The sequence below is a fragment of the Dapis purpurea BLCC-M126 genome (genome assembly GCF_050015975.1).
GTDB lineage: Bacteria > Cyanobacteriota > Cyanobacteriia > Cyanobacteriales > Microcoleaceae > Trichodesmium.
Map to the genome: position 1 here is coordinate 1 of NZ_JBNHER010000089.1, position 49322 is coordinate 49322.

At 35.2% G+C, this 49322-nt stretch carries 34 protein-coding genes and 3 pseudogenes; 27 read left to right on the forward strand and 10 right to left on the reverse strand.

Translation table 11 applies throughout. The features are described 5' to 3' along the window. Positions 1-482: 482 nt before the first annotated feature. Positions 483-821, forward strand: a complete 339-nt coding sequence (locus ACP6PL_RS08315; RefSeq protein WP_426544448.1) for a hypothetical protein — start codon at positions 483-485, stop codon at positions 819-821. Positions 822-1072: 251 nt separating this feature from the next. Here the strand turns inward: ACP6PL_RS08315 and ACP6PL_RS08320 are convergent, their stop codons facing one another. Together ACP6PL_RS08320 and rimI are read right to left on the reverse strand one after the other, a co-directional pair. Beyond that, positions 1073-3541 carry an ATP-dependent Clp protease ATP-binding subunit gene (locus ACP6PL_RS08320; RefSeq protein ID WP_426544450.1) on the reverse strand — a complete coding sequence of 823 codons (2469 nt, stop codon included), beginning with the start codon at positions 3539-3541 and terminating at the stop codon, positions 1073-1075. 1344 nt (positions 3542-4885) lie between these two features. Next, positions 4886-5524, reverse strand: a complete 639-nt coding sequence (rimI, locus tag ACP6PL_RS08325) for a ribosomal protein S18-alanine N-acetyltransferase (protein ID WP_426544452.1) — start codon at positions 5522-5524, stop codon at positions 4886-4888. Positions 5525-5631: 107 nt separating this feature from the next. Here rimI and lysA point away from each other — a divergent pair, with 107 nt between their 5' ends. From lysA to uppS, 3 genes are all read left to right on the forward strand, one after another. Further along, positions 5632-7059, forward strand: coding sequence for a diaminopimelate decarboxylase (lysA, locus tag ACP6PL_RS08330; RefSeq protein ID WP_426544454.1), 1428 nt, complete (start codon positions 5632-5634; stop codon positions 7057-7059). A 243-nt stretch (positions 7060-7302) separates the two neighbouring features. After that, entirely contained in the window at positions 7303-8220 is a 918-nt protein-coding gene (gene cdaA / locus ACP6PL_RS08335; RefSeq protein WP_426544456.1) for a diadenylate cyclase CdaA, read from the forward strand. After that, positions 8217-8963 carry a polyprenyl diphosphate synthase gene (uppS, locus tag ACP6PL_RS08340; protein ID WP_426544457.1) on the forward strand — a complete coding sequence of 249 codons (747 nt, stop codon included), beginning with the start codon at positions 8217-8219 and terminating at the stop codon, positions 8961-8963. The genes cdaA and uppS overlap by 4 nt, the downstream gene beginning before the upstream one ends. A gap of 15 nt (positions 8964-8978) precedes the next feature. Here uppS and ACP6PL_RS08345 read toward each other — a convergent pair whose 3' ends face one another. The 3 genes from ACP6PL_RS08345 to ACP6PL_RS08355 all read right to left on the reverse strand — a co-directional run bounded on the left by ACP6PL_RS08345 (position 8979) and on the right by ACP6PL_RS08355 (position 10475). Then, positions 8979-9251, reverse strand: coding sequence for a DUF3143 domain-containing protein (locus ACP6PL_RS08345; RefSeq protein ID WP_426544459.1), 273 nt, complete (start codon positions 9249-9251; stop codon positions 8979-8981). Positions 9252-9520: 269 nt separating this feature from the next. After that, positions 9521-9988 (reverse strand): J domain-containing protein, encoded by a 468-nt coding sequence (locus tag ACP6PL_RS08350; RefSeq protein WP_426544461.1) that lies wholly within the window; start codon positions 9986-9988, stop codon positions 9521-9523. A gap of 259 nt (positions 9989-10247) precedes the next feature. Continuing rightward, a complete protein-coding gene (locus ACP6PL_RS08355; RefSeq protein ID WP_426544463.1) occupies positions 10248-10475 on the reverse strand; it encodes a hypothetical protein in 228 nt (75 codons plus the stop codon). Positions 10476-10799: 324 nt separating this feature from the next. Between ACP6PL_RS08355 and lepA the strand changes: the two genes are divergently transcribed. The 9 genes and pseudogenes from lepA (at position 10800) to ACP6PL_RS08400 (ending at position 24561) form a co-directional block, all read left to right on the forward strand. Then, positions 10800-12605 carry a translation elongation factor 4 gene (gene lepA, locus ACP6PL_RS08360; protein ID WP_426544465.1) on the forward strand — a complete coding sequence of 602 codons (1806 nt, stop codon included), beginning with the start codon at positions 10800-10802 and terminating at the stop codon, positions 12603-12605. A gap of 149 nt (positions 12606-12754) precedes the next feature. Further along, positions 12755-13273 (forward strand): annotated as a pseudogene (locus ACP6PL_RS08365) (GDP-mannose 4,6-dehydratase); the annotation flags it as partial. Continuing rightward, positions 13274-14527 (forward strand): annotated as a pseudogene (locus ACP6PL_RS08370) (GDP-mannose 4,6-dehydratase); the annotation flags it as partial. Positions 14528-14530: 3 nt separating this feature from the next. Then, positions 14531-14962 (forward strand): annotated as a pseudogene (locus ACP6PL_RS08375) (GDP-mannose 4,6-dehydratase); the annotation flags it as partial. Positions 14963-15213: 251 nt separating this feature from the next. Next, a complete protein-coding gene (locus ACP6PL_RS08380; RefSeq protein WP_426544467.1) occupies positions 15214-16581 on the forward strand; it encodes a UDP-glucose dehydrogenase family protein in 1368 nt (455 codons plus the stop codon). 183 nt (positions 16582-16764) lie between these two features. Then, positions 16765-17145 (forward strand): hypothetical protein, encoded by a 381-nt coding sequence (locus ACP6PL_RS08385; protein ID WP_426544469.1) that lies wholly within the window; start codon positions 16765-16767, stop codon positions 17143-17145. A 9-nt stretch (positions 17146-17154) separates the two neighbouring features. After that, the gene (locus tag ACP6PL_RS08390) at positions 17155-18294 is read left to right on the forward strand and encodes a restriction endonuclease-related protein (protein WP_426544471.1); all 1140 of its coding nucleotides are present in this window, start codon (positions 17155-17157) and stop codon (positions 18292-18294) included. Then, complete coding sequence (locus ACP6PL_RS08395) at positions 18288-21821, forward strand: pPIWI_RE_Z domain-containing protein (protein ID WP_426544473.1); 3534 nt, start codon at positions 18288-18290, stop codon at positions 21819-21821. The genes ACP6PL_RS08390 and ACP6PL_RS08395 overlap by 7 nt, the downstream gene beginning before the upstream one ends. Before the next feature lie 16 nt (positions 21822-21837). Next, positions 21838-24561, forward strand: a complete 2724-nt coding sequence (locus ACP6PL_RS08400) for a pPIWI_RE module domain-containing protein (protein ID WP_426544475.1) — start codon at positions 21838-21840, stop codon at positions 24559-24561. A 16-nt stretch (positions 24562-24577) separates the two neighbouring features. Here the strand turns inward: ACP6PL_RS08400 and ACP6PL_RS08405 are convergent, their stop codons facing one another. After that, positions 24578-25405, reverse strand: coding sequence for a Tab2/Atab2 family RNA-binding protein (locus ACP6PL_RS08405; RefSeq protein ID WP_426544503.1), 828 nt, complete (start codon positions 25403-25405; stop codon positions 24578-24580). A gap of 1 nt (position 25406) precedes the next feature. On the opposite strand from ACP6PL_RS08405, the gene ACP6PL_RS08410 reads away from it, so the two are divergent. The 9 genes from ACP6PL_RS08410 to ACP6PL_RS08450 all read left to right on the forward strand — a co-directional run bounded on the left by ACP6PL_RS08410 (position 25407) and on the right by ACP6PL_RS08450 (position 40117). Beyond that, entirely contained in the window at positions 25407-25529 is a 123-nt protein-coding gene (locus tag ACP6PL_RS08410) for a hypothetical protein (protein WP_426544477.1), read from the forward strand. A 730-nt stretch (positions 25530-26259) separates the two neighbouring features. Beyond that, positions 26260-27522, forward strand: coding sequence for a valine--pyruvate transaminase (locus ACP6PL_RS08415; RefSeq protein WP_426544505.1), 1263 nt, complete (start codon positions 26260-26262; stop codon positions 27520-27522). Positions 27523-28114: 592 nt separating this feature from the next. Continuing rightward, the gene (locus ACP6PL_RS08420) at positions 28115-28600 is read left to right on the forward strand and encodes an NC domain-containing protein (RefSeq protein WP_426544479.1); all 486 of its coding nucleotides are present in this window, start codon (positions 28115-28117) and stop codon (positions 28598-28600) included. Between the two features lie 96 nt (positions 28601-28696). Next, positions 28697-29401, forward strand: coding sequence for a class I SAM-dependent methyltransferase (locus ACP6PL_RS08425; protein WP_426544481.1), 705 nt, complete (start codon positions 28697-28699; stop codon positions 29399-29401). Between the two features lie 446 nt (positions 29402-29847). Beyond that, positions 29848-30420, forward strand: a complete 573-nt coding sequence (locus ACP6PL_RS08430; protein WP_426544483.1) for a hypothetical protein — start codon at positions 29848-29850, stop codon at positions 30418-30420. Positions 30421-30495: 75 nt separating this feature from the next. Next, positions 30496-31767: a glycoside hydrolase gene (locus tag ACP6PL_RS08435; protein ID WP_426544484.1), complete on the forward strand. Its 1272-nt coding sequence runs from the start codon at positions 30496-30498 to the stop codon at positions 31765-31767. A gap of 1012 nt (positions 31768-32779) precedes the next feature. Continuing rightward, positions 32780-38119, forward strand: a complete 5340-nt coding sequence (locus ACP6PL_RS08440; RefSeq protein ID WP_426544486.1) for a trifunctional serine/threonine-protein kinase/ATP-binding protein/sensor histidine kinase — start codon at positions 32780-32782, stop codon at positions 38117-38119. A gap of 307 nt (positions 38120-38426) precedes the next feature. Next, positions 38427-38639 carry a transposase gene (locus tag ACP6PL_RS08445; RefSeq protein WP_426544507.1) on the forward strand — a complete coding sequence of 71 codons (213 nt, stop codon included), beginning with the start codon at positions 38427-38429 and terminating at the stop codon, positions 38637-38639. Between the two features lie 440 nt (positions 38640-39079). Continuing rightward, positions 39080-40117 (forward strand): cyclic di-GMP-binding domain-containing protein, MshE-related, encoded by a 1038-nt coding sequence (locus ACP6PL_RS08450; RefSeq protein WP_426544488.1) that lies wholly within the window; start codon positions 39080-39082, stop codon positions 40115-40117. A gap of 589 nt (positions 40118-40706) precedes the next feature. On the opposite strand, the gene ACP6PL_RS08455 is transcribed toward ACP6PL_RS08450, so the two are convergent. The 3 genes from ACP6PL_RS08455 to ACP6PL_RS08465 form a co-directional block, all read right to left on the reverse strand. After that, positions 40707-41813 (reverse strand): SGNH/GDSL hydrolase family protein, encoded by a 1107-nt coding sequence (locus ACP6PL_RS08455; RefSeq protein WP_426544490.1) that lies wholly within the window; start codon positions 41811-41813, stop codon positions 40707-40709. Between the two features lie 515 nt (positions 41814-42328). Next, positions 42329-43432, reverse strand: a complete 1104-nt coding sequence (locus ACP6PL_RS08460; RefSeq protein ID WP_426544492.1) for an SGNH/GDSL hydrolase family protein — start codon at positions 43430-43432, stop codon at positions 42329-42331. A 371-nt stretch (positions 43433-43803) separates the two neighbouring features. Further along, positions 43804-44016 carry a hypothetical protein gene (locus tag ACP6PL_RS08465; RefSeq protein ID WP_426544493.1) on the reverse strand — a complete coding sequence of 71 codons (213 nt, stop codon included), beginning with the start codon at positions 44014-44016 and terminating at the stop codon, positions 43804-43806. A 553-nt stretch (positions 44017-44569) separates the two neighbouring features. Between ACP6PL_RS08465 and ACP6PL_RS08470 the strand changes: the two genes are divergently transcribed. The 4 genes from ACP6PL_RS08470 to yidD all read left to right on the forward strand — a co-directional run bounded on the left by ACP6PL_RS08470 (position 44570) and on the right by yidD (position 48243). Further along, positions 44570-45202, forward strand: coding sequence for a GUN4 domain-containing protein (locus tag ACP6PL_RS08470; RefSeq protein WP_426544495.1), 633 nt, complete (start codon positions 44570-44572; stop codon positions 45200-45202). 616 nt (positions 45203-45818) lie between these two features. Continuing rightward, positions 45819-46694, forward strand: a complete 876-nt coding sequence (locus ACP6PL_RS08475) for a M15 family metallopeptidase (RefSeq protein ID WP_426544497.1) — start codon at positions 45819-45821, stop codon at positions 46692-46694. 15 nt (positions 46695-46709) lie between these two features. Beyond that, positions 46710-47600, forward strand: a complete 891-nt coding sequence (locus tag ACP6PL_RS08480; RefSeq protein WP_426544509.1) for an aspartoacylase — start codon at positions 46710-46712, stop codon at positions 47598-47600. 409 nt (positions 47601-48009) lie between these two features. Continuing rightward, positions 48010-48243: a membrane protein insertion efficiency factor YidD gene (yidD, locus tag ACP6PL_RS08485; protein ID WP_426544499.1), complete on the forward strand. Its 234-nt coding sequence runs from the start codon at positions 48010-48012 to the stop codon at positions 48241-48243. Between the two features lie 180 nt (positions 48244-48423). Here the strand turns inward: yidD and ACP6PL_RS08490 are convergent, their stop codons facing one another. Further along, positions 48424-48891 carry an EVE domain-containing protein gene (locus tag ACP6PL_RS08490; RefSeq protein ID WP_426544501.1) on the reverse strand — a complete coding sequence of 156 codons (468 nt, stop codon included), beginning with the start codon at positions 48889-48891 and terminating at the stop codon, positions 48424-48426. Positions 48892-49052: 161 nt separating this feature from the next. On the opposite strand from ACP6PL_RS08490, the gene ACP6PL_RS08495 reads away from it, so the two are divergent. After that, positions 49053-49184 carry a DUF7149 domain-containing protein gene (locus ACP6PL_RS08495; RefSeq protein ID WP_426544511.1) on the forward strand — a complete coding sequence of 44 codons (132 nt, stop codon included), beginning with the start codon at positions 49053-49055 and terminating at the stop codon, positions 49182-49184. The last annotated feature ends 138 nt before the right edge of the window (positions 49185-49322 follow it).

The window sequence follows — 49322 nt, forward strand, 5'->3', positions numbered from 1 at the left end:
TTAATTCTGGAGTTAAGAGCATATCTAATTTAACTCCAGAACGTTTAGAATTATTGAAGTTTTTTCCTCCAAGTTGTCAAACATACTATCTACTCACTGGAGACATTTGAGACCAAACAGGTAGAGTGTGAAAATCATCAACGATTGAATAGTAATGTAAAATGAAAGCGCTTGGCAATTATTAAGATGCGATTAGTCAAGTGAGAGAATGACTTTGGCGATTTTTGAAGATGTCTATTGGTGAGTTCGAGCAACTGATATCACTCTCAAAAGCATTCATGGAATACAGCAGGAGTAACAAGCAAGTTGTAAACACTTTTATCCCTACCAAAAGACTTCCCGATCGCAAACCCTATTGCGATTGCCTCCTACTATTTACTTTAAGTCTAAATACTTACTCAAGTTTTCCCATCTTTATGTACTACATTTTGTCGTGCGGAATGTAGGATTAAAAATTACAGGTTATTATTCAGGAGTTGATCGTGGAAAATTCAATTAATCAATATGGTTTAGGGTATAATATCGCAGGTGATAAAGTTATGGGTGATAAAATTGACACTCAAATTAATAATTCTCAAGATTTAGTCCAAGCTTCAAAAGATATCAAAAATTTATTAGACCAGCTGTCAGCAGATTATCCAAATGATAGTCTCAGAGTTTTAGGAGCAAAGGCTGTCGATCAACTTGATAATAATCCAGAGCTAAAATCCCGAATTTTGAGAGGAGTTAAAGCTGGTAGTTTTGCAGCGCTAGAAAAAATGCTCGATCATCCTGTTGCACAATTCTTTATTGAAGGTGCAAAAGAAGTCTTGAAGCCCTAAGTTAGGAGTAATACTAAATCTGGTTTAGACATAACCAATATTTACTAAGGAATGAGAATTAAATAATATCCAAAGTTTTTGTCTAGAAGTATTGCACTCAAATAGTTCTGTGTAGGAAATCTGGAAGTTAACAAATCCTCATTCCTAATTAGGAAGAAGGCAGAAGGTTGACAGAGGAAACGGCAGAAAGCTCAAACTCTCCGCCGTCTTACCATTAAATATTCACTTCTTTTCCCTGAAGAAATTAAATCCTATTCAGCAACTTGAGGCACTAACTCTCGTTTTTCACCCTTAGAAACCGTAATCTGACCATCCTCTCCAACATCAACCACAGCAGTATCGCCCTCACCGATCTTACCAGCCAGAATTTCCTCAGCCAAACTATCCTCAAGCAAACGCATAATTGCCCGACGCAAAGGTCTTGCCCCATAACTAGGATTATAACCTTCCTCAACCAACCGCTCCTGGAAGCGATCGGTAATTTCTAACTTAATACCTTTTTCTGTCAAGCGACCAAAGACTTCTTTCAGTAGAATGACAGCAATTTCCTTCACCTCATCCTTAGTCAACTGACGGAACACAATAATCTCATCTAGACGGTTGAGGAATTCTGGACGGAAATATTGTTTAAGTTCTTCATTAACCAAATTGCGAATTCGGTTATACTGAGCATCAGCCTCATTTTCTGAGAACTCGAAACCTAGACCACCGCCTCCTTTCTCAATTACCTTAGAACCGATATTAGAAGTCATAATAATCAAGGTATTCTTAAAGTCAACCGTCCGACCCTTCGCATCAGTCAGGCGACCATCTTCCAAAATTTGCAACAGCATATTGAATACATCAGGGTGCGCCTTTTCAATTTCATCAAACAACACCACAGTATAAGGACGACGACGAACTGCCTCAGTTAACTGGCCACCCTCGTTATAACCCACATAACCAGGAGGAGAACCAATCAACTTAGAAACAGTATGACGTTCCATATATTCGGACATATCCAACCGGATCATTGCCTCCTCAGAACCAAAGAAGTAGGTAGCTAAAGCTTTAGTTAATTCTGTCTTACCAACTCCAGTCGGTCCAGAGAAAACAAAACTAGCAATAGGTCGGTTAGGATTTTTCAATCCCACTCTTGCCCGACGAATAGCACGAGATACCGCTCTTACAGCTTCCTCCTGACCAATCAAACGTTGGTGTAGAGTATCTTCCATGTGCAGCAACTTCTCAGACTCAGACTCAGTTAGCTTATTCACTGGAACGCCAGTCCAACTTGCCACAATATGAGCAATATCCTCTTCAGTCACCATTGGAGAATCATCCTCGGTAGTAGAGTCGAGCTTTTTATTTTGAGCCAGAGAGCGAATTTCCGATTTAATCTCCATTTCCCGATCGCGTAACTCTCCCGCCTTATCAAAATCTTGAGAACGAACCGCCTCATCCTTTTCTTTCAGAAGTTGACGTAATTCTTTATCCAATTCCTTAGCTGCAGGAGGCAGTTGAGAATTAATCAAGCGGACACGGGAACCAGCTTCATCTATCAAGTCAATAGCTTTATCTGGTAAATAGCGATCGCTAATATAACGGTCTGATAACTTAGCAGCAGCTTCCAAAGCTGTATCTAAAATTTTTAATTTATGGTGTTGCTCGTAACGTTCCCTTAAACCGTATAATATCTCAATAGTTTCATCAACAGAAGGTTCACCCACCATAACTGGTTGAAAACGACGTTCCAGAGCTGCATCCCGTTCAATATGTTTCCGATACTCATCGAGGGTAGTTGCCCCTATGCACTGTAGCTCCCCACGAGCCAAAGCCGGCTTCAAAATATTTGCAGCATCAATTGCCCCTTCAGCAGCACCAGCTCCAATTAGAGTATGAACCTCATCAATAACTAGGATGACATTACCCGCAGAGCGAATTTCATCCATAATTTTCTTGAGACGTTCCTCAAACTCACCCCGGTATTTAGTACCAGCAACCAATAGACCAATGTCCAGAGTAACCACCCGCTTTTCTTCGAGAATATCTGGTATATCATTATTAGCAATGCGTTGTGCCAGACCCTCAGCGATCGCCGTTTTACCCACACCAGGTTCACCAATCAAAACTGGATTATTCTTAGTTCTACGACCCAGAATCTGAATTACCCTTTCAATTTCGGTTTGCCTTCCCACCACCGGGTCCAACTTACCTTCAGATGCCATTTGAGTCAGATTTGAACCAAACTCATCCAGAGTAGGAGTTTTTGTACGTCCACCGCCACCACCAGCAGTTACTTCTGCTGTTTCACCCAACATCCGAATCACTTGAGTACGGACTTTAGACAGGTCTACTCCTAAATTTTCCAGAACTCTTGCAGCTACTCCTTCTCCTTCTCGAATTAAACCTAATAGTAGATGCTCTGTGCCAATATAGTTATGCCCTAATTGCCGTGCTTCCTCTAAAGATAATTCTAAAACCCTTTTAGCTCTAGGAGTAAAAGGGATTTCTACTGCCACAAATCCTGAACCACGGCCAATTATTTTTTCTACTTCAATCCGAGCATCTTTGAGATTAACACCCATAGATTTCAGAACTTTAGCTGCTACTCCTGTTCCTTCTCCAATTAAACCCAGAAGGATTTGTTCTGTCCCCACAAAGTTATGTCCCAAGCGGCGAGCCTCTTCTTGGGCCAACATTATAACTTTGATTGCTTTTTCCGTGAAGCGTTCAAACATAATTTATTCCTATCTCTATAATTGCCCTTAAGCTTATTCTAGCGTGACATTTCTACTAAAGCTGTTTCTCACTTCTAGCTCTTTAGACCAAAGATACTTATCAAAATGTAAATTTATTTTGCGATAGTAATCTTTCGAGTCCTATAATAAAGTTTTCAGTGAATAACAGTTTCTACCAAACTACTCAAAAATAAAATAGTCTTATTAGTTTATTTAGAGTTGTATCTAGACAGTTTAGCTCAATAAACAAAGAACTAAGGTAAGGGAATCCCCTATCTGAAGTCTTTCTGAATTGCTTTTCCCTATCTACCATTAATGGTATTGAAAGTTACTTTTTCTGAGCAACAATGTAATTTTGGTTTCTAAAGTATAGCTCAGATTTTTACAATAGCTGATAATTAAACTATCTATAATTATTTTAAGAAATTATAAAGTTTTCTCATTCAAAATCATTGATTCCAACCAATCAAATATTTTTTGTACTAGAATATCAATTCTAGATCTAGTTGTATAAAAAATATGCAACAGCGGTAATAGTTTGCTAAGTTTCAACTCTTAGCATTGAGCTATCAGTTAATAATGAATTAATAAATTATTCTTTCTAAGGTCAAAGGAGGATACTCTAGGAACTTCGACCATAGCCAAAAAATATGATGAACAGCCAAAGGACTGCTATGAGCAAAGTCAAGAGTTAAACCCTTGTATTGACTGAATACTAAAAAAAGTAGTAGAAACTGTTCAGTATCTAGGAGTAACTTTGAGATGCGATTGGCTAACGCCATGCTCCAGGTTTAATGTTGTAAGCGAAACGCCTAACAATTCAAAGATTGACCTCGATATAGAGAAGGTAGAATAGAAGAATTATTAAATCTGAAAACAAGTTCTGCAGGTCAGGCTTCGATTCATGATTGGGGATTAGAAAAGTTAAAGTTAGAACTCAAAAACCCAGAAAGTTTTAGTAGCTATAATGCTTTGCCAATATCACCTTTTTGGGATATTTCAACCTTTACCAACTTACTCTTCTCTGCTCAAAAAGATTAGTTATACACGGATTTTTTCCCTTCTATTACCGAAGAATATGGAATTACAATGAACTTTTATTATTGATATTTATATTGCTGTTGTTCTATTTCAATACTTAAATTCTTTATCCTTGTCTTTCTGGAACATTCCACCATTCTCCCAAACCCTTTTTTCTAAAATAAAGAATACTGGCAACAAACTATAGTCAAAAATTTAACCTATTAGAAATTAGCTGATTTTAAATAATAAGTATAAATAAAAATATTATTTAGAATCACCATAGATTTTATCCTTTCTGTTATTTTAGGTATTTTGACTAGTCTAACTGTATGAATGTTGATTTTCAACTTTTAAACTTTCCCAACTAACTTCGTAATCATTGATACGAGCAACAACCTGTCTGTGCCATTCAGACAAAGTTTGCTCAAATTCTAGGTCATGCAGATGACCACGCCAGAGAATTAGAGCATCTTCACCACTTTTCTGGTAATATCCTCGACGACGACCTACATCTTGAAAACCAAACTTATAATATAAAGACAATGCAGAAATATTTGAAGCTGCAACTTCTAAAGTAGCTCGCTCTAAGCCTCTTTCCCAAGCAGACCTCATTAAAGTGTATAGTAGTAGTTGACCAAAACCCAAGCGTTGGTATTGAGGATCGATTCCTAAAATAGTAATGTGTGCTTCCTCTAAGATAGCCCACAAACAACATATACCGATTATAGACTGATGATTATAGGTAATCTGTGATTGAAAGTTAGAGGATTTCAAGACAACTTCGTCATTTCTATCTTTAGTATTTTGGCTAATCACTAAAATCAGCAAATCGCTATTAGGACTTTCTAACTCTCGTTGATAACCTTGAGCATTCCAGAGTCCACCAAAGCAAAGTAAGTCCAATTCAACCACACTAGAAATATGCTCATGCCTCATTTTTTGAATCGTAATAATGGCCATATTTACTACAGTCTAAATATTAGATAAAAAATCAATCAAAAATCGACAAAGTAAAATAACTTCTATTTATTAGATAAACTATTAAAGTATAACTCCGTACAACACTCATGGTATCAACCGAATCTGTAATAGCCAGCAATTCTGGGCTTCAGTATTTGCCAAAATCAACACAATCTGTTAAAAAAAGTTCGCCCAATCAAGAACTTTTACCACTCACTGCAAAAGTTAATAATTTAGACCATTTAGAAATCGGAGGTTGGGATGTCCCAGCATTAGTCGAGAAATTTGGCTCACCTCTATATATTGTGGACGAAAACACTCTCAGAACAGCTTGCCGCCAATATAGAGAAGCACTCAAACAGTATTATCCTGGAGAATCTTTGGTACTTTATGCTTCCAAAGCATGGAGTAGTCTGGCAGTATGTGCTGTATGTGGTTCTGAAGGTTTAGGTATAGATGTTGTATCTGGAGGAGAATTATATACAGCTATCCAAGCAGGTATTAAACCTGAAAAAATATATTTTCATGGCAATAACAAATCTAAAGCAGAATTAATTTTTGCCATTGAAACAGATTGTATAATTGTTGTGGATAACTGGCTAGAATTAGAAACATTAGCAGCTTTAAAGAACCAACAAAAAGAGCAGGTACAGAATCCAACAAAAATCATGGTAAGATTTACACCTGGTATTGAATGTCATACCCACGAATACATTCGTACAGGTCATCTAGATAGCAAGTTTGGATTTGACCCCAATCAACTAAATGATGTATTTGGCTTCATAAGTAAAGAAGAATTACTATCACTTATTGGTATTCACGCTCATATAGGTTCCCAGATTTTTGAAGTTCAACCCCATCAAGATTTAGCAGATGTAATGATAGATGCAATGACAACTGCTATGGCACATAATTTATCAATCAAAGAAATTAATATTGGTGGTGGTTTAGGAATCCGTTATACTGAAGCAGATGACCCCCCTAGTATTGAAAGTTGGGTTCATAAGGTTAGTAGCGCAATGGTAGATGCTTGTCAAGCTAGACAGTTACCATTACCCAAACTATTGTGTGAACCAGGACGTTCAATAATTGGGCCTGCTTGTGTGACAGCTTATACTGTAGGGTCTCAAAAACAAATTCCCGACATTAGAACTTATATTTCTGTTGATGGAGGAATGTCAGATAATCCTCGCCCAATAACTTATCAATCAGTTTATCGAGCAGTTGTGGCTAATAGATTATCTGAACCAAGCACAGAAACAGTTACTATTGCTGGTAAACATTGTGAATCTGGTGATGTTTTGATTAAGAATGCTACCTTACCAGTAACTAAACCAGGAGATTGTTTAGTAGTTATGGCTACAGGTGCTTATAACTATAGTATGGCTTCTAACTACAATCGCTTGCCAAGACCGGCAGCAGTCTTGGTAGGTGATCGGGAAGTCAATGTAATTTTACAAAGAGAAACTTACCAAGATTTACTTAATCAAGATACTTTACCAGAAAGAATAGCTATGGGTAATAATAGTATTTGATTGGTAACAGAAAGCTATAAAGAATAGCAACTAATATGTTACCAATGTAAAGGATAGCGATCTGAATGGAAGTATAAATTTGAAAGATGCGGTCGGCTTGACCGTGAATGCCTGTAGAGGTTCTGCTGCCGAGTGTTACCTTAGAAGCAGGAAGTAAACATTGAAATGTCAATTGTGACGTTTTATATCAGTTTTATAAAGCAACAAATTAAAAGTTGACACTAGATTAATAATTAAAGTTCAATGAAATCGGGTCTTGGTAATGACCCAGGCTTGATGAAGTCCTTATTATTACATAGTATTGATATTGGACTGGTTCTAGCCCTAATATATATGGTGCTGGTCATCATAGGGGAACGTCGTACATTATGGATGGTAAGAGGCTTTATAGTTTTAATGTTGGCTTCGGCTTTAAGTCATTGGGCCGGATTAAGACTATTAAGTTTTGCCCTCAACAGCCTAGTGATTGGTTCTGCTGTCTCAATGGCAGTGATATTGCAATCAGAATTTCGTAGGTTTCTCGAACAGTTGGGACAGGGAGAAATTCTACAAATGTTTGGACATGATCGCCGAGTTCTACCTGAATCAGATAACATGATTGATGTAATAGTAGAAGCGATTAAACAACTGTCCCAAAATCGTATAGGTGCCTTGTTAATTATAGAAACAGATGGACCTATTGACGAAAGAGATTTTTCTGTACCTGGTGTAAAGTTAAATGCTGAACTTTCTAAGGAGCTATTACAAACTATATTTCAGCCAAAAACTTTATTACATGATGGAGCAGTTCTAATTAGAGAACGCAAGATTATGTCAGCTGGTGTGATTCTACCACTATCTGAAAGAATAGCTTCCAGACAATTAGGGACTCGTCACAGAGCAGCTATGGGAATTACAGAACAAGTAGAAAAATGCCTTTGTATAGTCGTATCTGAAGAAACTGGTTCTATTTCTCTAGCTGAAAAAGGAACTTTGAATCGGCCTTTAACAGGTAATAAACTAAAGGAGTTATTAGAAGAACGTCTATTTCTATCTGGTAGTGAAAAAAGTACAAATTCAATCCCTATACTTAGTCTTGGACGTCAAATAGGATTAAAAGGATCGAAATTAATTTCATGGGTATTTCATCAAAGTCCATCAGCTACTCGAAAGAAAAGATGAATCAAGGAACTTGTTTACAAGATTTACCTGTTGACTTGAAACCAGAAAGGTTGCCTCACCATGTAGCTGTGATTATGGATGGTAATGGTCGTTGGGCAAAAGATCGTGGTTTACCTCGGATTATGGGTCATAGGCGTGGAGTAGAGGCGCTGAAGGATCTGCTACGATGCTGTAGAGACTGGGGTATAGAAGCCTTAACTGCTTACGCTTTTTCTAGTGAAAATTGGGGCAGACCTCTAGAGGAAGTTAATTTTTTAATGACTTTGTTTGAAAGAGTTCTGCGTCAAGAGCTACAAGAGATGATGGCAGAAGATGTTCAAATTAGATTTGTTGGTAATTTAAGTTCTTTACCTCTATCTTTGCAAGCTGAGATTAAACACTCAATGGAAACGACTAGGCAAAATCAGGGGATTAAGTTTACTGTAGCTACTAATTATGGGGGACGTCAGGAAATTATACAAGCTTGTCAAGCGATCGCCACTCAAGTACAAAAAGGTCTACTCAAACCTGAAGAAATTAATGAAGAAATTTTTGAGCAATATCTCTATACTGCGGGTATTTCTCATCCAGATTTATTAATTCGTACCAGTGGAGAAATGCGAATTAGTAATTTTTTACTCTGGCAAATTGCTTATTCAGAAATTTATGTGACTGAGACATTTTGGCCTGACTTTAATCGTCCTGAATTTCATCGTGCTTTATACGCTTATCAACAACGTGAACGCAGATTTGGCAAAATCTGATTGATTCAAGTTAAACTAAGGTCCAGAAAATATTGCTGCTTCAAGATCCTGCCTAGTCAAGGAATATTTAAAAGAGCGTTGGATGTCAGTGCCATCAAGACCTGCATCTACATAACGTACAGTAAGTTTATCTATATCAAGTAATAATTCTGCTTTCCAAGCTGCTCTTTCAACCCACCAACAATGCAATTTTTCCGAATTTTGTTGGCAGCCATTTTCTTGAAGCCATTGCTCAATTTTTGGTAGAGGATGATTATATAGGGGAGTATCTGGGTTAGGAAGATCCATTTATTTTATTTCTACAAAAAATATCTAAAAAATATCTATATTTTTTTCACACTCTCCTATTATATAGTATAGCGCTTTTGTGATGGGTGAACTAGGCAATCAAAACAAAAAAGTTTTTAGGAAGGTTTCATCAAACCTCCCTACTGTGGTCTACTAATTATCAAAACTTCTGTAATATTTAATTTAATGGGAAATTTTGCTTCCTCTTAGATCAGCTCTGAATTTGATAAAGTTAGAAAATTATAATGAGGATGCTTAAGATATATAACTTAAATTCCTGGTGGTTCGATAGGTTGGAGCGTCAACTCTGGACGTATGAGACCGATAATAATAGCTATTACCAAACAACCAATAAGAGCAATGCCCATAATCAGGAGGGCAAATAATTCACCTGCAGATAATGGTCTATCCTTACTGTCTAAGTAGGTAGATAAATTTCTCCATTTTGAACGGGATACATGAGTACTGAAGTTAACTCTTTGCTCAAAATCATTTATATACAAATGCCTAATTTTTTTATCGTACTCCAATCTTCTCTCGGAGTCCACTAAAGTAGCATAAGCTTCATTAATTTGTTGGAATTTAGCAGTGGCTATCGCTGGTGGCATATCTGTAGTATCTGGATGATAATGTTTACTTAATTCCCGATATGCTCTTCTAATTTCTTGATTAGATGCTTTTGGATGGAGTCCAAGTAAAGAATAATAATTCACACCCAAAGAAGTATATTTTGACATTCTTCAAATTCTTGTAACTTTTCCCACTAAATTAATTTTTAGCAATAGTTATATTTTTATTTACTTACTTCTCTTAATACTATAGCAACTAGAATTATTTAGTATTGAATAATCTGAAAGATTGAGTGAATTAATCCTAAGATTTAGTTTAGATAATTTCCCGTTTTCTAAATCAGTCTCATCCCACTCAACTATTAAAATAATCAATCAATATTAATCGTAATGATTACAGACTAGAAAATTTGGGAAAGCTTAACTCTTAATCATTCCATTCTCCTCTTGGAGGAATAGGAGGGTTTCTCTGAAGGGTTAAAGCCAATTCATCTTCTGGCAGTCCTCCTCTCAACCACTGGCGAAGGGCACTTTCAATCACTTTGCTAGGGTCATTTGTTAAATGTTTAACTTGATCTAATAACCTAGGATCTATATTTATAGATAATTCTACTTTCTCCAGAGATTTTTGCCGATCAACTTTAGGCTCATTCATAACCAGACAATCCTAAATTTATAAAACTCCTATAATATAGTAATATCTACTAACTGATTTAACTATTTTACTAACAAATATAATAAATTTGTGTTTCTATAGTTTACTTTTAAACCTACAGTCGTAAAAATATCACATCAAGATTTATTTGTCAAACCAGAAAATAAATAGATGTTTACGAGTAATATATTTGATTTTTAACAGTGACCGGAACAGAAATGAGGTAAGGCCAAAAATTTAAGAATTAAAATATGTTAACAAATATAGATAGATTGTATTGAGACCATAAGAAAAACACGCCAGCTTAAATTATTAACAATAAGTATGACAAAAGTTCCTGTATCTCATATTCGTAACTTTTCAATCATTGCTCATATAGATCATGGAAAATCAACCCTAGCCGATCGCCTCTTACAAGTAACTGGTACAGTGGCAGACCGTGAAATGAAAGAGCAATTCCTAGACACAATGGACTTAGAAAGGGAGCGTGGCATCACAATCAAGCTCCAGGCTGCTCGAATGAATTATCATGCTCAAGATGGAGAAGAATATGTATTAAATCTAATAGACACACCTGGTCATGTAGATTTTTCTTATGAAGTATCAAGATCTCTAGCTGCTTGTGAAGGTGCTTTATTAGTGGTGGACGCTTCTCAAGGAGTCGAAGCTCAGACCTTAGCTAATGTCTACCTAGCTTTAGAGCATGACCTAGAAATTATTCCAGTATTAAATAAAATTGATCTTCCAGGGGCAGAACCAGATAGAGTCAAACAAGAAATAGAAGATATAATTGGCCTAGATTGTTCGGGGGCAATTTTAGCATCTGCCAAAGAAGGAATAGGGATTCCTGAAATTCTAGAATCCATTGTTCAATTAGTACCATCACCACAAGATACTATTGATGAAAAATTACGCGCCCTAATATTTGATAGTTATTATGACCCATATCGAGGAGTAATTGTATATTTCCGGGTCATGGATGGGACTATTGCTAAAGGCGATCGCGTCCGACTCATGGCATCAGGAAAAGAATATGATATAGATGAGTTGGGAGTTTTGTCCCCTACCCAAAAACCAGTACCAGAACTCCATGCCGGAGAAGTAGGTTATTTTTCAGCAGCTATCAAAGCAGTGGAAGATGCAAGGGTTGGAGATACAATTACCTTAGCCAAAAAACGAGCGGAAGAACCTCTACCTGGTTATGTTGAAGCTAAACCTATGGTATTTTGTGGCCTATTTCCTACTGATGCTGACCAATTTCCAGATTTACGAGACGCATTAGATAAACTTAAGCTTAATGATGCGGCATTGTCTTATGAAGCAGAAACATCAAGTGCTATGGGTTTTGGATTTCGATGTGGGTTTTTAGGACTGCTCCACATGGAAATTGTCCAAGAAAGGTTAGAGCGAGAATATAATTTAGATTTGATTGTTACCTCCCCATCGGTAGTTTACCAGGTAACTACCAATAAAGGAGAAGTTATGATGATTGATAATCCAAATTTATTACCAGATCCTAATCAGCGAGAAAAAATAGAAGAACCTTATGTGAAAGTGGAAATGATTACCCCAGAAGAATATGTAGGGACATTAATGGAGTTGGGGCAATCACGAAGGGGTGTATTTAAGGACATGAAGTATTTGGCTCAGGGTAGAACTACCTTAATATATGAGATACCTTTGGCAGAAGTGGTGACAGACTTTTTCGACCAAATGAAATCTAGGTCTCGTGGTTACGCTAGTATGGAATATCATCTCATAGGCTACCGTGAGAATCCTTTGGTGAAGTTAGATATTATGATTAATGCTGAACCAGTGGATGCTTTAGCTGTAATTGTACATAAGGATAAAGCTTATGGGGTAGGTCGTGCTTTGGCAGAAAAGTTGAAAGAGTTAATTCCCCGTCATCAATTTAAAGTACCAATTCAAGCATCCATCGGCGCTAAAGTTATTGCTAGTGAGCATATTCCTGCTTTACGGAAAGATGTTTTGGCTAAATGTTATGGTGGGGATATTAGCCGTAAGAAAAAATTACTACAAAAACAGGCCAAAGGTAAAAAACGAATGAAGTCATTAGGTACAGTTGATGTACCACAAGAAGCTTTTATGGCAGTGCTGCGATTAGATTAATATCCTAAGTATTTTTTTTAAGATTTAATAAGCTAGCTGTAGAGAATATTTCAGAGCAAGACTTTGTTAGTGTATGATCGAGTTTGATGTGGTTATTCAATTATCTATTGAAAACCACAACAAATTACAATCCTCGTTCTTTGGAAATAATGAGAATATTAGTAACAGGTGGCGCGGGTTTTCTTGGTTCTCATCTCATCGATAGATTAATGGAACAAGGCCACGAAGTCCTCTGTCTCGATAATTTTTACACAGGAACTAAACGCAATATTTATAAGTGGTTGGATCATCCCTATTTTGAATTAATTCGCCACGATATTACTGAACCAATTAGATTAGAAGCAGATCAAATTTATCATTTAGCTTGTCCTGCTAGTCCTGTACACTATCAGAACAACCCTGTCAAGACAATTAAAACAAATGTGATGGGGACATTGAATATGTTGGGGTTAGCTAAAAGGGTAAAAGCAAGATTCTTTTTAGCTTCCACATCTGAGGTATATGGAGATCCAGATGTACATCCTCAAACAGAAGAGTATAGAGGTAATGTTAATTGTATTGGGATTCGATCTTGTTATGACGAAGGGAAGCGAGTAGCAGAAACTTTGGCATTTGATTACCATCGTCAAAATAATGTTGATATTCGAGTAGTCAGAATTTTTAACAGTTTGACTGGAGACCAAAAGGTACTTTATTACATTGGTGAAGAGCTTCATTATGAAACTTTTGCTGAATGTTATGACAGAATTAATGGAGATATCTCTAATGTATCAGTGCCTTGTTTTGATGAAAATTCAAAGACAGTTGTTAAACCAATTTCTGCAATTTGGAAACATCATGTCAAGAAGAAAGGTTTTAAGATTAAAACTGTTTGGGGTAAGGAGATAAAAATTACAGAAGATCATAGTTTATTTACAAGGGATGAAAATAATCAACCTCAAGCAGCTTTTGGAAATGAATTAAAGGTGGGAGATGAAATTGGAGTTCCCAGTTATATTAGCTTTTTGGAAAAACCTTTACAACCATTCCATATTACAGACAAGATATTAAACAAAGAAGAAATATCTGTAGAAAGTGAAGAAACAATCTCCTATCTAGAAAAATATGGAGATAAAATTCGGGAGTATTTATTGGTAAAGGGTTTAAATCCTAGTCAACTTTATTCCACACTGAAAAATTACGAAGCAAAAAATCAAATTCCTTGGCATCTATGGGAATATTTAGAACTACCTCTATCCGAAAAAGAAAAAATTTGCTACCCCTCTACAAAAGCAATTAAAAATTGGATAAGAAACGTAGAAGAATTTTTATGGTTATTAGGGTTTTATGTAGCTCAAGGAAGTTTTGTACAAGATAAACTATTGCTCAAAGGAGAAGCTGAAAAATTAGCAAAAGTAATAGAAAGAATATTTGGATATAAGCCTGGAAGTAATGAGGCAGGAGACATAAGTATTGAGTCAAAAATTCTGGTTGATTTAATTGGAAATGGGTTGACTTTTGGGAATCAAGAAAAAGATATTCCTAATTGGATTTTACAACTTCCTCAAAAACAGTTAATTAGCTTTTTACAGGGATTTGCTGAAGGTAACAATCTAGGAAATAAACAAAATTCAAAGATTGAATTTAATAGTGATAGTCAGTTAATCACAGAAAAGTTAGTATTAATTCTAGCTAAGTTTGGGTTAGTAGCAGATGTCTCAGAAACAGAAGAAAAAATTTACCGGATAAAAGTAGAGGGATTAGAAGATAACAATATCGAGAATTTGTCTAACGTTCAGCAGAAAATATCAGCCAAAACTACTGGTGATATTGTCTGGGCAAAAATAGAAAGTATGGAAGAATTTGAAATAGATGATTATGTCTACGATTTCTCCGTACCAAATTATGAGAACTTTATAGGGGGAAGTTACAGTATTTTTGCTCATAATACCTATGGACCTAGAATGTTAGAAAATGATGGTCGGGTTGTTAGCAACTTTATCGCACAAGCCTTAAAAGGAATACCACTAACAGTCTATGGCGATGGCTCCCAAACCAGAAGTTTCTGTTATGTTTCAGACTTGGTAGAAGGGTTTATCCGGTTAATGAATCAAGATTTTATCGGACCAGTTAATATAGGGAACCCTGGAGAGTATACAATACTAGAATTAGCTCAGAAAATTCAAGAAATGGTTAATCCAGATGCAGAGATAATATATAAGCCTCTGCCACAAGATGACCCAAAACAACGACAACCAGATATTACTCGTGCGAAAAAATATTTGGGTTGGGAGCCGACAGTTCCTCTCGAAGAAGGGTTAAAATTAACCATAGAAGATTTTCGCGAGCGGATCAAAAATGAACCGCCAAAAAGCTAAAAGGGTGCAATGGATAATGGATAATGGATAATGGATAATGGATAATTATTTAAGCACCTACACAAAATTATTTACACAAGTGATGTTTACACAGTAAGGATTTCAGTTCCTCAAATGTGTAATTTATTTCGTTTACCTGCTTATTAATGGATAATGAATTCATTATCCATTACTTAAGAAGAGGCTTTAAACCTCTAGGGATTAATTATTAATTATCCATGTTTGTGTTAAAAATTTTGAGGATATAAAATATGCGTGTTTGCGTTATTGGTACTGGTTACGTTGGTTTAGTTACAGGAGTTTGTCTGTCTCATACAGGACATCATGTAATTTGCATAGACAACAACGAAGAAAAAGTCAAATTATTAAAATCAGGACAGTCTCCAATCTACGAACCGGGGTTATCTGAACTGATGCAAAGTAGCACCCAAGCAGGATTGCTAGAGTTTACATCTGACTTAAAAGCAGGGGTCGATCACGGTGATATTTTATTTATTGCTGTTGGTACTCCCCCACTACCTACGGGAGAAAGTGATACTCGCTATGTAGAAGCAGTGGCAAAGGGTATAGGTGCTCATCTGACTACAGGTTACAAAGTGATTGTTAATAAATCAACTGTACCTATTGGCTCTGGAGACTGGGTACGCAGGATCGTTTTAGATGGTGTTGAAGAACGCAAAAAAGAAGAAGGGGGAAGTGGTACAGATATTGAAGCAGAATTTGATGTAGTTAGTAACCCAGAATTTTTGCGTGAAGGTTCTGCTATCTTTGATACTTTTAACCCGGACAGAATTGTTTTGGGAAGTAATAGTCAAAAGGCATTAGATATGATGCAAGAGCTTTATGCACCTTTAGTCGAACGCAAGTATGGTGACGACCAGTCTCTACCTCCAGTAGCAGTAGTAATTACAGATTTGAACTCAGCAGAGATGATTAAATATGCTGCCAACTCTTTCTTGGCAACAAAGATTAGTTTTGTGAATGAGGTTGCTAATATTTGCGATCGCGTGGGTGCAGATGTGACTCAGGTTGCTAAGGGTATTGGCTTAGACTCTCGCATTGGTAATAAGTTTTTACAAGCTGGTATCGGTTGGGGTGGTTCCTGTTTCCCGAAAGATGTTTCTGCTTTAGTTCATACTGCTGATGACTATGGTTGTGAAGCAAATTTATTGAAAGCAGCAGTTGAGGTGAATCAGCGTCAACGGATGATAGCAGTGGATAAGTTACAGCAGTCTTTGAAAATTCTCAAGGGTAAGACTATTGGGTTATTGGGTTTAACGTTTAAACCTGATACTGATGATATGCGGGATGCACCTTCTCTAGATTTGATTCAAGAGTTAAACAGGTTGGGGGCGAAGGTGAAGGCTTATGACCCAATTATTTCTCAGTCTGGTATGCGTCATGGTTTAACTGGTGTGGTAGTTGAGACTGACCCAGAAAGACTTGCTGATGGTTGTGATGCTTTAGTTTTGGTGACAGACTGGAAACAGTTTGAGACACTAGATTATGCTAAGATGGCGAAGTCAATGGAGCATAATTTGTTTGTTGATGGTCGTAATTTCTGCGATCGTAAAGAGTTAGAAACTGCTGGTTTTCAGTATGTGGGAATTGGGCATTAATATCTAGTTTTTAGCTTCAGTTTTTAAGTGTGAAGAATAACCCTGGCAGGAAACTGTCAGGGTTAGTTATGTCTGGAGAAATTTATAATATAGTCATTTCTAAATTATCAAATTTAGTCAGAGATTATTTTTGACTTTTTCCTTGCACGTAGCGCTATATATTGATTGTTTGAAGAGGAGAATATGGAGCAAGAAACCTTAAATACAATCCTCAATTCTATCCAAAATCTTCAGGAGGAAATGAAGGATACCCGTGAGAAAATTTTAGAGCTTTTTCAACTTCAAGGAAACATTGATGGAAAGGAAAAATCATGGCAAGCCCGACTAGATTTTACTATTAAAGTTTTGTCTCATTTGAGAAAAATTAGTCAGGAAGTTGTAATTTCTCAATTAATAGACAGAAATATGCCACACCTTCGGGAAGCATATAAAGATAATGATTTGACTGACTCAGATATAGTTAAGATTGAGGGTAGGAATATGAGCAGTCTTACAGTTGCTTTAACTAAATTGGCAGAACAAGAAGTAGAAGCTGAACTGAAAAAAATGATGGAGATAAAGTAGGAGAAAATAATGGTTGATTTGCCTGATGGAGAGAAGATTTTAAGAAAGCTATCAGTGGGATTAGTTCAGACGAATGATGCAATGGAAAAAGATGGTTTTCTGAAATATCCTTATTCTAAAAATTTACAGAGAGCGATAAATTATCTGAGTTTTTTCTATTTAATGAATGGTTTACCGATACCAATAGGCATAGGAGAACTAATAGAGAAAGCAAAAACTGTTCCTCTTGGTGAATGGCAGCTTAATTTATCAGATGATGAATATGAGAATGAATTTTTGCTTAATGATGAGGGAGTACCTACAGAATTATGTGAGGAGTTGGCAGCAGAGGAACTAGATTATAATAATCCAGATAGTTTCCAACGCCGAATTTTTGAATCTATTAAAAATTTAGCTGAAAGTAGTAAAAATCCAGATATTACCTATACTCAAATTCGGGAATTTTTGGTGAAATATCCTTTGTCAACTCAAGATGAGAGGAGTGATATATTAATTGATGTAAATGTTAAGTCTAATATTTTCAAAGAACTTGTACTAGATGAAATTTACCAAGATAAAATTCCTAGTGCATATTATGTTAATGGTATGATTCTACGATGTGAGTTATGTGGGAATTTGATTAAAAATCACAGAAATAATCTAACTTGCACTAATAAAGGATGTGAATTTAACAAGCCTTCAAATGGCAAAAAGCAGAAAAAATATCAAGAGTTAAATCCAGTAGAAGAGGTACGTCAAGCTCATTTTGGAGTAAGAAGGTATATGTCAATTCCTGGTATTCCTGAGTTGAAACTAAAAGATGATTTAGAGAAAATCGGTTGCAAGATTACTTTATGGCCTGGTCTTGATTTATGCGATCTATTTGTGGAAACTCCTAGTGATTTTAAAATTAGTATAGATGTGAAAGATTGGAAGTATCCACACGAGCTTGCAAGAAATGTTAATCAGAAACCAATGCCTAAAAAAGAGTTAGAAAATAATGGTTTTAGTAGCGATTTATATTGTTATGTATTTCCAGATGTTAGAAAAAAGGAAAATCCTGATTATATGAATGCTTTTAAGTCAGCTTGTAATCCAAAAGTAGAAGCTTTTTATGCTAAAGAGATAATCGCAAAAATCAAGAAAAAGTATGGAGTAAAAAAATGCTAGAAACTCAGGCGCATTTAAGTCAAATAGAAGGAAACCTGCAAGAAGTAATAGATTCTAATACAAATTTTGATTTGAATGGTTTACAAACCCAGACTTTTGTAGAAATAGAAACACTACTATTTTTAATGATAAATGTTTTTCCAGAAGAACCTATTACAAGTATATGGGTAATTTTAAACCGCTATGAATTTAATGTTCCCCAACTTAATTCTCTGAGCGAAGAACATAAAAAATGGGTGGGAAAAGCTGCTTATGCTTTTCCTCTTTATCGAGCAGCAAAAGTTGTAGGCGATCGCATCAGTCTTTATCAAGGAGTAACTAGAGAGTTAAGGTGGTATGAAGTACATAACGATAATCAAACATTTGACATAATAGGTAGTCCTTGTATTCGTAATAGAGAAAATATTTATCGGCAATTTTTTAACGATAATTTTCCTGTTAAACAAACAAAAGGTCATTCATTTGCTATTCCACGGAAGAAATACTATTTTTATGAAAACGACAGGCAACAGGAGCAAATTAGATCGGTAGATATTACTCAAGAAGCTTATGACCAAATTTTGGCATATATGCAAGTTGAGCAAGATGTTGCAGAATTAAGAACTCAAAGAATAATTAATCGGAATTCTAATATTTTAAATACTCTTAAAAAAAATGGTCGAGTTCCACTTTATGACTTGAGTGGAATAAAAGGTAAACAAGTAGTGATTTTGAGCTTCTATCTTCTTATACAGATCGGGTTATACCGACTCGCCTCACTACTTCTACAAGACTATGAAAGACATTCAGGAACAATAGAATTTCCTAAAAATGAATTAACAGAAACAGCTATATTTATGGATTCTAAATTAGATTCACCTAAATATGAATCTGTAATTAGCAATATGCGATGGGAAAATTTAGACCCTAATAGAGATGATAATATTCTCTACTTAGATGGAACCGAAAATTTACAAGGAATAGTTAATGCAGGCAAATCAATATTGTCAAAAATAATAGCTGTTCATGCTGCTAAACAAGGAAAAAGAACAACCCTTGTTTTAACAGATGTTTTAGCAGTTTTAGAAACAGTAGATGAACTTTCCAAAATACTGAAAGATGATGGAATTAAAGTCGCCCCTATTCTGGGATTATCAAACAGAAAAACTCATACTGCCAGACTACATTTTTCTCTACGTCATAGTCAAGAACCATATCAACATGGAGGATTAAGAAATCTTTCGACTGTATGTTTACTTGATTCCTTGCAAGATGGAATTTTACCGACAATAGATGCTTCTATAGCTCCTTGCTCTGGCAAACTATATAGTCAAAGCGATAATCAGAATCAAGAGGACGAACCTCATACTTCAACTCGATATAATTGCCCTTTTTATTATGTTTGTCCGGCACAGAAAACAAGTCGGGATTTAATTGAAGCAGAAATCTGGGTGACAACATTACAGGCGTTGTTTTATACGAGAGTTCCTAAACAGTTATTACAAAATAATGAAAATATAAAATATGGAGAATTAGTAAATTTAGCCAGTGAAATAGTAATTATTGATGAGTCGGATAAATGTCAACCTTTATCCGATGAAACTTTCAGTCCTGCCATAACAATTTTAGGCAAAGGTCAAGAGCCATTAATTAATTATTTAGATCGCTTAGTTGTAGATAAAAATGAGCAAACTAATTTAGGGCATTTATATGAATCTTTAGTAGAAATTTGGCAATCAGAAAAAGAGATTGTAATGTCTCTTTTGACTTTAGCATGGCCTTTACTACAACATGATTTTATTGAAAATTGGATAGATAGGGGGTACTTTACAACATCTTTATTGCTTAATGAAATTGCGGATATTTTAACTCCGGAAAATATTCGAGAAAATCGGGAAAATTCTCGTCATATTTATCAAGTATTTCTAGCATATCAAAATGACCCCCTTGATACTACTATTTCCACATTGGAAGAGAATTATAATAATTTAGCTATAGACTTAAGAAGAATTTCTAATGAACTGCGGAATAAATCAAGAGCTTTGCAGAAGATTAAAACTTGGATTATAAGTTGTCAAATAATTTCTGGAAGTCAATTAAACAATTTAGATTTAGAAGAATTATCTAAAAAACTTTATTTTGCTTTAGCACTAGAGGAGGCATCAAGGAGACTTTTTTTTGTAGTTGAATATTTACCAACTGTGCAGCATATTTATAATATTGAAGATACTTCTATATCTTTTAAACCTCCTAAAGATTTTGAATATTGTTTGCCAGCATCACCTCTGGGAAATAAATTAGTTTTTTCTTATGTGAAAAGTAGTAATGAAAATGAACCCGGAAGATTAGATTTAATTAGATATTCAGGAATAGGGCGTTGGTTTCTGCTCAATTTCCATAGATTATTTGAGTGGAATGGAGTTGAGAAACCACAGGTTTTATTAATGTCTGCGACATCTTGGGCGGGAAATTCTTCCACCTTTCATTTGCAAATTCCTGTTGATATTATGATTAAACCTTCTGAAGAAAATTTAGAACGTATTGCTAGAGAGAGTAGATATAAATTCTCGCCATTTGTCGAGGGTGAAAATATTTTTAAAATATCTGGTTCTTACAATAATAATAAACCAGAAGCTTTCAAGAAAATGGCGCAACGTTTATGTGCTAAAGATAGCGACGGCAAAAATTTTTTGGAACGAGTTAGAGACGAGATTCAAGATTCGCAACGACGTAGACTGTTACTTTTAGTCGGTTCTTACCGGGATGCTCAACTACTACAAGGTTTGATCAAGCAAAATTATCCTGCTTGGGGAGAGGATGAAATATTTGCTCTGCAAGCAGACTTGAAAGATATTGATGCTTTGGGAGAAGAAGTATCCGGTGGGATACAACGAGGAGATGTTGCTCAGTTTGCCAAAGCAGAGTCAGCATGGATTTTGATTGCTCCGATGATGGCGATCGAGCGGGGTCACAATATTCTCAATCTGGAGCGAGTTGCTGCATTTGGAGCAGCACTATTTCTGGTGCGTCCGTTTCCCGTACCTGATAACCCTGAGTTGTTAGTGCAAATGCTTAACTATTGGACAATAGAAAAAATTAGCGATCGCGACTTTTTTCAGTCTCTTGAATCTAAACTAGAGCGACAACCTACTCTTGGAGAGTATGGTAATTATTTTCTCGCACGAGCAAGAAGGTATTATAATTGGCTATCTAATCTGAAGCTAACTTACGCCCAGTTACCTCCAGATATCAGAAGTGACATTACTTGGTCTTTGCGTGTGTTGATGAATCAAGTAAATGGTCGCTTGATTCGAGGAGGTGTAGGAGCTAATATTTATTTTGTTGATGGTGCGTTTGCTCCAGAATCAGCTTTTTCCAGGATTGATACTTCTAGCAATAGCTTATTGGTTTCTATTTTGGAAGAAATTAATAAGTATCGGGGTGAAGTTGTCGCCGAAAATTTGTACGAACCTTTTAACAAACCTATGTTGGATATGATAGGAAATACAATTTTTGTCAATCATCCAGAAAGATTTCAGAATAACTAAACAAAACAATCAAATTATGTCAGAAGAATTACGAGAACTTATTTACACAATTGTAGACTCTCCAGAGCAATTTTTTGATAATTACTACAGTCTGAGTTTTCCTAAACAGTGGTTAAGTGAGTTAAATATTGCTCTATCTCGACTGAAAAATACAAAGAAGGTTAAACGAACAACTACTATACCTATAGATTCACTAAACGCAACTCTCAAAGCAACTGCTAGTTTGATTCAAACTTCTAAAGGTATTACAAAAGATAGTAATTCTTCTCCCTTATGGTTATTAACAACAGGAAAAGAAATTAATATTAAATCTCTCAGAAGAATACTTCAAACCTGGGCAAAATATCATTTTCAGCAGCGATGGGAATATGATGATGTTCAAGATTTAATTAAGCATCAAGCACTAGAGGATTTGAATTGGATTCCTTGCCCCGAAGCAACTCTTTTTGATTGGGAAACTAACCCAGAAACAGGAACAGCAACTCCAAGAGATTATAACGCTTTTCAAGTATTAGCTGATATTATCGCATCAAAAATTACAGAAACTCCCCTAAAAATAGGAGTGAAAGAAAGGCAGTTTTTCAAAGGACCTAATATTGGGGAAGTAGTAGAATGGCCGCCAGAACCTATTCCTAAGAACGGAAAATTTGTAGGTTGGGCAAGTGTATTTATTCAAGTTACCGTGCAACAGCGATACTTTAATTCCCATCCATTTATTCAGTTACATACAGGAGTTAGAAGATTTACTAATAGCAAAAATTTCTCTCCAGCAAGTGGTAGAAAAGCAAACTTACATTTTCAAACAAAACCAGATTATTGGAGTGAAGGATTTCCGATTAAAAATAGTATCCAATCTGTAGCTATTAATTGGTTTCCTCCCAAGAAAAAAGGAGAAAAACCTTACTTATATTTTGCCGAACCTGTGGCAGAAATTTTAAAACTATTAGGGAAGAATTTTATTAATCCAAATGCCAAAAAAATTATTGAGCAAATACCAGAAATTATTCCAGAGATACCAGAAAATATCACAATTTTATTGCCTTACTCAACTACTTTAAAGAACCCATCAAGTATTCAGATTAAAAATGGGTTGTTCTTCCACGATCGCTATATTATCGACCTAGCTATTACGAATAAATTTACTGGAAAATTAAAACAAACCGAGATATTAAACCCATATCAATCTGAAATAAAATCAGAAATTACTAAAGATAATAAAAATCTAGCAGAGTTAATTCGGCGTAAATATCCTAATAAAACTTGGATGGGATTGAGCAGTTTTTCTGAAGATATCAAAGAAGGAATTAAATCAGCTCTAACAGAATTGCAACTTCTTGACTCAGAAAATAGCCCAATTAATTTTGTAGAAATTGAAGAAAATTTAGCTAAGACTCTAGGAGCAGCTCTGGATGAAAATGGAGAGGATGGTAGAAAGAATTATATAGGTGAAAATTTTCCGGAACAGACACAACAGAATCCAGGAGTAATTATTATTCATACTTTTGGTCCAGATTATGCAGAATACAAAAACGGTAAAGACCCGAAAAAAATCAATAGAAAGTCTTTTTGCCTTTTAAATATAGTTTCACAATTTATTGTCAAGGATGGAGCAAAGGCAAAATACAAAAATACTATTTTAGATGCAATTAGACAATTAGGAATTACTTACCCTAAGAAATATCAGGAGATTACTCTTCCAAATGGTAAAAAATTTGAAGTGCCAGAAAATTTAACATTTGTCGGATTAAGAATGTTGAGAATTACTGGTAAAACCGCTTTTGATAAGAAAGCCAAAAGTTTACCTGTATTTGTCAGAATATTTAATCAAACTGGAGAAGTAGAAGTAAATTTATTAGATATTAATAATAAACCTTCTTTATCAACTGGTTGGATTTCTTATTCAGAAGCAATATTGAAATTAGGTAAAGATGAAATTAAACCCGTTTTACTGAAAGATAAAAAAGCAGAAGTAAAACAGTTTATCCAGAAAACTTTAGAACTTTTCTCTGAGGATACCTTACTTTTAGTAGAACAAGACAATATTCGTAGTGTTTTACGTTGCCTACAACTAAAAAATATGCGCCAAGACAAAATTAGTTTTGATGATGCTCTGAATAATTTTGTAAATATAGATAAATTTCCAGGTTTGAGAATAGTTGTGTGTCGTAGTATCGAAACAGAAACTCCTGATAATTTCATTATTAAGATTAGAAATGATGAAAAAATTAACGGGAGAAATAGGTATCGTACTTTTTATGAATTATGGCAATTTGATAAATTTACCTGGATAAGCAGTAGCGATCGCGGAAACCAACAACCCAATAATAATGCTTCCAGGTTAGATACATGGTTTCAAGAGTGGGGAAATATCAAAGAAAATGACACTGAAAAAATAGATAAAAATAAGGGAAGTGAAGAAGAAAATAAATCAAATAAAGGAAAAAGAAAAAAGTTAGAAGAACCAAATAAAGTAGAGCCAGACTTTACAAAACAAACAGCACATTTTGGCAGAGGAAAAGAGCTTTCAGTTGTAGCAGTTCCATCAGAAGAAAAAGATTTTAGAGGAGTTTGGGCTGCGATCGCCCATGACCTCCGTAAAGGTGCAATTCAATATGAATATACATTAGAATTGCCACTTCCTCTAGATATGGCTAAAAAATTGGATGAATACTTTCGGGTATTGGATGGAGATGAAATAAACAATGATTATAATAGTGAAGAATTGGAAGAAGAAGAGTAAATTTTCCAACTTAGTTCTACCGCAAAAGCCAAAATCCACTATAAGTCATTCCAGAATCATCAGGTTGCACTAATAAAAAATGTAACCCCTGACTCTGCTGTTTTCTCTGCTCATAAATTTGAGCTGCTCGTGATACTTCCTGGTCTGAAAAAGTAGCGACTACCCACCGATCTACCAAACCTGTCTCTAAAATTAACCCATCAGGATCGCCAGGAATATACTTTAAAAGATATGGTTGCGCAGTTTCTAACCATCTAGATAACCTCATGGACTGACGACCACCATCTATGACTACTCCTGGTATTGGCAGTGTTGAAGATAATCCTAAATTTAACGGTAAAAGAAATTCTGGCGCTTCTAAAATAGGAATGGGGCGTTCAATAATATCCTCAATATTACCAGCAGGTAAGGAAGCAAATCTCCAGCGATCGCCCCACAAATTTTCAGCTAATGGTACAGGTGGAGGAGCATCCAATACTAAAGGATCGTAAAATTCTCCAGTATATGTTTCCATATCCTGATATTGTTGCACCCTCTCCAGTAACCATTCTTTTAAAGCTGTTGTGCGTCTAGTCGGTTCGACTTTCAACCCTAACATTTGAGCCGCAGTTTCTATCAACCCTAAAGACTGAGGACGAAATACTTGAATTATATCAGGTAAATCCTGGTCTTGACCCACTTTTTGCAGTTGTGCCGCGACCCAATTAGCGTTAACTTCTGACTGAGAAGACATAGCAATAAATTCTAAGCTACGACTGGGAGTACAAATTAATAGTTCCCATAATTGTTGGCCTTGTTTATCCTTAAGGGGGCGACGGTAATAATCTACTTGCCAAATAACTATAGTGTCCATTATTGAAGTCAAAATTCAAAATTCAAAAGTTAGAAAACTATCAAAACCTTCAGCAAGAGTCACTCCAGTAGTAGACCAACACGCCTTAAATATTGCATTAGAAAAAAATGGTTAAACCTTGCTACAAAAAGAATTATACCAAAAAAGTGGTCTGCAAAGTTTTAGCTGTGTCACTCTAATACTATTGCTCTATACGCAATAGTTAATTCATTTGCTGAAGCACCCCGCCAGATGGAGGTGGATAGTCAAAATTTCTAATTATTGCTCTATACGCAATAGTTAATTCATTTGCTGAAGCACCCGCCAGATGGAGGTGGATAGTCAAAATTTCGGTAGTGCGTTAAGGAAGGGTGGGAAGTAGGAAGAATAATTGTACCTGTATCTTTATTGTGCAAGTCTGCCTTTCGTCCTAACTTTTTGGTCTTAAAAGCTGAAAAATTTGCACTTTTTTCCCGACAAAAATCCTCAAAACTCACATTATTCAGTGCTTTTAGATGATTATTGACCAGCCCGACTTACTTATCCCACACTTTACTGATGCACAATCAAAATTTCTAATTATTGCTCTATTACGCAATAGTTAATTCATTTGCTGAAGCACCCTGCCAGATGGAGGTGGATAGTCAAAATTTCTAATTATTGCTTTATACGCAACAGTTAATTTATTTTATTAAGCACCGACTCAGAAGTAGATGGATAGTGAAAATTTCCAACTATTGTTCTATTACGCAACAGTTAATTCATTTTTCATGTCGCAAAGCATTTCATGTCGGCGACAGCCGAAAACGCACTTTACTGGACTAAAATTAACTAGATGTAAATCCATTTTTTAATTTAATCCTATGATTAATCCTGCCTTGAGTCAATTTGGTACAACAATGTCCCGCCTTACAGGTGTACGAGCTATTATGGCAGATATTATTGCTACCCTAAGAGCGGGTCAAGGTCAGGAGTTTCTCAACTTCAGTTCTGGAAATCCTCTTGTTTTGCCAGAGGTAGAAAAATTGTGGAAAAATTGTACCACAAAATTATTGGCAAGTTCAGAATATGGGGAAGTAGTAGGACGTTATGGTTCCTCTCAGGGTTATCAACCGTTTATTGATGCAGTTGTTAATGACTTTAATTCTCGCTATAGATTGAATTTGAGCGATCGCAACGTTTTAATCACTCCAGGTTCTCAGTCTATATATTTCTATGCTGCTAATGCCTTTGGAGGATATACTGACAGCCAAACTCTGAAAAAAATTGTTTTACCCCTCAGTCCAGACTATACAGGTTATGGTGGAGTTAGTTTAGTCCCAGAAGCAGTGGTCGCCTACAAACCAACTCTGGATATTGATTTTGAGAGTCATCGCTTCAAATATTGTCCCGACTTTAGTCAACTGGTCATTGATGAAAATACTGGTTGTGTCATTTTCTCACGCCCCTGTAATCCTACTGGTAATGTTATTAGTGTTGATGAGGTAAAGAAAATTGCCCATCAAGCTGCTGTTTATAATGTGCCAGTATTTGTGGATGCTGCTTATGCTCCTCCCTATCCAGGATTAAATTTTGTGGAGATGGAACCTGTGTTTGGGGACAATATTGTTCATTGTCTAAGTTTATCAAAAGCTGGACTTCCAGGAGAACGAATTGGCATTGCTATTGGGGATGAACGAATAATTGAGGTTTTGCAAGCCTTTCAGACTAATATGTGTATTCATTCTCCTCGTTATGGGCAAGCGATCGCTACTAATGCAATTAATTCTGGCGCTCTGGCAGAAATTTCTACTCAAGTAATTCGACCTTTTTATCAAAATAAGTTTTCGATTTTAGAATCAACTTTAGAAAAGGCTTTACCAAAAAATTTGCCCTGGTTTCTCCATCGTTTTGAGGGAGCAATTTTTGCTTGGTTGTGGTTAAAAGATTTACCGATGAGTGACTGGGAATTTTATCAAAAGTTGAAGGAAGTGGGGGTTATTGTTGTGCCTGGCAGTTCATTTTTCCCTGGTTTGCGAGAAGAATGGGTTCATAAACAAGAGTGTATTCGTATTAGTTTGACAGCTTCGGATGAGGATATTCAAGAGGGAATGGAACGTTTGGCAAAGATGATAATTTCTATTTTTTAATGCACATTAAGTAGATAGGTGAAAAAATTTACAAGTATGTCATTGCGACTGCAGCGGAGCGGAAGGAAGCAATCTCAAGGGTTTCAGCTGCTTTAACATTTCGTTACATAGTGACGTTTATTCGCGCATACCTACTTAGTTGATATATAGTAATCCTATTTTATTCGTGGCAAAAATCTTACTGCTTTTTAGGGAACACTTAACTGGTAAGAGTTTAAACTTTTTTATTTACTTTTTAATTTGTCACAACCTATTTAGGATTGCTATAGCTATTACTAAAGTTAATAGTGCAATAAGCGTAGGTTTGGTTGAGGAACTTAGCTTGCTTCCCGTAAGGGTAACCCAATAAAAATAATGCTTTGTTGGGTAGAATGAAGTTAAAACTAACCTACATTTTTAGGTGTGTCTAAAGATTAGAATTAACAATAATGTTACAATTGAAGAGATTTTTCTAGTAGTCCGGCTATTGTTGATAAGATTTACTTGATTAGGATTGAGCATAAATTTATCAGTTTGTTAAACAGATTAAGTAATTTGCAATAGCATAGACTTAAAAAGATATAAATAAAATGAAAAAAGAGTATAAAATATTATGAGCGCCTCAATTTATAGTATTGCTATTGAATCAACTGCTGGAATTGCTAGACATTATTTTATTTCCTCTGACGGAACATTTGAAAATTCCATTGGATGGGGTCCTAAAGGAATTGAATATCAGGGAAAAGGGGCACAATTAACAGTTGAACAAGAACAACGAGCTTGTGAATATTTACACAAGTTTGGCAAGTATAATATTCATACTAATAATTGTGAAATGTTTGCTTGGTATGTGATTACTGGAATATATTATTCTGGGCAAATTCAAGAAAAAGTTCACACTGCAATTGGAGCTAAAATTGTTTCTCTTGTACAACCTGTTTTGACAGCTAGAGAAATAGTTAATCATCAGTATGAACAAGCAATAGTTAGTAAATTTAATGAATACTTAGAAAAAGCAAAACTTGAGGGGTTAAAATCAGAGCAAGCAATGCGTGATGACTTTTGGAAAAAAAGAGATGCTAAGGAAAATTATATTTGAGAGTACATTAAGTTCCTAAAGCTGATAGCTGACTGCTGAATGCTTAAATGCTAAGATACATCAATATCCTACAAACAGAAAAAACACTATTTAAAAATGATAACTGTCAAAGAAGCAAGAGAAAAAGCACTATCTTTTCTCAGCGAACAAGGACTTGAACGAGAATTTATTGAAAATGTCTCAGTCAAACTTGATGATGCAGAAAAATTGATTCATATAAGCCGTCAAAAACAGCCTCAAAAAATATTAGAAATTGGTACTTTTGTTGGAGTCTCTACTACTGTATTAGGATTGTGTTTACCAGAAACAGAAATTGTTTGTATAGATGCCGATCTTCCTGTAACACTTCAAAATATTCTCTGCGTTAAACAATTTGAAATTAACAATCAAAAGACTAATTTATATTTTGTTGAAAAAGTTTTGCAGCACTTAGAAATTTTTACAAGATTCACCCTGAAACGAGGTTTTTTTTCTTGTTGTTTCCCCAATCAAGAAGATTTGGATAAAGTTGTGAATTATGGAATTAAACCTGAAGACAGGGAAATTATCGGTTTAGAAGTCTGTGAAAAGTATGGACAATTCGATATAGCATTTCTAGATGGAGACCATAGAAAAGAAGCTGTTAAACAAGACCTAATGTTACTGTCTCGTTATATTAGACCCGGAGGAACGATCATTCTTCATGATATGGGTTTAGATTATTGGGGACAAGAGGTGCGACAAGGTGTGGAGCAATTCTTAAAAGAATATCCTCAAACAGAATTTCGTATTGAAGGTGAAATTGGCTTTATATCAATTTAATTTTGATGTTTAATTTAGCTAATTTGCAGAATAAAACCACACAATAAAAACTATGGTACTACGCAAATAGGGTGCGGAAATTTATAAATGCTTAAACTCAGTTAGTGATTACTTCTGACTTCTAACTTGCGCGTAGCGCTATACCGAGTTTCTCATACTGTTTTATTGAGAGACTCGGTTAATTTTTTGTGTCTTGTTTTTGTCAATATCAATTTTTAATTGCTACAATTCTTATCTTTTTTATTCAATAAAAAGCTTATTTAACCTAAATAATATTTTCACAAAATCATTATTATTTGTAATTTTGATTTTATCACAATTAATAATTATTAATTAAAACAAAAATGTCCTGGTCAAAGCGGAGATTAACAGAATAAGCTATAAATAAATAATAGATGAGGGGTATCACCCCTCAACAAATAAAATAAATTGATTAAGGAGGTCCAATGCTACAAAGTCTTGAGATTGATACAACCCACAACATCAATCCTCCAACTGATAACTTAAGGGTCAAAAATGGATATAAATTTGTAGCCACTCCTGAGTATGACCAGACTGAATCAGAATTATTAAAGCTTTCAACTATGCCCAGTTGTATTCGCCTTGGCCTAGAAGATTTAAAATCCTTTGAAGTAGTAGACCATCAATTTAAAAATTGGGGTGTAACTTTCTCTAATGCGATCGCTATCGAACCATCAAACCCAGCTTTTGCAGTTCCTTCAGGTATTAAAGTATTGATGGGAGCACCAAAAAGTGGCCTAATAGAAATGAACTTTACATCTCCAGTTAAGTTCGTCAGTGGACTGGTAACAAGTTCCCGCAGAACTGTTTTGTCAGCCTATAATCAAAATGAAGAACTCTTAGCTCAAGAGGAAATGCCCGCCTCAAACTTGCTTCACTCAGATTCAATTATTCCTCCTAATGCTAAACTAACCGTCAATGCTGAGAATATTTACAAAGTTAATTTCTATGCTTTTGACGGCCAGCTCATAGTTATAGATTTGAACTTTGGATTTTAACTATAATTTAGAATTATAGAAAATTAACTTAAAATCAATTTTTATTTTATGTGGTATAAGTAATTAAATAAATTAATGGTCTTGTACCAGGGAGTTGCCGAAGTGTTAAATAATCCTCGAGTCTTATTTGTCCCCTGGTTACATTTTCACCAACCTCCGATTTGGAATAATGGTCGATTACAGGGAAATTTAGAAAAAATGCTAAATGGTGAACCCAACTCAGAAGAGCATTGGAATGCTCAATGGTTTGCCCAAGCATACAAAAATCCTGCCCGTTATGCTAAACAACTCACCGCAGAAGGTCATCAACCCCGGATGATGGTAGATTATTCTGGGGTATTACTTGAAGAGATGGCAAAACTATCTACAAATGGCATTTTCTCTAATCTTCATGTTGATGGCGAAGCAGTAGGAGATGTGATTAGTCTGTGGCAAGAGGTTCTCACGGAATATTCAGACACAATAGAATTTACTGGTAGTGCATATAGTCATTGTTATTTTCCTGCTACTCCCGAAAGAGACCATGAAGCTCAAATTATGGAATGGCGAAAGGTGTTTGCAGATTTGTTTGGGCAAAAGGCACTATCGGGGATAAGAGGGTTTTGGCTTCCAGAGATGGGAATGACTGGTGACCCTGCGGAAGCGTTGAGATTTATCCGTCTGTTGAAAAAGTGCGGTTATGAATGGATTATTTTACCGAATGCAGCATTGGAACATCCTGAAGGTTGGAGTACGCCAGAGTTAGAAAACCGGGTGCATTGGTTGGTAGTGGAATCAGGGGGTGAATCGGAACGTATTCTATGTGTGGTTAGGGATACGGATATGGGGATTCGACAACAAAGCGGTCAAAATGCTGAAGGTTGTATTAATGATGTGCGATATCGTGGTGGAGAAGTGGGAATGAAACCACCTGCTTTGGTGGTGCCTACTTCTGATGGGGAGAATGGTAATGTGATGATGTTTGAATATTTTAAGAATTCTTTTGCTCCTCTATTTCGAGAGAGCGATCGCTGGTCAGATGTGGGTTTTCTGACGGTGAGTCAATATATCGATACTTATTTAGCAGATGGAGCAGCAACAGAGGTTAAACTTAAGTCAACAGGGGGTTCGTGGATAGGAGGTCATCAGCAATGGCAAGAGGGAGATTTGCGACAACAGGTATTAGCCGCAGTTGAAAAGTTGAGTCAAGATTATGCCAAGGTTGTAGAATCTGGCAAGGGTTCTGCTGAAAAAAGTAGAGCATTATTGTTGTCTGAAACCAGTTGTTTTGTTTATTGGGGTTCTGACTTTTGGGCGGAACAGGCAAAGTTATGTATTGAGTGGGCAAGAAAAATTTTAGGTTCATAGCTGATGAACTACCCTGAGTTAGGAAAAAACTCCTTTATACCTCCTAAGTCCTAACTTCTGACTCCTGTTATATCATACAGCAGATTTCATATTGGTGAGGTACATCTTTCGCGGGCAAGATGCCCACACGACAAACATCCGTTAGGGTTTGCGGAGCATGACCTAGGAAAGCTTTGCTTTAGTAATCGTTAATATTTGTACCTCATATACTTGGAGTCTGCTTTATATTTAGGGTTGGCGCTCAAAAGAATGAAAGTGTTTACTGATATTGCTTTTGGCATTTTTAAGTCTGGAAAAAGTGCCCTAGCTTTGAGTTGAAAAGCCTCAAAAAGTTAGTATTAACAGCAAGATTTGGACAGAGAAATTGAGGGATAATTCTTCCAACTGCCTTCTCGGTCATTCCTTACTCCTCCTGTCTCCTGTCTCCTGTCTCCTGTCTCCTGTCTCCTGACTCCTACCCTCACCCATAAGACTTTTGAGCGCAAACTATAATTAGTTTTAATAAATAAAGTATTTGTTCGTAGTTGGGCTGAAGCACCCTAAATATTTATTGTAGGGCAAAAAGCCAACTATAAACTTACAGCAGTTTCGGAGTTAGTGAGGTACAAAGTTTTATCACTTTAGCTCACGGGGTGAAGAGAGATTAGTCTTCAAGTGTACCTCACCATCCTAAAAAGTGCTGTAATTATAACTGTTCTAACGAACATGATATAACCATTTCCAGTAAACATTTATTACACCTGGAAAATACTACATTTTGTCGTGTAAAATCGAGAACATAGAGTTTCAGAAAATATACAGAAGATATACAGAAGATGAAGTTTCACAAAGACAATTAAGTTCCGTATTTTTTCTGTTGATCATCTCACAAATTCTATATTAATCTAGAATAATCAACTCCATATCCGGTTTCGTGTTTGAGAAAATTTTTTTAAGCCTTTGTATAAAAAATTTAGTTTTACAATTTTACATCACCCTAGTTTACAATTTTACATCATCCTAGATAAAATCTATGAAACTGCAGAAACAGCGAATCAAATTTTCAGGAATTCTACATTCGTGTAGTTTGAAAAAATTGGAAAATCCCTATGCTTTTGTTGTAGAAGACTCTGAGATAATTTCCCTTAAAGAATGGTGGTATCAGCGATATAAAGATTCTAAAAATACATATTTCCAAGGATTTGATTGCTTAACTGATTTTTTGCCTATTGCTGTCCAAATTGCTCAAATATTACATAAATTACATTATTATCAGATTATTTATCAACATATTAAACCGTCTAATATTTTAATCGATCCTGTGAGTAAACAGGTGAACTTCAGTGATTTTACTTTCGCCTCTATTGTCAATCAAAAAAAACAAGTTATTAACATCTCAAATGTTTTAGAAGGAACTCTAGGTTATATTTCTCCAGAACAAACAGGTAGAATGAATCGATGCCTTGATTATCGAACTGATTTTTATTCTCTGGGGATCACTTTCTATCAGCTTTTAACAATGCAACTTCCATTCTCTGCTGAAGATCCAATGGAATGGATTTATTGTCATCTTGCCAAAAATCCTCCGGCAGTGCATGAAGAAAACCCAAAAATTCCTCAAGTTTTGTCCAACATTGTTGCCAAACTAATGGCCAAAAATCCTGAAGACCGTTATCAAAGTGCTTTGGGATTAAAGCAAGATTTAGAAAAGTGTTTATCTCAATGGGAAAAAATAGGTCAAATAGACTTTTTTGAGTTGGGCAAAAATGACATTTGCGATCGCTTCATGATCCCTGATAAGCTTTATGGACGTGACTTAGAGGTTAAGACTCTTCTGAATGCTTTTGATCGCAGTAGTCGAGGCAATCGAGAAATTCTCTTGATTGCAGGGGAATCCGGAGTTGGGAAAACAGCAGTTATTCAAGAAATTCACAAACCTGTTATTCACCAGAAAGGATACTTTATTCAAGGCAAATTTGACCAGTTTCAGCGTAATATTCCCTACTCAGCAATTCTGCAAGCCTTTCGGAGTTTGATGAAGCAGTTGTTAACTGAAAATTCAACTCGGCTAAACCAATGGAAATCAAAGATTATAAAAGCTTTGGGTGATAATAGCCAAGTAATTATTGATGTGATTCCAGAGCTAGAAGAAATTATCGGTAGTCAACCTGCTGTACCAGAACTTAATGGAACTGCCAATCAAAATCGCTTCAATCTTCTGTTTCAGAAATTCACTCAGGTTTTTGCATCACAAGAGCATCCACTGGTGATTTTTCTAGATGACTTGCAGTGGATAGATTCATCATCTTTGCAGTTGATTCAACTATTAATGGGTGAAACTGAAATTCATCATTTACTCCTCATAGGAGCTTATCGAGATAACGAAGTCAGTTCAGTGCATCCCTTGATTATTACCCTGAAAGAAATTCAAAATCTAGGAATCACAATTAATACCATTCAACTAAAGCCTCTTCAACTCTCAGACTTAAATGATTGTATTCAAGAAACATTACATTGCTCTCAAGAGTTAGCCGAACCTATTACCCAACTAATTTATCAAAAAACCCAGGGAAATCCTTTTTTCAGTCATCAGTTTATGCTGTCACTGTATGAAGATAAATTAATCAGATTTAATACTGATGTAGATGTAGGGTTTTGGGAATATGACTTAAATCAAATTCAAACACTTTCTCTCACAGAGGATGTGGTAGAGTTTATGGTACTACAGTTAAAAAAGCTACCATTAGAAACACAAAACTTCTTGAAGTTAGCTGCTTGCATCGGGAATGAATTTGATTTATCTGATTTAGCTATTGTATCTCAGCAATCTCAAATCCAAACTGCAAATGCTCTTAAGGCTGCTTTTCAACAGGGTTTGATCCTCAAGCAAAATCAGGGCAATAATTTTTACCAAGCTGTTAACTTTGAACGGATTGAAAAATCTGCAGCAAACGAACAAGTGAATTTGAGCTGGAACTCCTATAAATTTCTCCATGATCGAGTTCAGCAAGCTGCTTATTCTCTAATTCCTCAATCTCAACAACCTATCCTGCATCAGCGTATTGGCAAGCTATTACTCAGTCAACTTTCAGAAGTAGAGCAGGAATCCAAAATCTTTGATATTGTTAACCATTTAAACATTAGTATATCCACAATTAAAGTTGAGTCAGAATATGAGCAACTAATTCAACTTAATCTGAAAGCAGCTCGAAAAGCACGGGCAACAACAGCTTATGATATTGCTTTGGAATATGCAACAACAGCCATTCAACTTTTACCCTCTCAAGCATGGCAGTATCGATACCTATCAACTCTAGAATTGTATGAAATTGCTATAGAAATCACCTCTCTATTAGGTGATTTTGAACAGATGGAAGCCTTGATGGATATTATTCTAGAACAGGCAAAAACTCCGTTAGATCTGGTCAAAGCATATGAGGTAAAAATTCAAGCTTGTGCTTCTCAAAACAAAATGTTAGAAGCTATTGTTACAGCTAGACAAGTCCTCAAATTATTCAATGTTGAATTTCCTGAGAGTATCAAACCAGCAGATATTGAGGAAGCAATGATGGCAACAGCTGCAAAGCTCTCAGATAAAACCTTGGAGGAAATTGTCAATTTACCTGTGATGACAGATAAAAATCAATTGGCAATTGGACGAATTATCCTCAGTATGATTCCTGCTACTTTTATTGCTGAACCTGCACTGTTTCCTCTGATTGTTTCATCTCAAGTTAAGGCTTCGCTTGACTTTGGTAATTCTCCAGCATCTTCTTTCTTCTATGCCACTTATGGTCTATTTTTGGCAGGCAATTTACAAGATTTTGAAACCTCGAATTGGTTAGGAAAATTGTGTCTAGATTTGACAACTAAATTAGAAGATAAGGATCTCAACAGTCGCACTTATCTTGTCCTGGGAAGTTTCATTTTTCATACCCAATCTCATCTCAAGGAAACCTTACCCTTACTTCAGGAAGGTTATCAGATTGCTCTAGAGGTTGGCAATTTAGAATTTGTCGGTTATTTTGCTAAAAATATCTCTCGTAACTCCTACTGGATAGGTAATAATTTAATAGATTTAGCCACAGAAATTCACACGTATCAGAATCTATTATCAGGTTACAAGCAAGTCACAACTCTAGGTTATTGTCAAATTTTAGGACAAACAGTATCGCAACTGTTAGGTGAAAGTGAATCTGAGAACCTGGATCGACTGTTAGAGAATGGATTCGATGGTGATACGGAAACCCTTTATCAGCAGTTAACAAACGCCCAGGATATGCTGGGGTTATTTTACCTTTATCTCGATCGCCTTATTCTTTGTTATCTGTTTGGAAAGATTTCCCAAGCACGAGAATATGCTATTCAAATCCGCCAGTATTTAGATGGAGCTACTGGATTAGTCTGTTTGCCAATTTTCTATTTTTACGACTCCTTGATTACTCTAGCGTTCTGTACTCAGACAGCCTCTGAACTTGGCCAATATCAGCAACAAATTCAGCAAAACCAGGATAAATTGTGCAAATGGGCAGAATCAGCACCGATGAACCATCAACACAAGTTTTATCTTGTTGAAGCAGAAAAGTACCGAATTTTGGGAGATAAAATTCAGGCAGCAGAAATGTACGATCACGCAATTACCCTAGCACAAGAAAATCAGTTTATTAATGAAGTTGCATTGGCGAATGAATTAGCTGCCAAATTTTATCTAAATTGGGGAAAAGAAAGAATTGCGGAGGAATATTTAATAGATGCTTATTCTGCCTATGCCTGTTGGGGAGCAATGGCAAAAGTTCAAGCCTTAGAAGAAACCTATCCTTTTTTAAACAAACTGACTTCAGATGCTATTGCTTACAATACTGCTAGTAACCGAATTTCGCCCACATTTTCAAGTTCAGCAAGCAGCAGTATCACCGAAAATTTAGACTTCACAACTGTTCTGAAAGCCTCACAAGCTCTAGCGCAAGAAATTCATTTGGAACAACTGCTGGAAAAATTAATAAATATTATTGTTGAAAATGCTGGTGCTGAGAAATGTATCTTGGCATTTTACCGAGAGGAGAATTTGGTTATTGAGGCGGTTAGAAATAGTAATGGTTCCCAATCTATTTTACAATGCTCCTTATTAAAGGATAGCCAAGATGTACCTCAATCAATTGTTAATTATGTTTCTCGTACAAAAGAAATATTAATGATTGAAGATGCTTGTAAAGATACAACATTTGCCATAGATGCTTATCTGGTTAAACATCAACCTAAAAGCGTTCTTTGTCTGCCAATTAACCACCGCAATAAATTGATTGGTATTATTTATCTAGAAAATAACTTGATGCCAGGAGCATTCACTAATAATCATCTAGATGTACTCAATTTGCTCTCGACTCAAATTGCTATCTCCCTAGAAAATGCTATGCTTTATGGAAATTTGGCTGCAGCAAATCAAAATCTAGAGGATAAAGTTGAACAAAGAACACAGCAGTTAAATCAGAAGAATGAGGAAATTACTGAACAAAACCATGTTTTACAAGAGACATTAGTTCAACTCAAGCAGACTCAAGCTCAATTAATTCAAGCTGAAAAAATGTCAAGTTTAGGGCAAATGGTAGCTGGAATTGCTCATGAAATTAATAATCCAGTTAGTTTCATTCATGGGAATATTGAGTATGCCAGTCAGTATGTTCAAGACTTGTTCAACTTGATTGATACAGTTCAGGAATGTTTTCCAGTTCTGCCTGAAGAAGTTCAAACGATAATTGAAGAAATAGATTTGGATTTTCTTCAAAAGGATTTAGTTAAGCTTTTTGGTTCTATGGAAGTTGGAACCAGGCGAATTCGAGAAATTGTAGGATCGTTACGCAATTTCTCACGTCTTGATGAATCTGACTGGAAAGAAGTAGATATTCATCAGGGAATTGAGAGTACCTTGTTAATTCTCAAAAACAGATTAAAACCTAATGAAAATCATCCTGAAATTACTGTGATTAAAGACTATGGACAACTCCCTCTAGTTAATTGTTATGCTGGACAACTGAATCAAGTCTTTATGAATATTCTCAACAATGCAATAGATGCTTTATTATCAAACGAGGACGACGGAAAATTACCCACAGCCCAGCCAGAGATTCGGATTCATACAGTTTTGCATGAAAACTCAATTTCCATTCAGATTACCGATAATGGCCCTGGCATCAAACAAAAAGTCCTTTCCAAAGTATTTGATCCCTTTTTCACAACTAAACCTGTAGGGCAAGGTAAAGGATTGGGTTTGTCAGTCAGTTATCAAATTGTTGTAGAAAGGCATGGTGGTTGTCTAACCTGTCAATCTGCACCTGGTCAGGGAGCAAAATTTGTGGTTGATATTCCCATATATTGAAGAAGAAAGAGGGACAAAAGATTGAAATAAAGCATTGAAATAAAGCTTTGCTTGTCTATATTTGAGCTTTTATGCTTCTGTTTTGTCTAATGTAGAATCCAGTTTAAAAGTTGTCAGTAGTCCTGTATATATAGTGATATTAAATCCGGTTGAATACTTAATTATACAGAGCTTTCTGTTGTTATAAGGTAGATATATTTAAGAAACAGGGAACAGGGAACGGGGAACAGGGAATAGGGAATAGGTATGGAAGCAAAAAATATTCCCGCTCATCAATAGACTACAATACCTGAACCGCAACAAAATTATTGGTTCAGCTAACTGGAGGGCAGCACAACTTAAAATTGCCAAGCTACACACAAAAGTAGCTAATATTCATCATGACGTACTTCATAAATTGACAACATATCTAGCTAAATCAATTGCAAATCAAGGATTTTATGAATTTAGGCGACAGCTTGAATACAAAACTCATTTGATATCAGTGAGGTATACCTGTGCAAGATACAATACTTCGTAGGCAAGATGCTTACTTGACTCCACAAAGGTTTTATCCAACATTCCGACTTCAAATTCAAGTATAAAAATTTATACATAGCATGTAACTGGTTAAGTATGATTATTAATCATACTTCAAAATGTAGTTTTTATAGATGGCGAGTCAAAAGTCTGGATTGAATTAGTTCTGCTAATTGGATATATAAGTATAATGGCAATTCAAAGATCAGTTTTTAAGTATAAACACTTATTAAACTACAGATATTGATACTACTTTTAGTATTACAAAATTAAAGTTTTCAAAAAAAATCATATAATTTAAAATAAATCAGTATTTATTTATACTTTTAAGGTATTCTTTAATGTTTTTTTATATTTGATTTGTATTATTTATATACACTAAAAATTTGTATATTTTTTGTGTATATTTTACGTACGTATAACTACAGGAAATTTCTTAGTATGAAAAAGCTTTGTATGAAAGATATTTTGAGTTTGATTGAACACAAGCAGGTGGAGTTCCGTCAGCATCCCCTATACCAGTTCCTGAGAAACAAGAACATTGCACCTCGAAGAAGACTTGCTTTTGCACCTTGCTTTGCCTTTTTCGTTATGGGATTTGCAGAACTCAATCAGTATGCTTTTCGGGAAGAACCTACTGACGATCCAATCCAGAAGATTGTGAATCAGCATACCTATGAGGATGATTGCCATTGGCCTTGGTTTTTAGAAGATTTAGAAAAGCTAGGGATGAACTATTCACTTAAGTTTACTAGCTGTCTTAAATATCTCTGGAATCAAGATAATAAGTTCTCACGCAGTACAATTTACAAGCTCTATAAACTCGGATACAAAGCTGAACCTATTCAGAAGTTGGCTATGATTGAAGCAATTGAAGCAATTGCTGATATTTTTCTCGGTGCAACAGCTGAGGTTTGCCAGGAGTTGCAGTCTTTTTCTGATGAGAATTATCCTTACTTTGGACAGCATCACTTTACAGTAGATACCAGCCATACCATCTACTCTTCAGAACTAAAGCAGTTCATTGAGAATATTCAAATTCCTGAACAGATAGAAACTTCAGTTCGTGCAGCAGTTGATGAAGTATTTGATATTTTTGTAGAATTTAGCACTTCTTTGTTGGAATATGCACAGAATTACAGTTCAACTGAATCTTTGAAGGATATGTCACTTTTGGATGAATTCAAAGTTCTCACACAACAAAATCAGTATCAAGTTAAACAACAAATCGTGGCATCTCCAATCATGGAAACTGATGCTTTAGTGCCTTCAAACTTTAAACCATTAGGTACTTATCTGCTCGAAGCGGGTTTGTTGACTTCAGATCAGCTAACAATTGCTCTGAGTGAGCAGCAGCAAAATCCCTCTCGTCTTGGTGAAATTGTTGCTCAACGAGGATGGGTAAACCAGCAAACTGTCGAATATATGATGGAAAAACTGATTATTCCTGAACGAGAAATTCCTACCAAAAGCTTGTAAAACTCAACATTTGTCCCTATGGCAGGAACAAATATGTGGTAGTTTTTTATTATATCATGTCCGCTTAATTAGCGATAGAACTGCGTTCCACTGACGCGACCAAAAAACTTTCTCCTCTTTATACTGCCGATCATTCTTTTTTCCCATCACTTCTCCCTCCTGACTCCTGAGTTCTGACTTATCCCTAATTATTGATAACTCACATTACTTCCGTCAATTTGTAACATTCAAAGTAGAAAAATTGGTAATTTGAGAGTTATTTATGCTGTATAAATCATCTTCATTGACCTATCTCATTCGTCAAATTCTCAGGCAAATATTTAGAATAAAGAGTTGATAAAACCAAACATAGGCTGCAGATCCTTCCCTACTTACTAGTTGACCTTTATAATTCGCTTTGAAGTGCGGAATGCAGGTTATAAGTGTTTATCCGGACATGATATTACAACCCAAATTTGTTGTTCTGACCAGAAGATGTAGTGTTATAACTGCAACTGACAAATAACGCTCTTCTGAAAACTTTGTAGGAACTAACATCCTTAGTTCCTACAATTCTTGCGGATGTATCTATGAATATCTGTTAACTGTTTCAAACTTTGTGTTTGAAAGCTGATATCCCTAGCAAACTTACACCTAATCCCAGCAAACTAAATATGGAACTAGGTTCAGGAACAGTCTCATTATATTCAGATTTCAAAGCGTATAGGGCTTCATTTGCTAGTATCTGATGAGCGACTTCTGTAGGATGAAGTATATCCCAGAATAAGTATTTATCTGGATCGGGAACATCAACATCACAGGATGTTACTGAACCATCTGCTCCTAAAGAGGCATCTGAGCAAAAAGCTAATACTGTATTTGACCAACTGTCTGTTACATTGCTAAAACCAAACTGACTGGGATTCTCAATTATCTCATCTAAAATAGAGTTAACATCTAATAAGATGATAGTAGCTCCAGATAAAGATTGTTCTAACTGAGCGATCGCTAACTCTAGTTTTTGGTTATGAGCATCTGTTAATTCATTCAATCTCTCAGATTTACCTGTGAATGTAGCCAAAGGTGTGAGACCTAATGATGGTAAGTTTGGGATGAGGAAGTTACGAGCGCCTACATTATATAAAGCTTCAATACCATCCGTAATATTATTAACAGTTGTATCTGGATTAGCAGGTGTCTCTGGTGGGAGTGCCAAACCCAACATAGATAGAGGATCTAAAATATAATCATTTGCACCCGCCCAGACAGTGTATAGTCCATCAGAGTTAGCTGAATTCTCTTGTTCTAAAAGAGGAGCAATAAAACTCTGAAGTTGTTGTTCTAAACTTGGCAGGCCATTAAGAAGATTCTGGTTTCCACTGAGTGACCCACCTGTAGCATAGTTAGCTCCGTCTTGAGAAACAGAAAAATTAGTAAAAAAAGCTGTAGGATTTAAGTCTAAGGATAATCCTAGAGATTCTATCCAAATAGGTCCGTTAGAAAACCTACCCTCAAAAGATAGGGAGTTTTCTGGAAATTGTCCTTCTGTGAGACTAAAAGCATTTCCTGTATCCAAAAGGCTATCCCCAAAGATAAACATTTGGGAAAAGTCTAAATTGGAATTATCAAAATTAAAATTTGCAGCGTAAACGGGAACAGTCCCTATAGTTAGACCAGATGCAGCTAGAGCAATGCTAACTGAAACAATGTTATTCATTATGTATGTGCAACCCTGATGAGTTTAATCAACTTAGCTATAAGTATAAGTAGAATTCCTGAGGAATGTCAAACTAGGCTTAATTATATCAGTAAAATTTTGTAGAGATACTAATACCAATTTAATAAAATATTGCTACAGCTACAACACAGGCAACAGGCAAAAGAGAACAAGGAAAAAAACTGTATCTTATGAAAATCATAACCACCATATTTTATACTTTTAGGGAGCAGTAAAATTCTTACAATTACAATAGTTGTAGGGATGCTTTATGAAACATCCCTACAGTCTTTTTCATAGATATTCAAAGATTGTGATTATATAGCAGTCGAGGCAAAGGGCGCTAACATTTCTAAATTATTAGGAGTTACGCATAAACCGGGTTTATGAACGAAATCTCGTGGTTTGAACAACAAGATCAGGGCAATAAACCCGGTTTCTTGGTTGCGCGTGCGTAAGTCCTGATTATAAAACTCACTCAAAGAGTATTTTTGAGTTTTGCCTTGCGCGTAGCGCTATACTTTCTGTTTCTGCTTTTGTTTATCTTTCTGTTTGAAAGCTGACGTTCCCAGGAAACTTAAACCTAATCCCAACAAACTCAATGTAGAAGTAGGTTCAGGAACATCTTGACTATATTCAGGAACATCTTGATTATATTCAGAATTTAGAACAGATATAGCTTCATTTGCTATTAACTGATAAAATTTTGTTGTAGGATGAATGTAATCCCAGTATAAGTATCCATCTGATAAGTTTCCATCTGATAAGTTTCCATCTGGAGGTGCTGGATCTGTAGGATTAACATCACACTTAAATCCGTTGCATTCTAACCAACTGTCTGTTACATTAGTAAAACCGAACTCACCGGGATTTTCAAGTATATCATCGAAAGTAGAGTTAACATCTAATAATGTGATAGTCACTTCAGAAAACTCTTCCTCAAACTCAGCTATCTCTAACTCCAATTTTTGGTTATGATCATCTGTTAATTGATTGAATATGTTTTCATCTATACCTTGGATTTTATGAAAATCTGAGTTTGTGAATGATAGCAAGTTAGGGATCAGGAAGTCACGAGCGCCTACATTATATAAATCTCGAATACCATCGATCACATTCTCAACAGTTGTATCTACAATATTAGGAGAGTTACCTGCAATATAATCTTTTGTACCGGAAAGATAATCAGTAGAACCTATCCAGAGAGTATACAGTGCATTAGAGTTAGCTGACTGACCTTCAAGACCCCCCAGAAAAGAGTTAAGTTGTTTATCTAAGTCATCTCCACTATTATTTCCACCTTTGGCAAAGTTAGCTCCATCTGAAGACACACCACCACGATCAGGCTTATAAAAAGTTACAGGATCTAAATCTAAATACGATGCTAGAATATCTGTAAAAACATACCCGTTAGAAGCTCTACGCTCAAAATAAAGACTGGAGTTTTTAGTAGGTCCGTTTGTATTTCCTGGATCTGAAAGGCTATCCCCAAACACAAACATTTGGGAAAAGTCTAAACTTGTAGCGTAAACTGCTTCAGCGCCCATAGTTAGAGTAGACGCAGTTAGAGCAATGCTGAGTGACACAAATTTATTCATTGATTTAAGCTTTACTATCATAATTAATATACTCTGTTAAGTATAAATAAGAATTGTTAGTGTTTTATGAAAATTCAGTAAAGATTGGGGAGCATTTCACTGGTCATATGAAGATTTGATGAAGTTGATATAGGAATTTACATTTATAGATAAATATTTGATGAAGTAGGCATTTTTTTCTTGAGATGAGGGGGGGGAGAATTCATAACCCGAAAATGGCCTTGATAAATTAGGGTATGATTTGTATTTTTTGGTAATTCCTAAAGTATTGAATAACAAATATTTGAGATTGTTCAATTTTTATTTTCATACCTTGATTTACCAACACCTTTACTGTTTCTGCTTTTAGTTATCTTTCTACTTGAAAGCTAACATCCCCAGGAAACTTAAACCTAATCCCAACAAACTAAATCTTTGGCAAAGTTAGTTCCATTTGGAGAAATACCACGTCTCGTAAAAGGTGTAGGCTCTAAATCTAAACATGATGTTAGAATATCTGCAAAAACATATCCGTTAGAAGCTCTACCTTCAAAATAAATACTGGAGTTTCGAGTAACTCTGTTTTTATTTCCTGGATCTGAAAGGCTATCCCCAAAAACAAACATTTGGGAAAAGTCTAAATTGCAATTTGCAGCGTAGACTGGTGCAGTGCCTATAGTTTAGAGTAGATGCAATTAGAGCCATGCTTAAGTTACACAGATTTATTCATTTTTATCATTATAATAAATCTACTCCTTAAGTGTCAATAAAATTTCTAATAAATGTCAAGTTATCTTTAAGTTTAAGTAAAATTTCTAAGGAATTTCAAGTTAGGCTTAATCATTCAGTAAAATTGCGTAGGTATTAAATTATCGTCAATTCTATTTTCCCAGTCTCGCTTTGTAATTATAGTAATTTGATGAAGATAATAACCACAATATTTTAGGCTTTTAGGGAGCAGTAAAATTCTTATAATTACTATATAAGTAATACAAATTGGATACATATTGGCTCCATAGCAAGATAATTTAACTACAAGGTGGGGCGAGGTATTTGATCATCAACATAAATCTACGCTTATTTATATTTTGTACTAATTAACCTCAAATGATATAATCTATTGTCGAAAATATTTAATAAATTATAGAATCTTATTGGTAATAATCTAGGTATTAATTTATGATTCAATCTAAACCAAAAATTTTAATTGTTTTTTTAGGGATTATTTTAGGAGCATTTCCATCATTAGCGAATCCTAATAATTTGGGAATATTTACTGCAAAAGAATCAGATAGATATCAATCTAAAATTATTACTTCACAAGCTTCAGATAATTCCCCTTATATTCAGTTAGAAAACTTATTAGCAGAGAATAAATGGCAAGAAGCAGACGAAGAAACATACGATTTGATTTTAAAATTAACTCAAAGGACTAGAGCAGGAGGAATCAATACAAGAGCAATCAAAGAAAAAATTTCTTGTGAAGAAATTAGTAACATTGACCAACTCTGGCGGAAGTATTCAGCAGATAAATTTGGTCTCAGTATCCAAGTATTAGTCTACTTAGAAACTGGGAATAACTTGGAAGGGTATAACCCACAAAGTTATCAAATATTCGGCGATCGAGTGGGTTGGAGAAAAGCCAGAAAATGGAACAAATATGAGCAGTTAAATTTCTCCGAAGATGCTCCTAAAGGTCATTTACCAGTAGCCATAAGAGAACCAGAAGTTACTGTGAATATTCCAGAATTTATGATTACTAAACGTTTGCGTCGGGTACTATATTCTAGGGTTAAAGAATGTGGACTTTAATCAGTTATTAGTTATCACTAATAATCCTCTGTTGCCTTTTTCCCTGGGAAGATAATCATCTAAGATCTACAAAACTCGATTCAATAATGGATAATGGATAATTGATAATGGATAATTGATAATTGATAATTACCTCTCCCTAAAAAGAAGAGGATTGAATAAAAAGAAATATATTCTTGTTTCTCTTTTAAAGGAGAGGCTTTAAAGCTTAATTATTCGGTAAATTGGCACATTTCATTTGCTGATAGTCCTTTTATCTCTCTACCCATTCACTTTAAAGATGTCATATCAAATCCGGTTGAATACTTGTTATATAGTTGGGATGGGGAGATGGGGAGATGGGGAGATGGGGAAATGGGGAGATGGGGGGATGGGGAAATAGGGAGATTAAAGTGTAGATAAAATTATGAACATATACTATATAACCGGATTCTATATCACAAATAGTTTCAAACCTTAAATTTGAAATAATTTCCTGAAGTTACTTTATAGTCAAAGTTTTGAGTCTTAAAAATATAACTTTCAACTTTTGACTTTTAACTTTTGACTTCTGACTTCTGTGAAACGGTATGGAATGTTGACTTATCAAGATTTACTTATAGAATAAAAAACGATTTTGAAATTCACTAGCAGGAGTGAAGCTTTGAATAACGAAAGTCTCTCAGAAAATTTGTCATTAGTCCAGGAAACGGTTGTAGATGAGATTCCTGAAGCAGTGCGAGACCCCCAAAAGGATGAAGAAATTATCCCAATTCAACCTAACAACAAAAAATGGATTTGGAGTTGGGCGGGAATAGTTGTTTTGGTGGGAGTAGTTACTCTAGGGTTACAACTTCAATCTAATCTCAACCAAGTCAATGCTTCATCACCTCAAACTGAAACTGATAGTATTAAGGTAGATAATTCTTCTACTACAGAAACTCCTATAATTGAATCTGAGAAAAGTCCCCTTGCAGATTTGCCTTACTCACAAACAGCAGAAATAGAACTAGAATATATAGTTGCTGATAGTGATATTCGATTGCAAATAAATGCAGCAAAAAAGTTTCAGGAAATGCTTTATACTGCTAGAAATGATGGGATTAATTTAGTAGCTTTGAGAGGATTTCAGTCTAAGTCTGATTTGGAAAGTTGGGTAAGTAATACTAATACTATTGAGTCAAATCCTACCGAAAATTTTTCACCTCTAAGTTATGGGGAATATATAACAGGTTATGCTGTTGATATTGGGGATAAAAATGCACCTGAAACTCACCAAAATGTGGAATTTGAAAATACGGCAGCTTTTCAGTGGCTAAAAAATAATGCCGCTTACTTTAGCTTTGAAATGATACCTCTTGATGAAGAGAAAGGTGTTGGTTATGAACCTTGGCATTGGCGTTATGTAGGCGATCGCCACAGTCTAGAAACTTTTTATAAAAATCTACCTAATATTATCTCTGAAGAATCGGAGTTAGTTCAAGAAAATCCAGAATTAAGTAGTGGTGAATAATCATAATTGAGCATGATGGAAAAAATCAATAAATTAGCAATTGTCGGAGGAACACACGGGAATGAATTTACAGGTATATATCTTGTCAAAAAATTTGAAAAGTTTCCAGACTTGATTAGCAGAACAAATTTTGAGACTAAAACATTATTGGCTAATCCTCAAGCATTTGAATTAGTTAAAAGATACATTGATACAGATTTAAACCGTTGTTTTAAATTGGAGGATTTAGAAAATAATACAAAGACTAACTATGAAGAAAGTAGAGCAAAATTTATTAATCAAATGCTAGGACCTAAAGGGAATCCTAAATTTGATTTTATCTTAGATTTCCATACCACTACTGCCAACATGGGATTAACAATTGTTTTGGTAAATAATCATCCTTTTAACTTAAAAATTGCTGCTTATTTAACTTCAGTTGAACCAGATGTAAAAATTTATAGTTGGATTAATCCAGGAGTAGAAAATTCTTTTATGAATTCCATTTGTGAACGTAGTTTGGGAATTGAAGTAGGGCCTATAGCTCAAGGAACTCTCGAGGCAGATTTATTTTTTAAAACAGAAAAGTTAGTTCAGGCAAGTTTGGATTTTATTGAACGTTTTAATGAAGGTAAACTACATCATATAAATGGGGATATTGTCGTTTATAAACATTTAAAAGTTGTGGATTATCCCAAGACTGAGGATGGAGAAATAGCAGCAATGATTCATCCTCAATTACAAGGGAGAGATTATCAAAAGTTAAGTCCTGGTGAGCCAATGTTTTTAACTTTTGATGGCAAAACAATTTATTATCAGGAAAAAAATCCTGTATGGCCAGTTTTTATTAATGAAGCGGCTTATTATGAAAAAGGAATTGCTATGTGTTTGACAAAACAAGATAGTATAGCAATGGATAATGGATAATTGATAATTGATACAGTACTTTCCGTTGTTATTGAAGTATAAAGCTAACAAGCAAGATGGTTGAAGTGCAAGAATTATATAGTTTAAACTTGTAAATCATTGGTCCGAAACATACTATAATATCATGTCCTAATAATTAGTGATAGAACTCCATTCCGCTACGCAAACAAAAAATTTTTGTTTGCAGTTTTGCTCTGGCCCGAACTATAAAATATTGCTAGAGCGAAACTACGAGAGCTTATAAATTAGACGTGATATAATTGATAATTAGTAGAGATACTATGTTTAATTTCTCCTGAATTAGGAAGTTTAGGTAGTTATAAAAGTAACCTTTTCAGCCTGATGGGATAAAATATTGTATTTTTATAGAAAGTTGCACATCGCCTATTTTCCAGAATTTGATTTGCATATGAAAGTATTACTAATTAAATTAATTAAAGGCTACAAAATTTTAATTTCGCCAATGTTACCTCCATCATGTCGTTTTCAACCAACTTGTTCAGAATACGCGATGGAAGCAATCGAAAGATTTGGCATTTTTAAAGGTACTAGAATGGCAGTTATGCGAATTTTACGTTGTCATCCTTTTCATCCAGGTGGTTATGATCCGGTGCCTCCGAAAGATCCAACAATTAATAATTAACAATTAATAATTACCTATTCTTATAAAAAAGAGGATTGACTAAAAGGAATTTTTTCTTTAAGAGTAAATATGCCGATTTGTTAGTTCTCTCCTTTAATAGTAACTGTTAAGTCAGAAATGATATTAGTTGAGTTTAAACTTGTTATCTTTCTGTGAGAGTTCTTGGTGTGACACATTTTTTTAATTTGGTGAAAAATTATCTTTCATAGCTAAAATTTTCTCTCCTACATTTTGAGGAATAGGCATTACAGATAATCTATTTCCTTTCTTAACAACTAATAATTCATCCCCAGTAAATTGTTGTTTCAAATCAGCTAAAGATATTACTTTAGGAAATTCTTCTATAAATTCTACAGAAACAGTTTGCCATCGAGGAGAATTAGGAGTAGATTTAGGGTCATAATATTTACTTTCTGGCTCGAATTGAGTGGGGTCAGCAATACCACTTTCTAATATTTTTACTAACCCAATAATACCAGGAGAAGTAGTATTAGAATGATAGAAAAATGCTAAATCTCCCCGATTCATTTGTCGTAGAAAATTGCGTGCTTGATAATTTCTTACTCCATCCCAAATACAAGTTTTTTCTTGTTTCATATCTGAGATACTGTAAGTTTTTGGTTCTGATTTTATTAGCCAATATTTCATAATTAATTAGGGAGTAGGGAATAGGCAGTAGGGGAGCAGAGACGTTGCATACAATGTCCCTACAAGGTTATCATTTTTTCACAAATCATTTCATGTTGTTATATAAGTTTACATTCAAAAAATGAAGTCAATTTCAGCTAGAAAAACATTAAATAAAGAATATTTACAAGGTAAAATCTAGTAGGAAAAATATTGAAAAATTTAAAGACAATCTGAAGTTACTTTTAGAGCAAATCAACGAAGCAGGATCAGACAAATTTCATAAAAATATAATTTCCCAATTTTTACAATAAACTTTCTACAAAGCCAATTATTTTATCAACAAAAAAGAGCAAAATGACCTAGTAATTAACAATGGTAAAGACCATAGAAGTAATTTCATTAATTGATAATGGATAATTGATAATTACCTCTGGTTAAAACCGAGAGGA

What these genes read in the sequence shown, in the direction of transcription:
- ACP6PL_RS08320 (WP_426544450.1), bottom strand. Translation starts at nt 3,541, where the DNA reads ATGTTTGAACGCTTCACGGAAAAAGCAATCAAAGTTATAATGTTGGCC.
- ACP6PL_RS08450 (WP_426544488.1), top strand. Translation starts at nt 39,080, where the DNA reads ATGAAAAAGCTTTGTATGAAAGATATTTTGAGTTTGATTGAACACAAG.
- ACP6PL_RS08455 (WP_426544490.1), bottom strand. Translation starts at nt 41,813, where the DNA reads ATGAATAACATTGTTTCAGTTAGCATTGCTCTAGCTGCATCTGGTCTA.
- ACP6PL_RS08465 (WP_426544493.1), bottom strand. Translation starts at nt 44,016, where the DNA reads ATGTTTGTTTTTGGGGATAGCCTTTCAGATCCAGGAAATAAAAACAGA.
- ACP6PL_RS08345 (WP_426544459.1), bottom strand. Translation starts at nt 9,251, where the DNA reads ATGGATCTTCCTAACCCAGATACTCCCCTATATAATCATCCTCTACCA.
- ACP6PL_RS08470 (WP_426544495.1), top strand. Translation starts at nt 44,570, where the DNA reads ATGATTCAATCTAAACCAAAAATTTTAATTGTTTTTTTAGGGATTATT.
- ACP6PL_RS08350 (WP_426544461.1), bottom strand. Translation starts at nt 9,988, where the DNA reads ATGTCAAAATATACTTCTTTGGGTGTGAATTATTATTCTTTACTTGGA.
- ACP6PL_RS08385 (WP_426544469.1), top strand. Translation starts at nt 16,765, where the DNA reads ATGGAGCAAGAAACCTTAAATACAATCCTCAATTCTATCCAAAATCTT.
- cdaA (WP_426544456.1), top strand. Translation starts at nt 7,303, where the DNA reads ATGAAATCGGGTCTTGGTAATGACCCAGGCTTGATGAAGTCCTTATTA.
- ACP6PL_RS08420 (WP_426544479.1), top strand. Translation starts at nt 28,115, where the DNA reads ATGAGCGCCTCAATTTATAGTATTGCTATTGAATCAACTGCTGGAATT.
- ACP6PL_RS08440 (WP_426544486.1), top strand. Translation starts at nt 32,780, where the DNA reads ATGAAACTGCAGAAACAGCGAATCAAATTTTCAGGAATTCTACATTCG.
- ACP6PL_RS08355 (WP_426544463.1), bottom strand. Translation starts at nt 10,475, where the DNA reads ATGAATGAGCCTAAAGTTGATCGGCAAAAATCTCTGGAGAAAGTAGAA.
- ACP6PL_RS08490 (WP_426544501.1), bottom strand. Translation starts at nt 48,891, where the DNA reads ATGAAATATTGGCTAATAAAATCAGAACCAAAAACTTACAGTATCTCA.
- ACP6PL_RS08435 (WP_426544484.1), top strand. Translation starts at nt 30,496, where the DNA reads ATGGTCTTGTACCAGGGAGTTGCCGAAGTGTTAAATAATCCTCGAGTC.
- lepA (WP_426544465.1), top strand. Translation starts at nt 10,800, where the DNA reads ATGACAAAAGTTCCTGTATCTCATATTCGTAACTTTTCAATCATTGCT.
- ACP6PL_RS08425 (WP_426544481.1), top strand. Translation starts at nt 28,697, where the DNA reads ATGATAACTGTCAAAGAAGCAAGAGAAAAAGCACTATCTTTTCTCAGC.
- yidD (WP_426544499.1), top strand. Translation starts at nt 48,010, where the DNA reads ATGAAAGTATTACTAATTAAATTAATTAAAGGCTACAAAATTTTAATT.
- ACP6PL_RS08400 (WP_426544475.1), top strand. Translation starts at nt 21,838, where the DNA reads ATGTCAGAAGAATTACGAGAACTTATTTACACAATTGTAGACTCTCCA.
- ACP6PL_RS08390 (WP_426544471.1), top strand. Translation starts at nt 17,155, where the DNA reads ATGGTTGATTTGCCTGATGGAGAGAAGATTTTAAGAAAGCTATCAGTG.
- ACP6PL_RS08460 (WP_426544492.1), bottom strand. Translation starts at nt 43,432, where the DNA reads ATGATAGTAAAGCTTAAATCAATGAATAAATTTGTGTCACTCAGCATT.
- ACP6PL_RS08395 (WP_426544473.1), top strand. Translation starts at nt 18,288, where the DNA reads ATGCTAGAAACTCAGGCGCATTTAAGTCAAATAGAAGGAAACCTGCAA.
- ACP6PL_RS08380 (WP_426544467.1), top strand. Translation starts at nt 15,214, where the DNA reads ATGCGTGTTTGCGTTATTGGTACTGGTTACGTTGGTTTAGTTACAGGA.
- uppS (WP_426544457.1), top strand. Translation starts at nt 8,217, where the DNA reads ATGAATCAAGGAACTTGTTTACAAGATTTACCTGTTGACTTGAAACCA.
- lysA (WP_426544454.1), top strand. Translation starts at nt 5,632, where the DNA reads ATGGTATCAACCGAATCTGTAATAGCCAGCAATTCTGGGCTTCAGTAT.
- ACP6PL_RS08430 (WP_426544483.1), top strand. Translation starts at nt 29,848, where the DNA reads ATGCTACAAAGTCTTGAGATTGATACAACCCACAACATCAATCCTCCA.
- ACP6PL_RS08480 (WP_426544509.1), top strand. Translation starts at nt 46,710, where the DNA reads ATGGAAAAAATCAATAAATTAGCAATTGTCGGAGGAACACACGGGAAT.
- rimI (WP_426544452.1), bottom strand. Translation starts at nt 5,524, where the DNA reads ATGGCCATTATTACGATTCAAAAAATGAGGCATGAGCATATTTCTAGT.